The sequence below is a fragment of the Micromonospora sp. Utrum1 genome, from assembly GCF_057197805.1.
This window is the reverse complement of record NZ_CM170071.1, coordinates 1,334,792-1,392,462: the sequence shown is the minus strand read 5'-3', so window position 1 is coordinate 1,392,462 and position 57,671 is coordinate 1,334,792. Positions and strand designations below refer to the sequence as shown.

At 67.9% G+C, this 57,671-nt stretch carries 37 protein-coding genes and 4 pseudogenes (2 of these 41 running past the window's edge); 15 read left to right on the top strand and 26 right to left on the bottom strand.

The window, feature by feature from the left end; all coding sequences use genetic code 11:
* The 6 genes from AC0OLQ_RS06895 to AC0OLQ_RS06870 all read right to left on the bottom strand — a co-directional run.
* Positions 1-810: the 5' portion of an AAA domain-containing protein gene (locus AC0OLQ_RS06895; protein WP_484530657.1), read on the bottom strand. The gene continues 513 nt to the left of window position 1, outside the view; 810 of the gene's 1,323 nt are visible here — the first part of the coding sequence; its start codon is at positions 808-810; the stop codon falls past the left edge of the window.
* A 167-nt stretch (positions 811-977) separates the two neighbouring features.
* Positions 978-1,277, bottom strand: a complete 300-nt coding sequence (locus AC0OLQ_RS06890; RefSeq protein ID WP_484530656.1) for an 8-oxoguanine DNA glycosylase OGG fold protein — start codon at positions 1,275-1,277, stop codon at positions 978-980.
* Between the two features lie 47 nt (positions 1,278-1,324).
* Entirely contained in the window at positions 1,325-1,798 is a 474-nt protein-coding gene (locus AC0OLQ_RS06885; protein WP_484530655.1) for an SUKH-3 domain-containing protein, read from the bottom strand.
* Positions 1,798-10,161, bottom strand: a complete 8,364-nt coding sequence (locus AC0OLQ_RS06880; RefSeq protein WP_484530654.1) for a DNRLRE domain-containing protein — start codon at positions 10,159-10,161, stop codon at positions 1,798-1,800. Before AC0OLQ_RS06880 ends, AC0OLQ_RS06885 begins: the two co-directional genes overlap by 1 nt.
* 396 nt (positions 10,162-10,557) lie before the next feature.
* Complete coding sequence (locus tag AC0OLQ_RS06875; RefSeq protein ID WP_484530653.1) at positions 10,558-11,061, bottom strand: hypothetical protein; 504 nt, start codon at positions 11,059-11,061, stop codon at positions 10,558-10,560.
* Positions 11,062-11,254: 193 nt separating this feature from the next.
* Complete coding sequence (locus AC0OLQ_RS06870) at positions 11,255-11,842, bottom strand: TetR/AcrR family transcriptional regulator (RefSeq protein WP_484530652.1); 588 nt, start codon at positions 11,840-11,842, stop codon at positions 11,255-11,257.
* Positions 11,843-11,889: 47 nt separating this feature from the next.
* On the opposite strand from AC0OLQ_RS06870, the pseudogene AC0OLQ_RS06865 reads away from it, so the two are divergent.
* A pseudogene (locus tag AC0OLQ_RS06865) lies at positions 11,890-12,438 on the top strand (GNAT family N-acetyltransferase); the annotation flags it as partial.
* A gap of 596 nt (positions 12,439-13,034) precedes the next feature.
* Here the strand turns inward: AC0OLQ_RS06865 and AC0OLQ_RS06860 are convergent.
* The gene (locus AC0OLQ_RS06860; RefSeq protein ID WP_484530651.1) at positions 13,035-13,925 is read right to left on the bottom strand and encodes a DMT family transporter; all 891 of its coding nucleotides are present in this window, start codon (positions 13,923-13,925) and stop codon (positions 13,035-13,037) included.
* Between the two features lie 374 nt (positions 13,926-14,299).
* On the opposite strand from AC0OLQ_RS06860, the gene AC0OLQ_RS06855 reads away from it, so the two are divergent.
* Positions 14,300-15,226 carry an NAD-dependent epimerase/dehydratase family protein gene (locus AC0OLQ_RS06855; RefSeq protein WP_484530650.1) on the top strand — a complete coding sequence of 309 codons (927 nt, stop codon included), beginning with the start codon at positions 14,300-14,302 and terminating at the stop codon, positions 15,224-15,226.
* 12 nt (positions 15,227-15,238) lie between these two features.
* Here the strand turns inward: AC0OLQ_RS06855 and AC0OLQ_RS06850 are convergent, their stop codons facing one another.
* Positions 15,239-16,102: an oxidoreductase gene (locus AC0OLQ_RS06850; RefSeq protein ID WP_484530649.1), complete on the bottom strand. Its 864-nt coding sequence runs from the start codon at positions 16,100-16,102 to the stop codon at positions 15,239-15,241.
* An 871-nt stretch (positions 16,103-16,973) separates the two neighbouring features.
* On the opposite strand from AC0OLQ_RS06850, the gene AC0OLQ_RS06845 reads away from it, so the two are divergent.
* Together AC0OLQ_RS06845 and AC0OLQ_RS06840 are read left to right on the top strand one after the other, a co-directional pair.
* Entirely contained in the window at positions 16,974-17,846 is an 873-nt protein-coding gene (locus tag AC0OLQ_RS06845; RefSeq protein ID WP_484530648.1) for a DUF2637 domain-containing protein, read from the top strand.
* 453 nt (positions 17,847-18,299) lie between these two features.
* Positions 18,300-19,238, top strand: coding sequence for a replication-relaxation family protein (locus AC0OLQ_RS06840; RefSeq protein WP_484530647.1), 939 nt, complete (start codon positions 18,300-18,302; stop codon positions 19,236-19,238).
* A gap of 126 nt (positions 19,239-19,364) precedes the next feature.
* Here AC0OLQ_RS06840 and AC0OLQ_RS06835 read toward each other — a convergent pair whose 3' ends face one another.
* Genes AC0OLQ_RS06835 through AC0OLQ_RS06825 form a run of 3 tightly spaced genes read right to left on the bottom strand, consistent with a single transcriptional unit; the run spans position 19,365 to position 20,991 of the window.
* Positions 19,365-19,619: a DivIVA domain-containing protein gene (locus tag AC0OLQ_RS06835; protein ID WP_484530646.1), complete on the bottom strand. Its 255-nt coding sequence runs from the start codon at positions 19,617-19,619 to the stop codon at positions 19,365-19,367.
* Entirely contained in the window at positions 19,616-20,773 is a 1,158-nt protein-coding gene (locus AC0OLQ_RS06830) for an FAD-binding oxidoreductase (protein WP_484530645.1), read from the bottom strand. Before AC0OLQ_RS06830 ends, AC0OLQ_RS06835 begins: the two co-directional genes overlap by 4 nt.
* Positions 20,770-20,991 carry a hypothetical protein gene (locus AC0OLQ_RS06825; RefSeq protein WP_484530644.1) on the bottom strand — a complete coding sequence of 74 codons (222 nt, stop codon included), beginning with the start codon at positions 20,989-20,991 and terminating at the stop codon, positions 20,770-20,772. Before AC0OLQ_RS06825 ends, AC0OLQ_RS06830 begins: the two co-directional genes overlap by 4 nt.
* 247 nt (positions 20,992-21,238) lie before the next feature.
* Here AC0OLQ_RS06825 and AC0OLQ_RS06820 point away from each other — a divergent pair, with 247 nt between their 5' ends.
* From AC0OLQ_RS06820 to AC0OLQ_RS06810, 3 genes and pseudogenes are all read left to right on the top strand, one after another.
* Positions 21,239-22,474 carry a helix-turn-helix transcriptional regulator gene (locus AC0OLQ_RS06820; protein WP_484530643.1) on the top strand — a complete coding sequence of 412 codons (1,236 nt, stop codon included), beginning with the start codon at positions 21,239-21,241 and terminating at the stop codon, positions 22,472-22,474.
* Positions 22,475-22,485: 11 nt separating this feature from the next.
* Positions 22,486-22,983: a flavoprotein gene (locus tag AC0OLQ_RS06815; protein WP_484530642.1), complete on the top strand. Its 498-nt coding sequence runs from the start codon at positions 22,486-22,488 to the stop codon at positions 22,981-22,983.
* 85 nt (positions 22,984-23,068) lie between these two features.
* Positions 23,069-23,933, top strand: a pseudogene (locus AC0OLQ_RS06810) (IS5 family transposase).
* A gap of 22 nt (positions 23,934-23,955) precedes the next feature.
* Here AC0OLQ_RS06810 and AC0OLQ_RS06805 read toward each other — a convergent pair.
* Positions 23,956-24,409 (bottom strand): annotated as a pseudogene (locus tag AC0OLQ_RS06805) (IS5 family transposase); the annotation flags it as partial.
* A gap of 62 nt (positions 24,410-24,471) precedes the next feature.
* Positions 24,472-25,895 (bottom strand): IS3 family transposase gene (locus tag AC0OLQ_RS06800; RefSeq protein WP_484532290.1). Its coding sequence is split into 2 segments (ribosomal slippage): positions 24,472-25,544 and positions 25,544-25,895, totalling 1,425 coding nucleotides; the frame shifts between segments, so codons are not numbered across the junction.
* Between the two features lie 413 nt (positions 25,896-26,308).
* Here AC0OLQ_RS06800 and AC0OLQ_RS06795 point away from each other — a divergent pair.
* The gene (locus tag AC0OLQ_RS06795; RefSeq protein ID WP_484530641.1) at positions 26,309-28,372 is read left to right on the top strand and encodes a hypothetical protein; all 2,064 of its coding nucleotides are present in this window, start codon (positions 26,309-26,311) and stop codon (positions 28,370-28,372) included.
* Entirely contained in the window at positions 28,363-30,069 is a 1,707-nt protein-coding gene (locus tag AC0OLQ_RS06790) for a DUF4407 domain-containing protein (RefSeq protein WP_484530640.1), read from the top strand. Before AC0OLQ_RS06795 ends, AC0OLQ_RS06790 begins: the two co-directional genes overlap by 10 nt.
* On the opposite strand, the gene AC0OLQ_RS06785 is transcribed toward AC0OLQ_RS06790, so the two are convergent.
* The 3 genes from AC0OLQ_RS06785 to AC0OLQ_RS06775 all read right to left on the bottom strand — a co-directional run bounded on the left by AC0OLQ_RS06785 (position 30,043) and on the right by AC0OLQ_RS06775 (position 33,551).
* Positions 30,043-31,200: a hypothetical protein gene (locus AC0OLQ_RS06785; RefSeq protein WP_484530639.1), complete on the bottom strand. Its 1,158-nt coding sequence runs from the start codon at positions 31,198-31,200 to the stop codon at positions 30,043-30,045. The genes AC0OLQ_RS06790 and AC0OLQ_RS06785 overlap by 27 nt on opposite strands.
* The gene (locus AC0OLQ_RS06780) at positions 31,197-32,066 is read right to left on the bottom strand and encodes a protein phosphatase 2C domain-containing protein (RefSeq protein WP_484530638.1); all 870 of its coding nucleotides are present in this window, start codon (positions 32,064-32,066) and stop codon (positions 31,197-31,199) included. Before AC0OLQ_RS06780 ends, AC0OLQ_RS06785 begins: the two co-directional genes overlap by 4 nt.
* A gap of 765 nt (positions 32,067-32,831) precedes the next feature.
* Complete coding sequence (locus AC0OLQ_RS06775) at positions 32,832-33,551, bottom strand: vWA domain-containing protein (RefSeq protein ID WP_484530637.1); 720 nt, start codon at positions 33,549-33,551, stop codon at positions 32,832-32,834.
* 1,088 nt (positions 33,552-34,639) lie between these two features.
* Between AC0OLQ_RS06775 and AC0OLQ_RS06770 the strand changes: the two genes are divergently transcribed.
* The 5 genes and pseudogenes from AC0OLQ_RS06770 to AC0OLQ_RS06750 all read left to right on the top strand — a co-directional run bounded on the left by AC0OLQ_RS06770 (position 34,640) and on the right by AC0OLQ_RS06750 (position 41,429).
* Positions 34,640-36,730 carry a hypothetical protein gene (locus AC0OLQ_RS06770; RefSeq protein WP_484530636.1) on the top strand — a complete coding sequence of 697 codons (2,091 nt, stop codon included), beginning with the start codon at positions 34,640-34,642 and terminating at the stop codon, positions 36,728-36,730.
* Positions 36,731-37,084: 354 nt separating this feature from the next.
* Positions 37,085-38,281: pseudogene (locus AC0OLQ_RS06765) on the top strand (IS110 family RNA-guided transposase).
* A gap of 160 nt (positions 38,282-38,441) precedes the next feature.
* The gene (locus AC0OLQ_RS06760; protein WP_484530635.1) at positions 38,442-39,230 is read left to right on the top strand and encodes an alpha/beta hydrolase; all 789 of its coding nucleotides are present in this window, start codon (positions 38,442-38,444) and stop codon (positions 39,228-39,230) included.
* Positions 39,231-39,333: 103 nt separating this feature from the next.
* A complete protein-coding gene (locus AC0OLQ_RS06755) occupies positions 39,334-40,629 on the top strand; it encodes a DNA cytosine methyltransferase (protein ID WP_484530634.1) in 1,296 nt (431 codons plus the stop codon).
* Between the two features lie 38 nt (positions 40,630-40,667).
* Positions 40,668-41,429 carry a very short patch repair endonuclease gene (locus tag AC0OLQ_RS06750; RefSeq protein ID WP_484532289.1) on the top strand — a complete coding sequence of 254 codons (762 nt, stop codon included), beginning with the start codon at positions 40,668-40,670 and terminating at the stop codon, positions 41,427-41,429.
* On the opposite strand, the gene AC0OLQ_RS06745 is transcribed toward AC0OLQ_RS06750, so the two are convergent.
* From AC0OLQ_RS06745 to AC0OLQ_RS06705, 9 genes are all read right to left on the bottom strand, one after another.
* Positions 41,430-42,308: a GIY-YIG nuclease family protein gene (locus AC0OLQ_RS06745; RefSeq protein ID WP_484530633.1), complete on the bottom strand. Its 879-nt coding sequence runs from the start codon at positions 42,306-42,308 to the stop codon at positions 41,430-41,432.
* Between the two features lie 259 nt (positions 42,309-42,567).
* Complete coding sequence (locus AC0OLQ_RS06740; RefSeq protein WP_484530632.1) at positions 42,568-43,602, bottom strand: HNH endonuclease; 1,035 nt, start codon at positions 43,600-43,602, stop codon at positions 42,568-42,570.
* Between the two features lie 42 nt (positions 43,603-43,644).
* Positions 43,645-46,545, bottom strand: coding sequence for a Z1 domain-containing protein (locus AC0OLQ_RS06735; protein WP_484530631.1), 2,901 nt, complete (start codon positions 46,543-46,545; stop codon positions 43,645-43,647).
* Positions 46,542-47,534 (bottom strand): PD-(D/E)XK motif protein, encoded by a 993-nt coding sequence (locus tag AC0OLQ_RS06730; protein ID WP_484530630.1) that lies wholly within the window; start codon positions 47,532-47,534, stop codon positions 46,542-46,544. Before AC0OLQ_RS06730 ends, AC0OLQ_RS06735 begins: the two co-directional genes overlap by 4 nt.
* Positions 47,531-49,093, bottom strand: coding sequence for an ATP-binding protein (locus AC0OLQ_RS06725; RefSeq protein ID WP_484530629.1), 1,563 nt, complete (start codon positions 49,091-49,093; stop codon positions 47,531-47,533). Before AC0OLQ_RS06725 ends, AC0OLQ_RS06730 begins: the two co-directional genes overlap by 4 nt.
* Positions 49,094-50,097: 1,004 nt before the next feature.
* Complete coding sequence (locus AC0OLQ_RS06720; RefSeq protein ID WP_484530628.1) at positions 50,098-52,539, bottom strand: M14 family zinc carboxypeptidase; 2,442 nt, start codon at positions 52,537-52,539, stop codon at positions 50,098-50,100.
* 105 nt (positions 52,540-52,644) lie between these two features.
* Positions 52,645-54,840: an MMPL family transporter gene (locus tag AC0OLQ_RS06715; protein ID WP_484530627.1), complete on the bottom strand. Its 2,196-nt coding sequence runs from the start codon at positions 54,838-54,840 to the stop codon at positions 52,645-52,647.
* 199 nt (positions 54,841-55,039) lie between these two features.
* Entirely contained in the window at positions 55,040-55,636 is a 597-nt protein-coding gene (locus AC0OLQ_RS06710; protein WP_484530626.1) for a hypothetical protein, read from the bottom strand.
* Positions 55,637-55,707: 71 nt separating this feature from the next.
* Entirely contained in the window at positions 55,708-56,889 is a 1,182-nt protein-coding gene (locus tag AC0OLQ_RS06705) for an L-histidine N(alpha)-methyltransferase (RefSeq protein WP_484530625.1), read from the bottom strand.
* A 209-nt stretch (positions 56,890-57,098) separates the two neighbouring features.
* On the opposite strand from AC0OLQ_RS06705, the gene AC0OLQ_RS06700 reads away from it, so the two are divergent.
* Positions 57,099-57,452: a nitroreductase/quinone reductase family protein gene (locus AC0OLQ_RS06700; RefSeq protein WP_484530624.1), complete on the top strand. Its 354-nt coding sequence runs from the start codon at positions 57,099-57,101 to the stop codon at positions 57,450-57,452.
* Between the two features lie 139 nt (positions 57,453-57,591).
* Here AC0OLQ_RS06700 and AC0OLQ_RS06695 read toward each other — a convergent pair whose 3' ends face one another.
* Positions 57,592-57,671: the 3' end of a S8 family serine peptidase gene (locus AC0OLQ_RS06695; protein ID WP_484530623.1), read on the bottom strand. 6,109 nt of this gene lie beyond the right edge of the window; 80 of the gene's 6,189 nt are visible here — the last part of the coding sequence; its start codon lies beyond the right edge, outside the window — the gene reads right to left on this strand; the stop codon is at positions 57,592-57,594.

Sequence of the window (57,671 nt, the reverse complement as noted above, 5' to 3'; positions counted from 1 at the left end):
GTGCAGCGCCCAGCCGGTGGCGGCCGCCACCTCGACCGTCGCGTCGAAGCGGTCGCCCGGCCCCGGCTCGGTGAACGTCAGCGCCCGCTCGGCCGGCCCGGTGCCGGCGCGAAACCCGGTGAACGGGTAGAACGCGGCGGCCACCACCGGCGCGGCGGTCGCGGGCAGCCGCCAGGACACCGGCAGCCGGTGCACCGGCAGCTCCGGGTTGTGCCGCAGCAGGGTGGCCACCGCCGACTGCATCGGATCCCAGGTCAACCCGGTCCACCGCGCGGTCTCAACGGTGGAGAACGGGTCGAGCTGCCCCGGATCGCCCACGAACAGCGCCCGCTCGAACCGCCCCGCCACGCGCAGCAGGGCGTCCGACCGCATCTGGTACGCCTCGTCGACGATCGCCCACGGCCAGACGCCCTCGGCCACGGTGGCCCACTTCGCGGCCGTACCGATGATGACGGCTGGACCGCCGAGATCGGCGACCTTGGCGGCGACCCGGACCGTCTCGTGGCCCTTCACCCGGTCGGTCGGCTGGTAGTCGGTCGCGGAGAGCCGGCCGATGCGCAGCTCGGGGGCCTTGCGGGCGAGCCGGTCGATGAGGTCGTCGACCTGCTCGTTGGTCTGCGCCACGATGATCAGCGGCTCGCCGGCGGCGGCCAGCTCGACGGCGGCGCGAACCACGAGGGTGGACTTGCCGGCGCCGGGCGGTGAGTCGACCACCACGCCCCGGTGATCGCCGGAGCGCAGGTCGGCGAGCACGGCGGTGATCACCCGCTCGGCCGCGACGGCCGGTGGGGCTGCCAGTTCCGCGAGCATGAATCACCCTCCCCGAGCCGACTGCCGAGCCCCGCCACCATACGAGCCGGGTCCGTCAGCGGCGGCGCTCCCCCACCGGGTAGCCGACCAGGTTCGGGTCGGGCCGCCGCGGAGGTACCGTGAGGAGGGCAAGGCTGTCGGTACAGCCAGAGCGTCATTCCCGGCGATCAGGTCCACCGGTCGTGGAGCAGCGCCATCTCCACCTCGTCCGGCTCGATGCCCCGCTGGTGTGCCTGCCCGGCCGCCCAGCGCAGGTAGGCGAGCCACTCCTCCGACACCCACCCGGACCGGCGGCGCACACCTGCCTCTTGGGGCAACCGGCGGGCCTTGTCGAGGATGAGCGGTTGCAGACCGTGGGCGCCGCGACGGTAGCCGGCGAAGTAGAGCAGCTTGGTGAGGAACACCGGGCCGAGCCGGGGCAACCGGGCTCCGCGGGCGGAGACCCGCGGAGCCCGGTGTGCCGGCATCGCTTCGGCGGCGAGGTCGAAAGGACCTCACGCGGACGGCACGGGGATCAGTGGCTGTAGGTGTGCAGCACCGGTGGCTCACGGTCGGCGAGGAGCATGACCCGTAAGGCGTCCGCGAAGCTGTCCGCGACGTGCAGCACTTCCACGTCGTGATCATCCACGACCATCCCGGCCGAACCGAGGAAGACCGTGCTGTTGGTGATCCACTCGGCGATCGGGTAGAAGTCCTGCCCGAACATCTTCTTCAGCTCCACGGCGATGTCGAACATCCCGCTGCCGGCGAGCTCGGGCTCGAAGAGGACGTCACTGTTCCGGAAGGCCCCGACCGCGACGGGCGGCGTCACGCGGAGGCCACCGAAGTTCCCGAGCACCTGCCGGGCCAGTGGATGCAGGACGAAACCCTCGGCTCCGAGGATCTCGTGCCAGCCGCGAACGTCGACCGAGCGGTCAGGGGCCCAGCCGGCCGCCCGCAGCGCCTGCACTGCGGCTGCGGGCAACCGGCTGGTGAAATCCTGTGCCATCAGAACTTGATACCCAGCCTTCCCAGGAGTGGGGTGCAGTAGTCGGGACACGGGTCGATCGGGGTGCCGTGTGCGTCGCCCCCGGATTGCTGGGAACGTACCCGGACCGATCGCATGGTGCCACCGTAGATCCCGCTCACCCCCTCCTGGTTGAACGCCTGGATGAGGCAGTGGACCTCGCCGCACGCGCCGTGCCGGTTGCTCAGCGGTGCGATCTTCTCCATGATCGCGCGGAGTGGCCCGGGAATCGGGAGTCCGTGTCCGCTGCGCCCGTAGTACGTCTGACCCGACCGTGAGGTGTACTCCGACGCCACCCGCGGGGTCGACGCCTTGTTGGGCCCGCGCAGGCTGTCCGCGTGTTCCGCCAGCGACTTCGGCTTGGCCGGAGCCGCGGCCGGCTTCGCCGGGGCGGGAGCGGGCTTCGCGGGGGCGGCGGTGGGTTCCGGGGTTCCCGCGTGTGGCGTGGCCGGGGAGCTGGGTGCCCCTTCCTTGGGAGCGGCGGTCGACGGTTTGGGGGCACTGCCGCCCCGGGCCTTGTTCAGGCCCGCCCGGAGGAGCTTGCCACCGCCGTGGAGCAGCCCGGCCGTGGCGCCACCGATCAAGCCGTCGACCAGCACGGTCTTGCCGAAGTCGCCCCAGTCCCAGGAGTGCTCACCCTGCGCGGTGTCGACGCCGTAGCCGTAGGCACCGGCCGCCGCCCCGGCTGCCGCGCCGGCCAGGATCACGCAGCCGACGCCGGTGGCGCAGACGGCGCCCACCGCGATCGCCGCCGCAGCGCCGATCGCGACCTCGCCGACGAACTGCAGCGGGTCTTCCTTGATGTGGTCGACCACGCCCGAGGCGAAGCTCTTCACCGAGTCGAAGAACCCGTGTCCGTCAAGCTCGACGTTGGAGATCGGGTTTCCGCCGGCGAAGGCGTACCGGCTGCCGCTGAACGGGTCGACCGCCAAGGTCAGGTCGTCGAGGGCCCCGTTGTACATGTCCCGGCTGAGGAAGCGGTTCAGGCCCGGGTCGTAGTTGCGGAACCCCATGTCGTACGTGCCCGAGGCCTGGTCCCAGCGGTGGCCGTTGAACCGGTACGAGTTGTACGGCTCGGCGTCCGGATTCTGCGCGTCGGGCTTGTCGGCGCCGGTGAACTTGGTGTCGTCGTTGTCTCCGTAGGCGGTGTAGCCGTAGGTGGCACGGGTGGTGCCGTCCTCGTGCTTGGTGATTGCCTCCACATCACCCTTCGGGTGATAGGTGTAGTGCGAGATCTCGGTGCTGCCGTCGTCCTTCTTCTTCAACTGGGTGAGCTTCTGTCCCCAGGCCGAGTACTCGTAGGACTTGGTGACCTTGTCCGCGACCTCCTCGTACAGCACGTCACCGGACGTGCCCAGGTAGGTGAAGGTGGTGGTCTTCTCACCCGTCCCGCCGGCGTTGGTGGTCTGGGAGGTGGTGCGGTCGAACGGGTCGTAGACGTACCGGGTGGTCTTCGCGGCGGTCCCGGCCCCGGAGCGGAGCTCGGCGATCCGGTCGAACCCGTCGTAGCGGTACTTCTCGGTGACCTGCCCGCCGCTGGAGACGGTGTCCAACCGGCCCAGCGGGTCGTAGTTGTACTTCGAGGTCAGCCCACCTACGGCGGTGGACGTCATCAGCCGGTTGCGGTCGTAGTTGTGGTTGGTGGTGACGTCCTTGACCGTCTGCGTGATGACGTTGCTGTTGGCGTCGTGGACGTACGTCTCGACGGTGGGGTTGGCCCCGGTCTTGTCGAGCCGAGCGATCCGGTCCTGGGGGTCGTAGGTGAAGGTGTAGGTGTTGTCCACGTACGCCGAGCTGTTGTCGGCGTTCATCAGCCGGGCGACGTCCCGGGCCGGATTACCATTGGCCGTGTACTCGAGGGTGTGCTCGGCGACGACCCCGCCTCCGGACCGCTTCTCCACCTGGTGCTGCAGGGAACCGTTCAGGTAGTAGGTGAAGTCGACGGTGTTGCCGTTCGGCTTGACCTGGTGGTCCAGCTGACCGCGCGGCGTGTAGGCGTACGTGGTGACGCGCTTGTCGGTGGCCGACGCCGAGGCGGCGTTGGTGACCGTGCTCAGCAGATCCCGCACGTCGTAGTCGAACTTCGACCAGGTGGCGTCGTGCGTGCGGGTGGCGACGTTGGCGTTCTCGTCGTAGGTGAAGGACGTGGTGTTCCGGACGGTGCTGCCGTCCTTCTCCTCCACCGCGGACACCCGGTTCAGCGCGTCGTAGGTGGTCAGGTAGCTGTCCACCTGGGCGTCGGGGTCCTGGTCGCCGACCTCGACGAGGTTGCCGTTCGGGTCGTACCGGTAGGTGAAGTTCTTCTCCTCGTCGTCCACGTCGGCGGAGTTGTCGCGGACCAGCTTGACCGCGTCGGCCACCACCGTGCCGTTCGCGTTGTCGCTCAGGGTGATCTTCTGGTTGGCGCCGTCGGCGGTGAAGGCGTACCGGCCGAGGCTCACCCAGGTGCCGGCTCCGCTGGTCTGGTCGACCGTCTTGCTCGCCGGGCCGCCGGCGTGGTCGACCTTGAACGGGGCGTTGGACGCCGCCCCGGTCACGGACGGGTAGCGGACGTAGACGTCGTAGTCGCCGTCCTGGGGGATGACAAGGTTCCAGGTGAAGGTGTCGGCCCCGGTTCCCGCCCCGCTCGTCTGGTAGTCGTATCCCTGGAAGGAGCCGGTGGTGGCCACCGCCCAGGTGCCGGCCTTGTCGGCGTTGTTGAAGTCGGAGTTGTCCACCAGCACGACCTGCTGGCCGACCGGCACGCCCTCGTCGCTGCGGGCCTTCAGGTTGCCGCTGGGGTAGAACTCCCACCGCATGGTCCGGGACACCGACCCGCCGGCTGAGGTCAGCTTGTTCTCGGTCTGCTGCCCCAGGACGTTGTAGTCGTAGGAGGTGACGATGTCCCACGGGTCGGTGGACGACTTCGTCCAGCCGTTGTCCCAGTAGGTGTAGTGGGTGTCGTTGCGGACCGACTCCCCGCTGGACGGCGGAGCCGACACCGTCGCCAGCCGGCCCACCGCGTCGTACTCGTAGATGGTCTTATCCGGCTTGTTGTACCGGGAGTCGTTCGGGTCGTAGGCGGTCCACTCCTCCTTCACCCGGTTCAGCTCGTCGTAGACGGTCTGGTAGGTGAAGTCGTCGGCCGCCAGGGTCGCCGTCCCGCGCGGCGTGACCACCTTGGTGCGGTTGCCGACCTGGTCGTAGTGGAACTGCGTGGTGTTGTGGACGATGGAGCCGTTGTCGTTCTTGTACGGCACCTTCTGCTCGACCACGTCGCCGCGCTTGTTGTATCCGACGGTCGAGCGGTTTCCCTCCTCGTCGATCGTCGCGACCGCCAGCCCGTCCCGGTCGTACTCGGTCGACGTGGTGTGACCGGCCGCGTCGGTGACGGTGGTGACCCGGTGGTCCAGGTCATAGTCGCGCTTCTCGGTGAAGTCGTCCGGGTCCGCGGTCGCGTTCTTCCGTGGGTCCACCACCATGGTGAGGTTGCCGACCTCGTCGTAACTCGAGGTGATCTTCTCGCCGGTGGCCGTGGTCACCGTCACCAGTTGGTAGATCTCGTTGTACGTGTTGGTGATGGTGTAGTCCCCCGCCGTCGGGCTGAGGTTGCCCTTCGGTTCGGTGACCGTCAGCCGGTTGCCGACCAGGTCGTAGGTGAAGGACGTCTTCCGCTCCGGGTCGTTCGGCTCGTCCTTCGGGGCGAGGTTGTATTCGACCCGGTCGCCCTCGTCGAACACCGCCTCGCTCACCGCGCCGTTCGGCGCGAACGCCTTCAGCACGTTGTCGTTCGCGTCGTACACCGGCGCGGGCGTGGTGATCAGTTCCCCGTTGTCCTGGTCCTTCGGGACGGTCTGCTCGAGCGGCCGGCCGAAGATGTCGTACGCCTGGGTGGTCTTGTTACCCAGCGCGTCGGTCACCTCGGTGACCCGCCCCCGCGCGTCGTAGACGAAGGTCGTGGCGTTCTGCTTCGCGTCGGTGATGGTCTGCGGGTACCCGTTGGCGTCGAAGCGGCTGTTGTCGGTGGCGTGGCCGTTCGCGTCGGTCACCCGGGTCATCTGGCCGGCGTTGTCGTAGTCGTAGCTGGTGGTGTAGTCCGCCGGGTCGGACGTGGCGGTGCCCAGCGGGTCGGTGACGGTACGCAGGTTGCCCTTGATGTCGTAGCCGAACCGCCAGGTGCGACCCTCCGACGACGACTTCTCCGTCAGGTCGGCGACGTACCCATTGAGGCTGGTGGTGTAGTTAAGCGTGGTGCCCGGCCAGCCGTTCTTGTTCGCCTCAGCCGACTTGATGGTCAGCGGGTAGCCGGTCTTCGGGTCGAAGTCCCAGGTCTGGTAAGCGCCCTTCGCGTCGGTCAGCCGGGTGACGTTGTGGTCGCCGTCCCACTGGACCGTGACGCTCTGGTTCTTGGCGTTGGTGACCGACTCCGGCCGCCCGTACGCGTCGAGGACGAACCGGGTGTCGTGCTTGAGCGGGTCGGTGGCAGTGGCGTGGATCTTCCCGCCCTGCGGGCCGTCGGGGTCGACGTAGTCGAAGTGCGTGATCCCGTCGACCCGGTCGGTCAGGTCCGCCAGCTTCCACTTGTTCTGCGGGTCGACCGGCGCCGTGTAGTAGCTCAGCGTCGTGTCGTGGCCACGAGGGTCGGTGACCTTGATCAGCTTGACGTTCTTGTTGCCCTGGGTGGTGTCGTACTGGAAGCCGAAGACCTTGGGCTGCGCGGAGCCGACGCCGTCGACCATCTTGGCCATCAGGCCCTTGCCGGTGTACGTGAAGCTGATGGTCCGGCCGGCGGTGTCCGTCATCGACCTGACGTTGTCGATGATGAACGGGTTGGTGAGGTTGTCGGCGGCGACCTCCTGCCAGGTGTCGTCGTCGATGTAGCGGTAGCTGTCGCCCTTGTCGTAGTAGTCCAGCGTCAGCGTGCGCCGGCCGGTGGCATCGCTGATGTACCGCAGGAACTTGGTCGGCTTGTTGTTGGACTTGCGGCGCTCGTAGACGAACGACATGGTGTTGCCGTTCTTGTCCACGATCGCCGACTGGAAGCCGTCCTCGTCGAAGAAGAACTGCGTCCGGTCCGGCTTGGTGAACACCCAGGCGCGCATCGGGTCGCCCGATCCGGTCTGCTGCAGGTACAGGTGCACACCGCGCGGGTGGGTGTAGTCACAGGTGGACGGGGTGCAGTCCTTGACGTCGCGGCCGTGGGTGTCGAGGACCCAGACGTTGGTCGTGCCGTCGCCGTCGGTCGCCCGTACCTGGGTCGGCCACTTCTGGCCCGGCGGGTGGAACGACAGCTGGGACCCCAGCCGCTGGACCGTCGAGGTCTGCAGCGACCAGCCGAAGCCCATCGACGACGCCGAGGTGTCCAGGCTGTTGTAGTTCATCCGGACGAAGGTGTGCGGCCCGCGCGACGGGTTGGTGAACGCGTTGTACGACCACACCGTGTTGCCGGCGTAGAGGTTGGTCATGAGGGTGCCGCCGGCGCCGGTGCTCTTGCCGGTGTAGGCGTAGAACTTCTCCAGACCCAGCAGGTCGCTGGTGGGGTCCTCGACCCGGATCTGCTGCGGCAGCTGCGGCAGCTGGCTGGAGGCGGACTTCCAGTTGTTGCTGCTGGTGTCGTAGATGTCCCAGGCCAGGGTGTACGCCTCGGCCTTGTTGCCGGCGCCCGACAGACTGGGGGCCTTCACCTGGGCGTTGACCGTGACGGTCTGCCCGGCCGCGAGATCCGACGGCAGCGTGGTCAGCAGTTGGTTGTCCGCGCTGCTGGCGTTCGTCCCGTCCGGGTTCTTCCACCAGTAGCCCAGCCGGGTGGAGGCGGCCGGCCAGGTCTCGGCGGTGGTGTTGGTGACGGTCACCGGCACGGTCACCGTCTCGCCCGGGTTCAGCCGCGGCGGGGTGGCGGCGGCGTGGTAGGTGACGGTGGTGTCGGTGTAGCGGACGTGCAGCCGCGGCTGCACCGACGGCTCGGCGCCCTCGGACGACACGAAGGTCGCGCCCTCACCGCTACCCGCGCAGGCCTTGTTCGGCTCCTGGGTGACCCGCACCAGGATTCCGTGGTTGGTGGCGGGATTCGCCCGCCACGACTGCACCTGCGAGGTCAGGTTGAAGTTGACCCACACCGAGTTGAGGGTCGGCCCGAGCCCGATGACGTCGATCGGCGCGGACACGGCGTCCCCACCCGCGTACGTCCACCGCGTGCTGCCGGACGCGTTCAGCCAGGTGGCGGTGGCCTCGTCCCACGCACGGGTCACCGCATGGGTGGCGAAGTACGCGGCGTTGCCGTTGTACATGGTCCGCCACAGGCGCCCCTCGGCCTGGGTGATCCGCGCCGTCGCCGGGATCGCGGACACGTCCCACCGCAGCAGGGCACGGGTGATGCCGGCGCCACCGGGCACGTACCCGACACCCACCATCGGCCGCCCGTTGAGCAGGTCGTGCGGCTGGGTGTACTGGCACGCCGTCAGCGTCGTGTCCGCCACCGTGGGGAGCATCGCGTCGACGTAGCCCGCCGGAGGCGTCTTCACCGCGACCGCCGGGGAGGCCGGTCGCTGCCCGTCCTTGCGGACCACGACCACCCGGTAGTACAGCGTGGTGTCCGGGGTCGCGGTGGTGTCGGCGTACGAGGTGGTGCCGCCGCGCAGCGGCGCCACCAGGCTCGCCGTGGACGGCGCGAAGTCGGCGCTGGCGCCACGGTGCAGCTGGTACTCCACCAGGTCGTCGCCCGAGGCGGAGGACGGGTCCACGTACGCCGACCAGGACACCTCGGCGCCGGTCGCGCGGACGGTCTGCACGTCGGAGACGGTCACGGCCGGCAGCCCGAAGGTGAGCGTGAGCTTCGGCGCGGTCCGGGTGGTGTAGGTCGGCCACTCCCCGGCCGGCGCCACCGGGAACTCGCCGGCCCAGAACATCGGCCCCCCGGCGACCTGCGCCTCGTTGGCGGCCTTGAGCATGAACCCGTAGTTCGGCCGCGTCCCGGCCACCCACTCCCGCACCGTGCCGGTCACCGGGAAGCTGGTCCACGAGTTGGTCTGGCTCGAGTTGTAGGTGGCGGTGCCGGCCAGGTCCCCGGCCGCCGCGTTGATCGAGTTCCAGGTCACCGTCGACGGCGTCCACGCCTGGGTGACCGCGCGCGCCTCCAACGCCACCGGGGTGCTGGCGCTGGTGCCGGCCAGCACGTTGTTGTCCCAGTAGAGGGAGAGGTCCGCCGCGTCCACCGGGGTCCCCGCCGGGACCACCCCGGCCAGGTCGAACGCCAGCAGGCTGCGCACCCGCCCCCACTGGTCGACGCCGACGCCCAGCCGCGGGTCGCCCTCGTAGTTGCTGGTGGCCCCGTACGAGACGATCATCGCGTCCTTGGCGGTCGCCACGTCCGGCTGCACCGTGATGGTCGGGTCCAGCACGACCGGGTACCGCCGGTCCTTCGCCGCCAGCCACGCCTGGTCCGGCTTGAGGCTGATCGTGCCGGTCGCGCTGGAGCTCATGGTCACCTTGTCGGAGTACGCGTATCCGTGGGGTGACCGCGGGTCCCGCTTGGCGTCGATCATGAACGGCTTCGGGAACGTGAAGACCGGCCGGCCGGTGACGTCCTTTCCGGTGGCGAAGAATCCGACGGACCCGTCCGGCAGCGTCCGCGTGGTCAGCCCGGCCGTGCGCAGCGTGAAGTCGTACGACGGCGCGGCGGCCGGGGCCGTGGCGAGGACGATCGACTCCTTCACCCCGTTGGGGGTGACGTCGTAGACCAAGTCCGCGCCCGCCCAGAGACCGGCGTACGTGACGGTGGAGCCCTTGACGGTCGGCGTGACCTGCCGTGCCGGCCCGGCCACCCCGACGGTCAGCCAGCGATCCCCGAGCTGGACCTTGAGCAGCGCGTCGGACCGCTCCCCGAACCGGGTCGAGAACCCGGTCGCGTCATTGCCGTAGCGGTAGCCGCCGTCCCGGACGGGCACGAGGCGGCTGTCGATGTCCCGCCACGCTCCCGACCGGTCGCGGTAGCGCACGGGCACGCTGGACAGCTCGGTCTGCAACCGCCCGTCCTCGAGCTGGTAGACCGTCCGGGTCGCGGTGCGGCTCCGGGTGATCTCCTTGACGCGCTTGCCCGGCGGTTTGGGCTTCTCCTGTGCCACCAGGAACGCCCGTCCCGGGGGCGCCCAGCCGGCGCCGGCCCGCAGCTCGCCCTGACGTTCCTTCGGTCCGCTCCCGCTGACCAGGTCCTTCAGATCGGTGAGGCCGGAGGCCAGCCAGGAGATGGGATTGGCGCTCCCGTTGGGCGCGACCACCGACGATGCCGGCACCAGGGCCAGCACGAGCAGGCAGACCAGCACCGCGGCGGTCCTGTGACGGTAGCGGCCGGTGCCGCGTCGCTGCCTCAAGGCCCGGATCAGTGAGTTCCAGAGATGACGAACGGATGCCGACAGCGACGCACGCATTGATCAACCCCCGATGACCAAGGTGGACAAACGCTGCGATCGTACGGGACCTCATCGTTGCATGTAAATACTTGAGTTAAGCACTGTGCGATTGGCGCGTTGCGTTCCGCGATTGCGGTCCGGGCACGGCGACGGGCCGCAGAGCGGCCTCGTCACCAACAGCGGCCGGGGAGCCGATTGTGTTACGGGCCGCTGTCAGTTGGTCGCGCACGGCCACGCGTTGACCTCAGACCGCCCCAGCCGAGCCGCTGCACGGCCGGCGCGCGTCGGTGCAGTGCCGCGCACGTCAGCGGCAACAGCAGAGCAGCGTTCCTGTCCGCGGCGTCGGGTTGCCGCCTCTCAGCGCGAACGCTGGTCGGTCGACGGCTGGGCCGTCAACCGAGGTTCCACATCCTGCGGCAGCTCAGCACCACAGAGCACGCAGATGTAGTCGTCGTCGCGGACGAGGTTGCGCTCGCCGCAGTCAAGGCAGCGCCGGAAGACGACGGCCTCGGTAAAGCCTTCCGGACGGCCGATAGCCGCCCGGTCGAGGGCGACCGCCACCGCCACCCATGAGGTCAGATCGGGGCAGTACCCGGTGGACTGGTTGCTCACCTCGGTCACAACCCAGCCGCCCCGCTCGCCGGCGAAGGCGATCTCCCCCGCGCCGAGGACCTCCCCACCGCCGGCGCAGGCGACATGCTCGCTGCGTCTCGGCGCGAGCCGCAACGTACCGCCGAGGTCGATGACGTAGGTGAACGGCTCGTCACGGTCGCGCGGATCCGCGGCCGTCAGGTAGGTGTCGAGGTCGACCGGCGATCGGATGGGCCGGCCCTCAGGGGCGTCGGCGACCGACGCCTGCACGTCCGCCGGGCCGACGTAGCGGTACCGGCGCCCCGCCCCCACCACGGCACCGACCCTACGCCCGCGCGGCGGGCCGCAGTGGACAAACCACACCGGTCCCGCCGCCTGGACCTGACCGCTCGCCCCTGGCGATCCCGTCCCCCGGGGCCTGGCCTCGTTCCGCGTCAACTTTTCTTTGCTAGGGCGTCGCGGTTCAGCGGGTGAACGCGGCGAGGAAGTCGTCGACGAGTCGGGTCTGTGTCGCGGCCGGCAGCCGGTCGGGGTCGAACAGCGCCTGAACCACCAGGCCGTGGGTGAACGCCAGCACGGTCGTCGCGAGCCGGCCCGAGTCACCGTCGGGAAGCTCGCCCAGCCGTTGGGCGTCCTCGATGGAGGTGCGCAGCCCTGCCCGGATGCGTTCGTAGCGAAGGGTCTGGGCGGCGAACAGGTCGGGGTCGGACAGGGCGGCGTCCCAGGAGCCGACCCAGATCCGGTTCATCGCCGCCGCATCGGGAGTCAGCGGGAGGATGTTGAGCACCTGCGTGCGCAGCGCCGCCAGTCCGGGTGCGGGAGCGGTCTGCCGGGGGCGCTGCGCGGTGCGTACCTCGAGAATGTCGAGGGCGTGGGCGATCAGCTCGCGCTTGCCCGCGAAGTAGTGGGTGACCAGTCCGGTCGAGGAGCCCAGGGCCGCCGCGACGGCGCGCATGGTGAGGCCGCCGAAGCCGTGCTCGGCCAGGACTTGCCAGACCGCCTCCGAGACGTCCTGGCGGCGGGAGTCATGGTCGGTGCGTGCGGGGGTCATGGTCTGTTAGCGTACATGCCAAACGTTTGTTATGTACGGAGGCTGTGATGTTCGCGTTGCCCCTCACCGACTCGGCCGTGCTGCGCCCGCTGGAGGCCTGGCACGCCGAGGAGTTCCTCTACCACCTGGACCGGGCGCGCGAGCACATCCTGCCGTGGGTCTCGCCCGCGTTCGTCGCCCGCGACCTCGGCGGGGCTCGCGCGGTACTGCGGCGTTACGCGGACAAGCGGGCTCAGGACAGCGGCGGCATCTGGGGCATCTGGCTGGACGGCCGCCTGGTCGGCGGCGTCATGTTCGTCTCCTTCGACACCGCGCTGGGTGTCTGCGAAGCGGGCTGCTGGCTGGAGCCCGGCGCACAGGGCCACGGCCTGATCACCCGCGCCGCGGAGCGGATCATCGACTGGGCCGTCGAGGAACGCGGCATTGCTCGCGTCGAGTGGCGCACCAAATCGCGCAACGCGCGCAGCATCGCGGTCGCGCAGCGGCTGGGAATGAGCCGCGACGGAACGCTGCGTCAGGTCTACCCGGACGGCGAAGGCGGACGGATCGATCTCGAGATCTGGTCCGTGCTGTCCGACGAGTGGCGGGCCCGCCGCGCCGGCCAACCCGGCCTTGCGCGCAAGGGCAGCATGTCCGCGGAGGTGAAGGCCGAACTCGACGGCCTGATGGCCACCTTCCTGGGCGCCTTCGCCAACCCGGGCGGCACCAAGCCGAATATCCAGGCGATCGAAGACGTGTTCATCCCCGAAGGGATGATCATCAGCACCGTCGGCGCGACCCCGGTGATCTACGACCTGCGCCAGTTCGTCGAACCTCGCGAGAAGATCCTCACCGACGGGACGCTGACCGAGTTCCGGGAATGGGAGACCTCGGAGACCACCGAGATCTACGGCTCGATCGCCCACCGGTTCAGCGAGTACCGCAAGTCGGGCTACCTCAACGGCGAGTGGTTCGAGGGCCGGGGCGTGAAGACGACCCAGTTCGTCATGACCCCGTCGGGCTGGAAATTGAGCTCACTGGCCTGGGACGACGAGCCGACCCTCGGGCAGGCCATGGCAGGTGCCTGAACCGGACTGAACGCGGCCACGACGGTCCCTGCAGCGCCGGGGATCGCTGCTTCTGGCGCAAGCGCCGGCGTCCTGACAACCGGGGCCCGGGCAGGTCCTGTTGGTCCTGCCCGGGCCCCTCTTTGTCACCGGTGCCCGCGGGTGTTCAGCACCAGGGCGGCGGTGATCAGCCCAGCGCCGATGAGCCCGGCCGAGCTCAGGCGATCGCCGAGGAACAGGGTGGCCAGGAGTGTGGCGACGAGCGGTTCCAGCAGCGCGATCAGCGCTGCCGTACTGGCCGGGGCGGTGCGCAGGCCGCGGAAGTACAGGGCGTACGCCATCGCGGTGGGCACGGCGCCCAGTAGGAGCAGCAACCCCACGGACGTCGGGGTCGGGACGAAGTTCATGCCGGACGTCAATGTGGACGCGGCGGCGAGCACGGCCCCGCCGAGGGCGAAGCTCACGCCGGTGGCGGTGAGATCGTCGAGACCGGTGACGGGCCGGGTGCCGATCAATGTCATCGCGGCGAAGCCGGCGGCCGACAGCAACGCGAGTCCGCCCCCGGTGAGCGCTCCGGTGGTGGTGATGCCGCCGGCCGGCGTGCCGACGAGCAGGGCCAGACCGGCCACGGCCAGCGCCACCGCGGCCACCATCGACCCGCTGACCCGCCGCCGTCCGGTGACCCGTTCAGCGGACAGGACCAAGACTGGCGAGGCGCCGATGGTGAGCAGGGTGGCGAGGCTGACGTTGGTCAGTGACACCGCGGCGAAGAAGCAGGCCTGGAAAACCGCGGCGAGCAGTGCGTTCACGGCCATCCGAGCCCAGGCTTCCCGGCGGCGGGGCAGCGGCTTTCGCGCCAAGCAGAGCCAGCCGATGACGAGCATGCCGGCGACGGCGAGCCGGTAGGACGCCACCGCCAGCGGTGACAGCCCCGTTTCGTGGGCGAGGAGGCTGCCGGTGGGGCCACCGGTGCCCCACAGCACGCCGGCGGGGACAAGCGACCACAGGCCGGTGGCGGAGCGTCGGACGGCAGCCACCGGTTGTTCAGAGACAAGCATGAGGGAATCGCTCCTGCGACGAGAGGAATTGGGGGTCGCGGAAGCGGGGCGTGCCGGACTCAGCGCTGGGTGAACCGCGTGTCCAGCCGACACCGGCTGGACACGATGAGCAGAGGCGCCCCGCTCAGGAGCGCGGCGGGGAGATGATGTCGAAGGTCCGGCCCATGACCCGATCCTACGCACCGCCACCGGAGGCCACGAACCCGTTTTCGCGGGGCACCGAGCCGACGCATCTCATGGGTCAGGGCCATCAGAGGCCACGACGGCTGTGCGAGACGACACACCGCCAGGTCATCACACGCCCGACCGGCACTCCGTCCATAGAGGCGAGACCTACAGAAGGGACCGAAGCCATGCGAGTACTGTTCGCCGGCGCCTCGGGCGCCATCGGTACGCCCCTCACCCGCCAACTCATCGCCGCTGGCCACCAGGTCGTCGGCATCAGCCGCAGCCGGTCCAACGCCGAGCGGCTGCGCAACGCCGGCGCCGAGGCCGTGGTGGCCGACGTACTGGACCGCGAGAACCTGCTCGCCGCCGTACGGGACGTGCGGGCCGACGCGGTCGTCCACGAGTTGACGGCGCTGGGCACCACGAAGATGGGCGAGGCGCTTCAAGGCACGAACGCCCTGCGTACCACCGGCACGGCCAACCTTCTCGCGGCGGCCCGGGCGGTCGGCGCCCACCGCTTCCTCACCCAGTCGATCGTGCTCGGCTACGGCTACCGCGACCATGGCCCGCGCGTGCTCACCGAGGACGACCCGTTCGCCGAGCCGGTGGGCGGCAAGCTCGGCGAGGCGGTGGCGGCGATCCGCTCCACCGAGGAGCAGGTGTTCTCGGCCGACGAGATGGAGGGCGTCGCGCTGCGCTACGGGTTCTTCTACGGGCAGGACAGCATGACCAGCATGATCGTCAACCTGGTGCGCAAGCGCCGGTTGCCGGTGCCTTCCGGGGGCGGTTTCGCCAACTTCATCTACCTGGAGGACGCCGCTGCGGCGACCGTGGCCGCGCTGGAGAAGGGGCGGGCCGGGCAGGCGTACAACATCGTCGACGACGAGCCGGTGCGCTGGGGCGACTACCTGGACACGTTGGCGGCCGCGTTCGGGGCGCGCCGGCCGTGGCGGGTGCCGAGCTGGATGCTGCGGCCCATTCCCTACGCGCACGCGATGATGACCACCTCGATGCGCGTCTCCAACGCCAAGGCCAAGCGCGAGCTGGGCTGGGCTCCGGCGGTGCCGACCTACCGCGAGGGCATCCCGCTGGTCGCGAGGGCGATCCGCTGAGCGTCCGCCTCGTCAGTCGATGATGTTCAGTTCGGTCAGTGCGTCGTCGGGGAGGGCCAGCGCGGCGGCGGCGACGTTCTCGCGCAGGTGCGCGACCGAGGAGGTGCCGGGGATGAGCAGGATGTTCGGGGACCGGTGCAGCAGCCACGCCAGCGCGACCGCCATCGGGGTGGTCTCCAGGCGGGCGGCGACGGCGTGCAGTTCCTCGGACTGCAGCGGGCTGAAGCCGCCGAGCGGGAAGTAGGGCACGTAGGCGACATTCTGCGCGGCGAGGGAGCCGACGAGGGGGTCGTCGTCGCGGTTGGCGATGTTGTAGAAGTTCTGCACGCACACGATCGGCGCGATGGACTGCGCCTCGGCGACCTGCTCGGCGTTGACGGTGCTGAGCCCGAGGTGCTTGATCAGCCCCTGTTGTTGCAGCTCGGCGAGGACCGTGAACGGCTCTTCGATCGTGCCGGGGGTAGGCCGGTCGAAGCCGCCGACGCGCAGGTTGACCACGTCGATCACGTCGAGGCCGAGGCGGTCCAGGTTGTCGTGTACGGCCTGGCGCAGCTGCTCCGGGGCCAGGGCCTGCGGCCAGTTGCCCTCGGCGTCGCGCAGCGCCCCGACCTTGGTGACGATGTGCAGGTCGTCGGGGTACGGTTGCAGGGCCTCCCGGATGACCTCGTTGGTGACGTACGGGCCGTAGAAGTCGGCGGTGTCGATGTGGTTGATGCCCAGGTCGACGGCCTCGCGCAGCACGGCGATGGCAGCGTCACGGTCGGCCGGTGGACCGAAGACGTGCGGGCCGGCCAACTGCATCGCGCCGTACCCCATCCGGGTGACCGTCAGCTCCCCCATGCGGAACGTGCCGCCGGGCAGGCTGGTCGACGTCATGCGGCCTCCTCTCCCTGTGGTGGCAAACCCGCGGGTTTCCCGCCGATGCGGCCGCCAAACCCTGCCGCCCGGGCCGGCCGGACCGACAGGGTAGGTGTGCCGACCAGCCCGGCCGCTTGGTCAGGGGCAGGTCGCCGTAACGCCGTTGGCGACGGACCTGATCCCCGGGGCGTCGCGGACCGTGCCTCAAGGTTCGGTGACTGAGCTGCGCGGAAATCGGGGGTTGACTCGACGGGTGTTCCCGGGGCGTACTCGATATACGTCCCCGCACCGCCGGCTGGCGCGGTCGGCCACAAAGAGGCGCGCTGGCACTGTCAAGACGTGGCACCTGCTGTTGTTCGCGCTGGCGCTGTCGAGGACGTCGAGAGATGGGAGGCCCGCATGAAGGATCAGTCGTCGGCGAGTTGAGCCGCGCCACGGTGGCGCTTGTTGAGCGCTGCCGGTGGCGAAAGTCCTGGCCCCTTGTGGCTCGGCTTGCCGCCTGCCCCGCGTCCGTCCGGTTGACCTCAGCCTGCAGTTCGGGTTGTGGCGGCACCTGCTGCCCGGCTACCTGCCCTGCCTTCAAGGGTCTGGATCGTTCGTTGCCTCGACCGTAGTGACGTATTGCCGACCTCTGCACGTACAAGGGGTGCGCCCTGATTGGGCATCCCCAGGCACGGTCGCGCCTGCCCGAGGACTGGCTCTGTGTGGGCAGGCGCGACCTCGCCGGCATCTTCATCGCCCGTGAACCCCTACAGACGAAGCTGGAGCACGAACATGATCTCAACCGTCATCAACGCAAATAGGCTGGCGGCTGCCTTCTCGGTTCGCCGGCCCAGGGTAACGCCATTCGAGGCTCTACCCGGGCGACGTGTCGACAGGTGGTGGGCCGTTGGCACCACTTGAGCAGCGGCCGCCTGACCTGCCCAACGAGGTGCGGTCGGGGCGGGAGCGGCTGGAGAACCGGATCCAGGTGCTGATCATGCTGTTGATCGGCGGCGCGGCCGGCGCAGCCTCTTTCCGTCACGTCCATGACGTCGCGGCGGCGCACGGCCAGCCGGGCTGGCTCGCCTGGGCCGACGCTGTCGTCCTGGAACTGGCCTCTATCGCCGCCGGTCTTGAATTGCGCCGCAACCGGCGGCTGGGCAAGAGCGTCGCCTTCCCGGCGACCGTGCTGACAGTGGCGGTGTTCCTGTCCCTCGCCGCCCAGGTCGTGGAGGCGGAAGCGTCGCTGATCGGCTGGGTCGCCGCCGCGTTGCCGGCGCTCGGTTTCCTGACGATGGTGAAGATCGCCCTCGGCCGTGCCGACCCCGCCCCAGCCGAGCAGACCGCCCGGCCGATGCGGACCGAGCCAGGACCGCCGCTGATCGTGGACGCCGTCGTCCCGGACACCTGCGGGCCGGTCCCCGGACCGCCGCTGCCGGTCCCCACGCCCACTGTCCCGGTCCGGGACTGCACCACCACGGTCCCGGCTACGGCGGACCAGGACCCGCCGGTCCGGGACCGCCGCGACAGCGACCCGCCGGTCCGGGACCGCGGCCCGGAGTTCACCGCGCTGGTCCCGGCCGCCCGGACCGCCGCCCACACGCTCGCCACCCACGGGACACCCCTGTCCCGCAAGGAACTCGCCCGGCAACTCCGCGCGGACGGGCACCACCTGTCCAACGCCACCGCCTCAGCACTCGTGCGCGTCCTACGCGCCGAGACCACCACACCGGCCCCGGTCCCGGCCCCGCCGAACCTGTCACGTCGGGAGGCCGCGTGACAGAACCACAACCGGCGACTTCTGACAGAGCACACCGCCCCGGTCAGACCAACGCCTGTCAGGAAGCCCGCCTCCTGACACAACCTGACCCGACCTGTCACAGCGAACACCGCCCCGCCCGCCACAGCGCCCGCCGCCAGTGCACCTACTGCCCCTGCACCCGCACCCCGATCATTGAAGGAGCGACGAGGATGCTGACCCAGCTCAACGACCCCCACCAGCGCCACCAGCGCTGTCACCGACCCGCGACACCCGCCCTCTCACACCACGATCGCAGCGGTGTGACCGGCCATGCCGGTGTCGGTGTCGATCCCCGTTCCACTGTCCGCCTTGATACCGACCCCCAAACTGACCCCCGATACTCCCTGACAGCCCAGGTCAGGTCCGCTCTCACCGAGCCCGAGCGGTTCCCGACACACCCTCATGTGTGGGGTGTCCCCCCAGGGGCCGCCCATGCGTAAACCGCTACCCGCGCCGGATCCGCTGCTGCGCCTGCAGGCCAGCATCACCGCCCGCGACGACCGCCTCCTCGGCTGGCTCTACGACCACGGACTGCTGACCACCGACCAAATCGCCGCTGCCCTGTTCCCGTCCCTCGATTTCGCTCAACGCCGGCTACGCCGCCTCACCGTCCTTCGCGCCGTGGACCGGTTCCGACCCAACAAACCCGACGGTGGCTCCTACCCGTACCACTACCTGCTGGACCAGCTCGGCTACGAACACGTCCGCGCCCAACGCGGACTCGGCCCGCCACGGCGGGACCAGGCCCGCCGCCGCAAACAATCCCTCACGTCACGACCGGACCTGCCCCATCTGCTTGGCGGCAACCAGGTCTTCATCGACCTGGCCGCCCGCGCCCGCAGCCACCCCAACAGCCGTCTGGACCGCTGGCAGCCCGCGTCCGCCTTCCACGACCCGGGCGTGTTCTACCGCAAAGGCGGGGACCCACAGATCATGGTCCACGGTCCGAGCGGCCTCCCCCGCCCGGACGGCGCCGGAGTATGGACCGAGCAGGATCGTTCGGTGCCGTTCTTCCTCGAATACGACACCGGCCGCGAGCGCCTCGACATCCTCACCGAGAAGATCGCCAAGTACGAACGCTTGTACGCGATGAGCACTTGGGCATGGCCGGTCCTGTTTCACCTACCGTCGGCGCGACGTGAGGCGAACCTGCACCAGCGCCTCACCGGCATCACGCCACGAGCGTTCATCGCCACCACCGCCGTCGACCTACGCGCCGCTACCGGCGCGAGCCCCGCCGAGCAGGTGTGGCACCTGGTTGGTCTCGGCGCCGGCCGTCGCCGCCTCATCGAACTGCCCTACATCGACACCCACCACGACCAGGAGTTCCCTACCCGCACCGCGGCCGGGCCGCACGGGCGAGAATCCTGATGGCCCTTGACGGTGTGAGCAGCCCGGTTGACCGGGCTGTTCACACCGTCAATTTCGTAGCGGCGGGTGCGGTAGGACCGGAAGCCGGGCGGGCACCTGCGACCAAGCGGCGAGCCAGCCTTGAGGTCACGGAGCTTTGTACGTCCGCTGCTCTGCCTGCCACGCCCGTAGGGCGCCCTTGATCCGCTGGTTCTCCGCCCGCACGTCGTCCCGCTCGCGAATACGCCGCTGCAGCTCGAAGGCGAGGCGGTGCAGCAGGGCATCGACTTCGTCGACCTGGTAGCCGCGCCGCCCTCGTCGGGTCAACGGCAACGGCAGCGCGGCGATCCGGTCCGGGGTGAGCGGGCCGCGCAGGGCGTGCCGGCTGCGGTAGACGGTCATCGCCACGGGATCCGATCCGGCAGGTGGATCCGCTCGCCGGGCACCCGGGCGGTGAGCAGCCGCAACCGCGACCCGGCCAACATCACCGGCGGCCCGCACACGTACACCTGCTGGCCGGGACGATGGTGGTCGAGAGCGACGGTCAGCGCGTCGCCCCGCTCGCCCTGCTCGGCGAGGGGGTCGTGGGAGAACGCCGGCACCACGGTCAGCCAGTCGTGGGCCTGCTGGAGCTTATCGAGGGTGATCGCGTCGTACAGGCTCGCCACGTCACGGCTGCCCGCGATCAGCGTCACGCGCCGGCCGTCCGGGGCGGCGGCGACCTGCTCGACGATCGCGCGCAGCGGCGCCAGCCCGGTGCCGCCGGCGATCAGCAGCAGATTCCCGTCGTGCAGGCTCAGCCCGGTGTCCGTCGGCGGGCCGAGGTGGAGCAGCTCGCCGGGGCGTACCTGATGGACCAGGCTGGTGGAGACGGCGCCGCCGCGGACCGCGCGGACGTGCAGCTCGACGGTGCCGTCCGGGCGCGGCGCGTTCGCCGGGCACAGCCAGCGCCACCGGCCGGGCCGGCGCGGCGTGCAGACCGGCACCGCCTGGCCGGGCCGGTGGGGCAGCCGCCGCCACGGCCGTACCGTGATGACGGCCACCCCGTCGCAGGCCAGGTCGTGGTCGAGCACTTCGACCGGCCACCAGGCCGGGCCATCCCCTGCTTGTGTGGCTGCCAGCTCGACCTCATGCCAAGGCACGGTGGTCCGTAGCGCGTCGTCGATGACCGTCTGATGCTCTGGTCGCAGGCCGAATCGGCGGTACGCGCGGCCCAGGACGCTCAGCAGCGCCAGCTTCTCGGGGTCGTCCGGGGGATCGGTAAGCCGGCGCAGGGTGGCCTCGATCAGCGGGGCGTCCCGCTCCGGCAGCAGGCCCGGGCAGAGGTCCTCGACCTCCTCCCAGAACGAGCGCCGCCGCAGGTAGCTCTCCGCGCGCCGGCGCTCGGCCTCCGACCAGCCGAGGTACGGCAGCTCGGTGTTGGTGGTCAACGCTCTTGCCACCTGCTCCGTCAGGCGGTCCCGGTCCACGCCGATCAGGTACGGGGACAGTTCCGCGTCCGCCGCGACGAGGCTGAGCCAGCGGGCGACAGCCTCGGGCGTCTCCTGTTCCGTCACGCTGGCTCCCCGAGCTGCTCCTCGGTGGGGCCGGCGGCATGGATGGTGGCGTGGACCCAGCGGGCCAGGCGGCACGGGTACGGGACGCGTTCGCTGCGGCACAGCTGGCCCTGCGGCCAGGGCTCGGGGGCGTGGACGCGGACCGCGTGGGCGGCGAGGGCCAGGTCCTCGTCGGTGACCGGGGTGAGCACGGGAAAGTCGGCGAGAACGGCGGACATCGGTGGGCGCCTCCGGCGGTGGGGTGCGTGGGGTGGCGCCGGGACGGGCGGGGACGGCCGCCGTACGGGGGAACGACGTGGCCGGAGCCCAGCACCCGCCCCGGGCCATGCGATCAGCCTCGTGTTCGTGCTGAGCCGGAACTACAGCGCCGGAGGAGCCTCAATGACGCAGAAGTGAGGCGTCTGCGTACCCGCCCGGATCGACGGGGTGTTACTACAGTGGCGGCAGAGCGGAAGGAGATCGGGCGTGGCCCTGAAGCGGCACCGGCTCTGTCAGCGACGCAAGGCTCTTGGATACAGCCAGGAGCGCCTGGCCGAACTTCTCGGCGTGGAACGGTCGACCGTGGTGCGCTGGGAGAACGTCGAAACAGACCCACACCCGTGGCACCGAACCCGGATCGCTTCCGCGTTGGGAGTTACGCTCGAACAGCTCGACGACATGCTTGTTGACGTGTCGGTGGCAGCACATCGAGGGCAGGCCATGGGAGATGACGCTCGTAGTGCCGCCTCCGGCGCCGCACGGCTGGAGCTGCTGAGCGGCCTCCGCACCTTCCTCACCAGCTACCTGACGGCGCCTGACGGACCGATGCCATCGCTTGCCGACGTGCGGCGGAGCGTTGGCCGGGTACACAACCTCTACCAGCGGGCGAGCTACACGTCGGCCGCTCGTCTGCTGCCGGACGTGCTCAGCCAGGCGACAGCCCTGACTGGCCACGCCAGCGGACTGCATCGCAGCAGCGCCTTTCGGCTGCTCGCTGCCGCCTACATCGCGGCATCGAAGCTGGCAGCCAAGGTCGGTGACGGTGACACCGCCCTGCTGACCGCCGATCGGGCTTCCACCGCCGCCCGGTTGGCGGACGACCAGGCCTTGGCAGCCGTGGCCGCCTATCAGGCAGCATGCGGGCTCATGCGGCTCCCCGGGAGAGCGGGCGACGCGGAACAGATCGTGCTCACCAGCGTTAACCTCCTCGGTGCCGTTGACGACCCAGACCTGCTGTCCGCGCAGGGAGCGTTGGTACTGCTGGCTGCCGTGATGGCCGCTGGACAGGGCAGCTCTAAGGAAACGGGCCAGTTCCTTGCGCAGGCCGGAGACCTGGCGGCGGTTCTCGGCTCAGATCGCAACCGGCTGTGGACCGGGTTTGGTCCGACGAATGTCGTCATCCACGCGGTCTCCGCTGCGGTTCGAGCCGGCAATGCGGACCAGGCGCTGGAGGTCGGGTCGCGGCTCGACACATCGCGGTTGCCGGCGGTGCTGGTCGGTCGGCGGGCCCAGGTACACGTCGACTTGGCGGCAGCGGCGTTCATCTCCTCCGGCGATCGATCAGTCTCCGTGCTGCACCTTCTTGAGGCAGAGCGGATGGGCGCCGAGGTGGTTTACACCAACGTGCAGGCGCGAGCGCTGCTGCTGGACCTGCTGGCCAAGGAACGGCGGCCTACGCCAGGGCTGCGGCCCCTGGCGGAGCGGGCTGGGCTGCTGGCATGACTCATCGGGGTGTGCTGGCTCTGGTGGTCTGTGCCGCTCCTCCGGTGCTGCGGATCGGTGAGCTGATTGAACTGCTGCTGACGGACGGGTGGGCCGTCTGCGTGACCGCTACGCCGACAGCGGCCACGTGGATTGATCGGGAGGCCTTGGAGCGCCAGACGGGGTATCCGGTACGGGTGGAGTGGCGGATGCCGGGTGAGCCGGAGTCGCATCCCGTTGCGGATGTCGTTGCCGCGGTGCCGGCGACGTTCAACGTCATCAACAAATGGGCTCAGGGGACCAACGACTCGCTTGCCCTCGGCGTTCTCAACGAGACGCTCGGTGCTGGCATCCCGGTGTACGCGTTTCCAACCGTTAAGGCGCAACTTGCCGCACATCCAAGCTACGACCGGCACCTGAGACTGCTTGAGAACGCCGGCGTCCGAGTAACACCGATGACCGGCGTTCCCAATTGGCAGATGATCGCGGATCGACTCCGACCGTCCGGCGCGGGGCCTCTGGACTCTTAGAGGGCATCTCGTTCGGATCTGATCTAGTACACGCTGGTTGGATACGGTGCTGGATGCGGGAAGCGGAACCCGCGAAGATCCACACATGCCGAGCCCTCGCCGCCCGTATCGCACCGATCTATCCGACGCCCGGTGGGCGCTGATCGAACCGATCATGACCGCGTGGCGGGCCGCGCAGGGCGGTCTGGGCATCCGTCAACCCGTGCACGACCTGCGGGAAATCGTCAACGCGATCCTGTACGTCAACCGGACCGGCATCGCCTGGGAGTACCTGCCCCACGACTTGCCTCCATACAAGACCGTCCACTCCTACTTCACCCGGTGGGCCGCCGACGGCACCACTGAGAAGATCCACAACCTGCTGCGCGGCAAAGTCCCGACAGGCAGCCGGCCGCGATGCCGAGCCCACCGCGGCGATCGTCGACTCGCAAAGCGTCAAGACCAGCAGCAACGTGCCCGAAGCCAGTCAGGGCATCGACGCCGGCAAGAAGATCAAGGGTCGAAAGCGGCACCTGGCCACCGACGTTCTCGGCCTGCTGCTGGTCGTCATCGTTACCGCAGCCAGCGTCTCGGACACCGCCGCCGGCCGTGATGTCATCGACCGCCTCGCCGTCACCCACCGTCAGGTCAGCACGGTGTGGGTCGACGCTGGCTACCGCAACACGGTCATCGAACGCGGGGCCGCCCACGGCATCGACGTGCACGTCGTGTCGAAAATTCCAGGCCAGAAGGGATTCCAGCCGCTACCCAAGCGGTGGGCGATCGAACGCACCAACGGCTGGATCATGCTCCACCGACGACTCGTCCGCGACTACGAAACGTCACCAGAGCATTCCCGCCCCCTCATCCACTGGGCCATGATCGACAACATGAGCCGGCGCCTCACCCACGAAGCCACGCCATCCTGGCGTGACGATCAACCCGAAACAGACGCACCAGCACCCACCTGATCAAGACGCCCTCTTAGAGGTCCTAACAAAGTCGTACGGCGTGTCGGTACGTGATGATGCAGGTGGCGAGGGCGAGGAAGGCTTCGTGGATGTCGTCGGGGCGTTCCCAGCGGATGCGTAGCCGTTTCATGCCGTGGTACCAGGCGATCGTTCGCTCGACCACCCACCTGAACATGCCCAGACCTGAGCCGTGGGGCTGGCTGCGGCGGGCGATGCGCGGGCGGATGCCCTTGACGCGTACCGCCCTGCGGTACTTGTCGTGGTCGTACGCGGTCGCCGAAGAGCTGGTCGGGGCGCTGGCGGGGCCGGCTGCGGCGGCCTCGTACGGGCGGGATCTTGTCGATCAGCGGGAGTAGTTCGGTGACGTCGTGACGGTTTCCGCCGGTGAGCGACACGGCCAGGGGGATGCCGGCGCCCTCGGTCAGGACGTGGTGCTTCGAGCCCGGGCGGGCGCGGTCGACAGGGCTCGGCCCGCTAATGGGCCACGTCGGCGGCCGCGCACGGCGGAACCTGTCAAGATCAATGAGACAAGATCGTTTTAGTTCTTCTGTTGTTCGGCTGGTTGTAGTGCGGGTCGGTTGATCCAGACCGCGGTGGGCAGCCTGGGCGGCTGGGGAGGCTGCCGGAATCGGTGTGGGTGGCGGGCGTGGGCGGCGGCGAGGACCTCGGCGCGCATGGCTTGGACTTCGCCGGCGGTGCCGTGATGGACCGAGGCGGGGGTGTGTAGCCCGATACCGCTGTGGCGGTGTTCGTGGTTGTAGTAGCTGAAGAACCGGTCGCAGAATGCGCGGGCGTCGTCGATCGAGCCGAACCGGTCGGGAAAGGCTGGGCAGTACTTCAATGTCTTGAACGCGGCCTCGCTGTAGGGGTTGTCGTTGCTGACCTTCGGTCGGCTGTGGCTGCGGACGACGCCGAGATCAGCCAGCAGCAGCGCGACCGGCTTGGACGTCATCGACGTGCCCCGGTCGGCGTGGATCACCCGTGGCGCCGCCCCGGCCGCCGCGATCGTTGCGGCGATGAACGTCTTGGCCAGCTCGCCGGTCTCGTTTGGTGCGACGAGGAAGCCGGGCACGTAGCGGGAGTAGATGTCGATAATGACGTACAGGTCGTAGTAGACGCCTGGGACTGGCCCGTGCAGCTTGGTGATGTCCCAGCTCCAGACCTGCCCCGGGCCATCGGCGATCAGCTCCGGTCTGGTCCGCGGTGGGTGCGTGGCCTGCCGACGCCGTTCACGCACGCCGCCGGCCTCGCGCAGGATCCGATACATCGTCGACTCGCTGCACAGATAGCTGCCCTCGTCCAGCAGCGTCGCCCACACCTGCGCCACCGACTTGTCCGCGAACGATTCATGGTTCAACGTCGCCAGCACCGTCGCGCGTTCGGCCGTCGACAGCTTGTTCGGCGGCGCCGGCCGAGGCAGCCGCGGCCCGGCTGGTCGTGGTCGCTGCCGCCGGTAGTGGGTGGCACGCGACTTGCCCAACAGCGCGCAGGCCCGCTTGGTCGAGGTCAGCCCGGCCAGATCGACGAACGCGGCGTCGATCACCTGCTCGACCGCGGATCGGCATCCGCGCTCTCGGAGATCAGCCCCAAGAGCGCGTGTGCTTTTCCCACGACATCCAGCGCGGCCCGGGTCTTGGCCAGCTCGGCGCGCAGCCGCTCGTTCTCCGCCCGCAGCCGCTCGGCTTCCCGATCGGCGTCGCTACGTGCCGGCTTACGCGGCTTGTCCGCCACCCCCGCCAACGATCCCGCGTCACGGGCCCGGCGCCACTCGATGATGTGCGAGGAATACAGCCCCTCCCGGCGCAGCAAGGCGCCCTTGGCGCCCGGCTCGCTCGCCGCGTCGTACTCAGCGACCACCGCCAGCTTGTACTCGGCGGTGAACGTGCGGCGCTTCGGCTGGTTCGACCTCGGACCCATCGACCCATCATCGGTCACGCCGACCTCGAGGTCAGCAACTGTCATCGTCAACGAAGATCATCCTGGTTCTCGCCCTCTACTCAGATCACGGAGTAGATCAGGTGTCTCACATCAGCCTGACAGAGAGGGCGGCGGGGGCATGGATGGCAGGAAGCGCCCAACGTTGTCACCGAGCAGCTGAAGGCTCCCCCTATCGGCCCTACGCACACCCCCGGACAAGGGCAGCGCGCTGAGCGGAGCGGCCAGCCTGTCGTACCTCGTGATGGCCAATCAGCCGAGTCTTGGACGGTACGGAAGATGCCCAAAGTCCGAACCAGACAGTCGCGCCCTGGCCACCCGGCCACTGTGACATGTGCTAGCCGTCGCTTAGTCTCGCTGGGTTGGCGCTGCCGCACGGGCGGGAAAGATCGAGCTTCGCCCGAGATCGCCGACGAGGGTCAGAGGCTCGAATATCTGGGGTGTTGGTGATTCAAGGAACCGCACAGGAAACACTTCAGCCGCTGTACCTGCTCTGCGACGCCTCCGTACGGATGCAGGACCACCACCGGATGTTGGCGGACCTACTGTTCGGGCACCTCGCCCACGAGATCACCCAGGACACCCTCCTAGCCTATTCCGTGCGCTGGGGCATCGAGCTCTACGACAACGCCGAGCAGACCATGACCCTGATGCAGCTGCAGCAGATGTACCAGGCCACCCGCGTGCCGCAGCTCACCACCACCATCGAGGAGCCCGAAATCGCCACCGCGCTCCGCGCGCTGCGTCGGCGAATGGGCAGCGACATGGCGCAGCTGGAGGCCGACGTGGCCGAGGTGCACTCCCCGATCGTCGCCGTACTCACCTCCAACACCTCCCTCGACACGCCCGCGGATCGGGCGGCGGCGCTCGATGCGCTGCTCACGAGGAGTCTGCGTAACGACGAGGAGCAGGACTGGTCGCCGAGCGTACTGTTCATCAATCTCCGGCCGACCGACGACGGCTTCCTGAACGAGCTGGCCGGCGGCCACGACAATGTGGCAGTCGAGGCACTGCGGTCCCCCGAGGATGTCGCGGCGGTGGCGCGCACGGTGGCGGCGACGGTCCGGCAGTCGGTGGCGCACGGTGTCTCCCGCCTGCGGTACGCCCAATGGGTCGTCGCGGACCGCGACCTCACCCTGGGTGGGTACTACGGAACGACTGCGGAAAGCGACCTCGTCGAGATCGTCGCGGCGACCGCCATGCAGTCCCTGGAGCCGCTCGTCTACCGCAGGTTCCGTAGTATCGAGAATGCCGACGACCACCCGTTCGCGCCGCTGCTGAACCTGGTGTCCCTGCGAAACAGCCCGGTACTGCCCGGCCGCATCGACCACCTCGCGGACCGAATGCTCTGGCCGCTGCGGCTCGTCGTGGGCGACGACCCGGTGACTCCCGTCGGGTTCGTGGCTCCCGACGTTCGACCGCTGTTCGTCGACGACGAGGACGGCGAGCGGGTGCCCCGGGTGATGAGCGCGCTGCACCTGGACGGGACGGCGCCGCCGGCGCAGCCGGACGATGTACCCGCCGCCGACGGCGTCCTGCGGGCACGGCTCTGCGCCGCCTTGGCGGACGCGGTCGACCTCGCCCACTCGTACGGGGTAGTCCTCGGCGAGGGAGCGCTGGAGTCGGCGCTCTACACCGTGCGTCCCGCACCCGCGGTGTTGCTCGCTGACTGCGACGCGGTCCGCCTGCGCGATCCTGCGGTCCCGCACTGGCAGGTGCCCGACCTGACCTGGCTCGCGCGCTTCGTCGACCGCTGCCTCACCCAACCCGCCACCGGGTCCGGACAGGACTCGCCGGTCCTCGACGCCACGGGGCAGGCCCTGTTGCGACGGGCTCGATCTAACGTCCCCGACCAGCTGCCGCGCGCCGGCGAGTGGCGGGACTTCCTGGCCGTTCGCGCCGTGGAGTTGCAGGGGCCGCCGGTACTCGAGCAGGTCCAAGCCGGCCCGATAGCCGTGCCGGTTGGATCGCCGGTCACCGTGCGGTGGCGTAGTCGATACGCCGACATGGTGATGATCACCGGACCGGACGGGACCAGCTGCTCGGCCGGTCCCGGCGATCTGGACGACGGGTGCGCCCAGCTCATCGCCACCCGCCCCGGCTGCTTCGAGGTTACGGCGACGAATCAGCTGGGTGACGATACGGCCCGGACGGTCTGGGTGCATGCCTTCGAGCTGCCCCGGCTCGCCGAACTGCCGGTGCCGGCTCCGCCGGTGGACCCGGAGGTCTGGCGCGCCGACGAGCTACGGGGCCTGCTCGACCGGGTCCAGAGCCGGTTGCGCGTCGACCCGGCCCGGGCGTTTCCGCCGCTCGTACCGTTCGATCCGGCCGCGCCGGAGGCTGCCGAGCGGCGGGCAGCCTCGGCGTTGTTCCGTCATCGGCGCTCGATCCACGCCGTGATACAGAATGCCACTTTTCCGATCAATTTGACGCGCTGGTTCACCGCGCGCCCTGAGCGGCCGGAACATCGACGGCCGAGATGGTTGAGGAAGCTATGGGGCTGAAGCGAGCACTGGCGGCCGTCGCCGGCGGTCAGCGGAGCCTGTTGCAGACCACACCGGCGGACGAGATGCGGTACGCGGCCATGGGCGGCGTCATCGTGTCGACCGCCACGGTGGCCGCCGCGTCCGCCGCCATGGCCGTGCACATGGCGATGCGCACGCCCGTCGCGGTGGCCGTGTTGGTCGGTGTGGTCTGGGGCTTCATCATCTTCAACCTGGACCGGCTCCTGGTCGTGCAGATGATGCGGCAGAAGAGCAAGTGGAGGACCGCCGCCATGGCAGTGCCCCGATTCATGCTGGCGCTCGTGCTGGGCGCGGTTATCTCCACGCCGATGGTGTTGCAGATATTCGGGCCGGAGATCAAGACGGAGCTCAGCGTCCTCCACGCGAAGCGGATCGCCGAGTACAACCGAAACACCGCGAACAACCCAGACTACGCGTCGATACCGGCCTTGGAGAAGAGCGTCGCGGACGACGAAAAGATCGCCGCCGATGGCCTTGCCATCAACGTCGAGACGGATCCGGCAGTGCTCGAGGTGCGCGAGCAGTACGACGCGGCGCAGGCTCGGTTCGAGCAGGCGCAGAAGGACGTGGTCTGCGAGAAGGAGGGCAGGTGCGGCTCCGGCAGGCCGGGTGCCGGCATTGCCTTCAACGAGAAGGTGCGGATCCAGGACGAGGCGAAACGCGCCCGCGACGAGGCCCTCAGCCGGCTGAACGCGGCCCGGGCGACCGCGCAGGCCGCCCAGCAGAAGGCGCAGACTGAGACCGTGGCTGCGGCTCGCGTCCGGCTGGAGCAGAACCGGACGCGCCTGGCCGACCTGAAAGCCCAACTCGAGACGGACAAGAAGGCCCACGAGGCGGACTCGAAGAAGGACACCGGTCTGTTGGCACGACTGGAGGCCCTCGACGAGCTCTCCGCCGACCGGCCCGCCCTGCGCACCGCGCACCTCACGCTGTTCCTGCTGTTCCTGGCGCTGGAGCTGCTGCCCGTGCTGATGAAGGTGCTGCAGCTCGTCGGGCCGGAGACGGACTACGACAAGGTGGCTAGGGAGCACAGCGACCACTTGCTGCAACTGGACCGGGAGCGGCGGGCCATGGAGTTGAAGGCCGAGCAGGACCGGCTGCAGCGAACGGCGGACGCGGCGATCGCCAGCAACCAAATCGTCGTCGACGCGCAGAGCGCGGTGATGACGAAGGTTCTCGCGGCGTGGCAGCAGTTCGCGATCGAGCAGGCTGACGACGACCTGCGGAGGTGGCTGCAGCAGGCCCCGTCGTCCGGCGCGCCCTCCCTTCCACAGCATGCGCATGTCCAGTCACCGTCCGAGTTGGAGGAAGCGACGTCGGACCTGTCACACTCGTTGCCGGGACCGCCGGACGCTGGCGTCAGTCAAGCTGCCATCTACCGCTCTCCCCGTGGGACATCGGCCTGGCCCCCGCACGATGCCGCGCAGGCCGCGCCATTGGACGGCAACGGTGGCCGAACGAACGGCAGTTGGACCGGTCAGCACCCGGGCGGGGCAATCCCGGGTGGGCGTCAGGACCAGCAGCCGGCGGAGCCGGAGGAGACGTGGACGGTTTCCGGGAACGGCCGGACGCCCGCCGCGGATACCCCCCTCTCCGCCCGGCGGCTCAGGGAGCGCGCCCGGGACAGGCTTTCCCGCGCCCGTAGCGCGCTACGGGCGCGGACGCCCTCCGAGTGAGTGGCGGACCCAGCCCTGCCCCTCGACCCACTGCCACTTGCCGACGCGGTGTCCGTTGGCCAGGTACTGGTTGTTCGGCTGGGCCCCGGTCGGTCCAGCCGTCTGCGGCCGGGGCCGCGGCGGCACAGGTCCGCTGTGCCGCCCGGCCCGGCGCTGCTGGAGTAGGTCATACCACTGCCGCATCGTCGGCCGCTGCTTCTCCTTCTCGGCCAGGCTAGCGTCCAATAGGTCTGCGGCCTCATCGCCTGCCTGCGCCTTTAAGATCCGGCGCGCCTTGTGCGGGTCACGATTGACAGCGCCACCGCGTCCGTTGTCCAGGATCCGGACGACCATCAGGGCGAACTTGTAGACGTCCGTCTGCGTGCTCTGGATCGACCATCGGTTGCGTAGCCGGTCCCGGTCGTCGTCCGGCATCGGCGGATTGCTCTTGGATCCCCGCATCAACGCGGCGCTCGCCGCGAGTGCCTCCGGCGGCTGCCAGTTCGGCGTGTGGGGCTGCATCCCGAACACGGCCCGGTTGCCCCTGATCCGGGCGCTGTCGACGTCCACCACCATGATGGTCGGGCGGGCCGGGTCGGGGTCGTAGATGATGTTACGGCCGGAGATGTCGCCGATCACGACGTTCTCCTTGTGCATCATCCCGTACGCCGCGGCGATTGCCCTGATCAGCCGGATTCGGGTGGTCAGGTCAACCTTGGTGAGCCCCTTCCGCAGCGCCGTCTCGTCGTCTCCGAAGAGCGTCTCGATCTCGCGTGGCTTCCGGTTCACCCCGCCGGCGCGCTTCGTGAAGTCGTGGAAGTACTGGTCGGGGATGAGCCGCATGATGACGCCGTCGGCTGCGTCGTTCTCGTCCAACACCACCGAAACCGGCCAGATGATGCGGGCGTCCCAGGCATCCCGCTGAGTGCTGGGTAGCCGGTCCCGGAACCGGACGAAGTTCGACAGGCCGGTTGTCAGCGACGGGCCCGCGGCGCGCTTGGTGGCCTCGTTGTACTTCTTGTACACGAAGCGCACGCCGGCGAATCCGGGCAGTCGCAGGTCTGGTACCAGGTAGATGGTGGCGGTGCCGCCACGCGCCAGCTGCTGGATCTGGCCCAGTTGCCCGACGGTCATCTCCAGGGGGGCGGTCATCGGGTCCTCCGGGCGGGTCCGGGCCAGATCGCGACGGCGGTTCGATCGTCGGTGAAGGTCTTGCGGTAGAAGGCCAGGTGCTGCGCGAACGCCAGCAGGTCGGGGGGCGTACGCCAGTTCACGCCGAGGAACCTGCTCACCGAACCGGTGGCCCCGCCGAGCGGGTCACCCAGACCGTCGGTCATCATGATCAGTGCTTGTCCGGGCCTGAGGCGGAGCGGTTTGGGTACGACCTGCGCATCGTCGGGCAGGGACTTCACGGTGCTGGAGAAGATGTCCTCGCCCTCGTTCTTGATCTGGGTGAGCGGCGTCCAGAGATCCCGTTCCAGCAGGAAGGCAGTGGAGTCGCCAGCGACGTTCGCCAGCAGGGCCCGGTACGTGCCGTCCGGCGAAGGCTCGGTCGCCACCGCGAAAGCCAAGGCCGTAGCGGACATGATCGACCGGGCGTGCGCGTGTGGCACTGGCGTTTCCGCTGTCTCCGGGTCGTCCGGATCGCCGCGACGCCTGGCGACCTTGGCCAGGTAGGGACGGGCAAGGTCGGCGACCGCGCCGTTCGCCGCTCCGACCGCCCGATCCCACGGTGGGGCCTTGGCCTCCTGAGCCCAGTCGCGCGAGTCCCGTGGCGGGTCCTGGATCAAATGGTCCACGAGGATGTCGGTGATACGGTCGCAGACCGCCGCCGCAGCCTCGTGCGACCGTTTGGCGGAGGAGACGCCATCGGCGATGCACCCGACCAGCCAGTGCAGGTCCCGGGTGAACCGGACGACGTATGCGTCTTGTCGCGGCTCGCCCCGCTCTTGATGGCTCAGCCCGCGAACGGACGCCGCCCGGTACGTAATGGAGCCGATGTCGGCTCCGTCGATCACGGTGTCGGGCGGTGGGGAGCGGAAGCTGTGCGGTACGCGAGCCCGTACAGCCGGCTGGCGTCCCTCGTCCCCGACGATCCACCGGTCGTTCGGGTGCCTTGACCAGGGCCGCTGCCGGCCGGTCTCCGCAGGCGGCTGCTCCGGGGAGGCGTCCCGAACCGCCTGGCCGCCTCGGGGCGCGCCTAGGTCATGGTCCGCCTGATTCGCTGTGGGTGGCTGCGGCAGTGCCTGCTCGGCCCGGGCCTGCGGAGAACGCGGATGCCCCGGCCCGAACGGCTCCACCACCGTCGGGTCGTCTAGGCGCTCGGACGCTCCGACGCCCCTGTCCCGGACGCTCGCGGCAGACCCGAGGGCCTGCGCGATCGGAGGCTGGCCTTCGGCGGGCCCCGACAAGGCGGCCCGGTACTCGCGGCTCACCACGGGCGCGGCCGGGCCGTCGCGGTCAGCGGCGGCCAGGGGGCCCAACGACTCGCGATCGGCAGGCAGCTCCGGGCACACGCTGCGGTCCCCTGCTCCCGGTTGACTCCCCCTTTGGGGGACGGATGCCTGGCCGCGGGGACTCGATGCCGGCGGTGAGCCCCAAGGCGACTCGGCCGGCACCAGATGTCGGGAGCCAGCGTCGTCGCGGTCGTCGGCGCCGTTCTGTCCACGGGCGGGGAGAGTGGGCACGGGCGCCCGGCCTCCGATCTTCTCCTCCTCCTCGACCGCCTTCTGCTCCTGGTCGCGATTGGGGCCCCACATACCAGCCCTCCGCTCCGATACTGTCTAGATCCAGTCGCCGAGGTCGTCGTCGTCCGGCGGTACGAATCCGCCGGCGGCACCCGCGTCGTTGACCGAGTTGGCCGACGCCACGATGCTGCTGATCAGCACCTCGGTGATTTGTTTGATGGCCGTAGCGGCATCGCCGGCGCCCTTGTAGATGTAGCTGCGCATCGGTTTGCCGCTGTCTTCCGGCTTCGGGAAGACCCACGGATCGAGCACCGCTTTCTCCATGGACGGGGTCACGCCGAACGGAATGATGTTGGGCCGTCCGCGGAAGCCCGGATCGGTGAGGTCCGCGTAAGCGGCTTGGACGCTGTTCCTGTCGTCGATGGGCTCGCCGTCGGTGATGAAGAAGACCGCAGGCCGGTAGACCTTGTACCCATCCTTCTTCATCTGCGCCAGGTCGCGCTCGATGTCCTTCCTGAGCTGCCGGAACGCGGCGGCGTAGGAGGTTCCGCCACGCGGGACGAACTGCGGAATGTTCTTCACGTCACGGAGGTCGCCAAGCGGAAGGACGGTGCGGGCGTCGTCCGCGAAGTCGAGCGCACCGAACCGCACAACGTCTCCCAGGGTGGGGCTTTCCTCGATGGCGTCGACGACCTCGGGCAGGATCAGGTTGGCCGCGTCGAGCGGGGCCCCCTGCATCGAAAACGAGACGTCGACCAGCAAATAGAAGGCCAGGGCAAGGACCTTGTCGTCGGTGCTGCCGCGGGAATCAGCCATGTGTTCTCCTGCTCGGCTCATGGAAGGCAAGGGCGCCCGGAAAGGGCTTCCGGGAGAGGGATCGCTGGGGAGTATGCGGCTCCGGGCCGCTTCAGGAGTCGGGGGCATATCGACACGATCCGAATGTCGCACAGCGTATCGGCTACCAGCCGCCCCTACCAGCTCAGGCGATCCGAAATGGACGATCTCTACCGGGTGCCACCGATTCCGGCAATCGGCGCGTGACTGCGGCCGGTGGGCAGTCGGCGGCATGGCGCTGTAGCCGATCGGCCACCGACCTCGGTAGGGGCACCTCCCGGGACTTGCCGCCCTTCGGTGGCGCGAAGATCAGTTGACCGCGAACGAGCTTGACTCGCCGAGACCGCGCTCATCCGCCTCATAAGAGGCAGGGCCAGCAATGATCAACGTTGACCATCCATGCCAGGCGTGGCAGCAGCTCAGAGCCACAGTCGCCCGGTTTGACCGACTACGCCCCGGACTAGATCGATACCGCTAAAAGTAAGAGTCCGGCTCCTCGACCTCCCGCGCCACCCGGACGTGCGGAAACGCCTTCCGTCGGTTTCCGGCATCTTCCGCCGTTACTCGCGCTCGGTTGTGCCGGATCTGTGCCATGTGATCATGACGGACACGGCGATCGGATCACCCGTAGTGGCCGGGAGGCTCGTCGTTCTCTTACTGCCTTCGCGCGCTGTGTCGGCCGAACATCACCGAGTGGGTCTGCTTGCGCTCGGTGTCTGAATCGTGCATTCTTGACCGAGACGTGGTCACGGACTGCGCTCGTCACGTGAAGAAGCTCCCGCCCCCGGCGGCACCGGCTTCATGGAGAACTACCTTGCATACCAGCCTGGGCTGGTTGGGGAGAAGTTCGAGGACGATCGCTGTTCATCCACGCCGTCGCGGACACGCCGGCTCGAGCGCCGGACCCCCGCAACGGGGTGCAGAGCCAGATGCCCTTCGCCCCGGGACCTCCGTAAGGAGTTCCGATCGGCAGCGAAGGGCTTCGTCGTTCATGGCGAATACCCGGGAGCGCCGATGGCACCGGCCGCATACTGCGGCTTGCCAGCCCCGGGGCAGGGAGGCCCCATGCCGTGACCGATATGACCCTCCGTTCCGACGAGAACGTCGAGCTTACGGTTTCTGTCGCCCCACTGGCCCGCAGCGGCCAGGAGGACCCCGCCGAGCAGTACCCCACCGCAGCGCAGGACGCCGATGAGATGGCGGGCACCGAGCTCGCCAACGAGCCCGACGCAGGCGCCGATGGGGACCAGGACGATGAGGACGAGTTCGACAGCACCTTTCCCGTGTCCGAGCTCGCGGCGGTACCGCGCGCCTCGGCTGTCAGCAAGCTCGCCCAAGCGCTGGTGAACCAGGCGGGGATGCAGGAGGGCGCGGCAAGGGCGGTGGCCCGTGCGTGCGTCAGGCCCGATGAGGTTCGCCGCCGGCTGGCATTCCCGGTGGCGGAGCGGGTGCCGGGCGGCACGATCTATAGCATCACGGTGCCGGTCTTTTCGTCTGCGCTCACGACTTACCCAGTGAACCTGCGCGAGGCCGTAGACAGGCAGTACGCGTTCGCCGGGGTCGGCCACAGTGAGTGGGCCGGCTACCCGTCCCTGTCGCAGATTTCGAGCGAGCCGGGCGAGACGGCTGAGGTCACAGTCCGCGCCCAGTCCCGGGAGCACGTGATCGCCAGCCTGAAGCGGTCACAGGCGTTCCTGCGCAAGAACAACACGTACGACGATTCCATCGGCAAGAACGGCGTCTTGAGGGAGGTCTACGCGGTAGCGGTCCGCATCGACCACGGCGACGGCTTTCCGGCCGCCTTCACGCTGGGCACTGCAGACGGGAGTTCGCGCACCGGGTCCTGCCACCGGCTCACCGGCGCCACTCCGGAGCAGATTGTCTACGGCTGGACGGCCGACGACCGCGCCTGGCGCAACGATCTGGGCCGGGACCTCGCCCTGGCAAAGCAACCGTTCGAGTCGCTCACCCCCGTGGAGCAGCGGAAGGTGCGCGCCTTGGTCATACCGGCCAAGCTCGCCGTTCGGTACGAGCCCGACGCCGGTTCCGAACTCACGTTCGCGCAGGCTATCCGCTTCGTGGTTGGGCTCACGCACGTCGATCCGCCCACTAAGTGGGACAGGGCTTCCGAGCTTGATGCCCTCGCGGAGTCGGCCCTCGATGAACTCTTTCGGCAGCACCGCATTACCGAGGACGAGGCCCGCTACCTGGGTGGTGACCTCGACCCGGAGGAGGCCGCAGCGAGGGGTTTCAGCGCCCTGCCCGACGTGCGGGCGGCTTTCATCTACAAGACGTTGTTGAGCCCGCGAAACCTGGCCGTCACCAAGCGCGGCATCCGCCGGGTCACTGCAAAGGCGTCGGTTCGTTACACCGTGGCTGTCGATGTCGCCGTGGAGCTCGCGCTGCGGGCTTGGCGGCCCACGTTGACCACTGCGCAGGCGTCGGTCGCAGACGCCGTCCGCTCGGCGTCGCAACGGGCGATGCGGCTATCGGAGGTTCACGATCACGCATGGGTGATTAGCGACCGGGCCCCCGAGCGGTTGCGTGCAGCGGCCCTTGCCGAGCTGCAGGAGGGCCTGGCCTGCGGGCCGGCTGCGGTCGAACTGACCGTCCTGGCCAGTTGGCACTTGCTGATTAACCAAATCATGAGGCGGGAGCTCAGCCGCAGCTACGACAAGCGGTCCCTCGACAAGGTGCTGCGGTCGCTGATGACGACCGAACACGGGGTACATCAGCTGGCGCAGGCACTGACCGACGGCCGCGCCGGCCAGCCCGTCCGCCCGGTCGACGACGAGGGATCCCCGGTTACCGACCATGACCAGGTGCACGACGACTGGATTCGCAGGACCTGGCCCGAGCCCGACAAGTCAGTCGACCTCGACCTGGACGAAGACCGCCTTGACACTCCCGAAACACTGCTGCGGCAAGCGCAGGACCGGGTCGAGGAACTGGTTACACGCCTAGTCACGTCCGTGGAAGCCGTAACCCTGATCCGCGGAGTCCGACGTCCGCTCATCCTGGAGCAGGGCTGGGCCTCCGGCGAGGTGGAGCGGATCACCGAGAAGATCGACAAGATCGCCCGGGAGCTCCGCAAATGGGCCGCGATCCACGACGCCAGCATGGTCGTAACCGAGGACCAGGACGAAGTCGACCTGTCCTGAACACGGGCGGGGCCATCGAGGTTTGGTGGCCCCGCCCTCTTAATGTTCGGATGGAGGCTGTCCGGATCGCCCGGCTCAGGAAGGCTGACGTCGTCGGCGCCAGACGCTAGCACTTCGCCCGTTACCTTTTTGATCGTGCCCAGCCGGGACCCTCGGCCGCCCGGCCCGGTATGACTTTCTGCCCCTGTCGTTCGGATGATCCGGGGGGTGATGTCGCCGGGTCGGGTGGCGTCGGCGGACCGCTGATAGGGACACGGCCACCCGTGTCGGGTAGGCCTCTTCGTAACGTGGCTGCCAACAGTCCGGCGCCCTGACTGCGGCCGAGGCCACGGACCATGCGTGGAGGCGGGTCTGGTGCACGACGGATACGGCGTCTTCGTGGGCTTGGACGTCCGCAAGGGTGATCATCACGCGGTCGGGTTGGCCCCGGACGGCAGGAGGCTGCACGACGCGCCGCTGCCCAACACCGAAGCCCGGCTGCGGCAACTGCTCGACAAACTCGCCCGCCACGGCCGGGTCCTGGTGGTGGTCGACCAGCCCGCCTCGATCGGCGCCCTGCCGGTCGCGGTCGCTTGGGCGGCCGGGCATCAGGTGGCCTACCTGCCCGGCCTGGCGATGCGACGGATCGCCAACCTGCACCGAGGTTCAGCGAAGAGCGACGCCCGCGACGCCTATGTCATCGCCGACGCGGCTCGCACCCTGCCGCACACGTTGCGGCGGGTCAACACCGCCGATGAGACCCCAGCCGAGCTGGACCTCGTCGGCTTCGACGACGACCCCGCCGGCGAAGCCACCCGGGTGTCGAACCGGATCCGTGGCCTGCTGACGCATATCCACGCCGCTCTGGAACGGGTCCTCGGCCGGAAAGTCGGACACAAAGCTGTGCTGGAGCTGCTGTCCCGCTGCGGCGGACCAGCCCGACTACGCAAGGCCGGCCGCCGCAACTACTCTCGATCGCCACCGTCCACGCGCCCCGCACGGGCGACTGCCTCGTCGAGCAGGTCATGACCGCGCTGGACGAGCAGACCGTCACCGTCCCCGGCACCACCGCGGCGGAAACGATCCTGCCCCGCCTCGCCGACAGCCTCCGCGAGACGCTCTGGCAACGCGACCAGGTCGCCGCCCAGGTCGAGAGCATGCTTGATGCGCACCCTCTTGCCCCGGTCCTGACCTCGATGGCCGGCATCGGCGTCAGGACCGCAGCCCGGATCCTGCTCGAAGTCGGCGACGGCACCGCCTTCGCCACCCCCGGGACACCTCGCCGCCTACGCCGGCCTCGCCCCGGTAACCCGACGATCGGGCAGCAGCATCCGCGGCGAACACCCACCCCGAGGCGGCAACAAGAACCTCAAACGCGCGTTCTTCCTCGCCGCGTTCGCCGCCCTCGCCGACTCCACCAGCAGGGCTTACTACGATCGTGAACGCGCCGAAGGCAAACGCCACAACGCCGCCCTCATCTGCCTCGCCCGCCGCCGCTGCGACGTCCTGTTCGCCATGCTCCGCGACAAGATCCCCTACCAAACCCGACCAACACCGCCGATCGCCGCTTGACCAAACCCATAGGGACACCCTCAGAGGAGACCGACACAGGCCGCGCGAGATGCTAGACGGGAGACCGACCAAGGTGCGCCAGTTGGCTGGGGCCACCACCCCCTTCCCCGCCGGACCCCAGGCTGCGATCGCTCGAGACAACGATGGAGAGGTGGGTGGGGTGCACGCGGTCGATATTGAATCAGCGGACGGCACGAGGTTGGAAGCCGCGCTTCATCCCGCCCGCCACCCGAGACGCCCCGGCATCGTCGTGGCCGTTCACGGCCTCGGGATGGATATGGACGAAGGCGGCATGTACCTGCGCTTGGCGGAGCGGCTAGCGCAGTTCGGTATGACGACGCTGCGTTTCTCCTTCCGGGGTCACGGGGGTAGTGACGGCACTCAGCGGAGCGTCACGATCGCTGGCCAGGTGCTCGACCTGACCGCCGCAATCGGCGTCGCCGAGATCGACCACCCGGGCGCGTTGTACTTAGTAGCCGCCGGGTTCGGCGCGGTACCTGCCTTGCTATCGTTGCCGGATCTCGAAGATCGAATGCGTGGCCTGGTCTTATGGCAACCGGTGCTCGACCTTCACGAGACGTTCCTGGAACCCCGACTCCCTTGGGGGAAGGCGAACTTCGGATTGACGGCGCGTGGGGCGTTGGAGCGGGATGGCTTCGTTCTGATAGACGGCGAGTTCCAACTCGATCGAGCCGTGTTTGACGAGATGAGCCACCACGAGCCGGCGAAGTCATTCGCCACGAGTCGCTTACCGGCATTGATCATCCATGGCGATAGGGACACACACGTCTCCCACGGAACCTCCGCCGCGGCCGCAACCGCCCGCCCAGGCTGCCAGTTGCACTCAGTGCGAGGAGCCGACCACGGCTTCGACGCCAGGCCCCACGAGGACGAGGCGCTGGACGCGACGGTCGAGTGGCTCGTCCGCCGCCACGGCCCGACACCCTGACCCGCGCCGGCCAAGCCGTACTCGCTTCTTGCGCGGTTTGTGGCACGGAGAACAGTCACCGCTAGCGCTTTCAAGATCACGGACTCCGCGGTATGGTTTCGGCGTGGACAACCAGGACGGGCTGTTGACTGAGGTAGGGACGAGCGTCGAGCTGTTCTCTGGCGGGGGTGGCCTCGCGATGGCGATGCACCAAGCCGGCTTCCGCCACCTGGTCATGAACGAGTTTGTCCGGCACGCCTGTGACACGCTGCTCCTAAACAAGGCCGAGGAGCGCAAGAACGAGGACCATATCCCGATCGGGATCGATGACAAGTGGCCCCTGGTGAAGGGCGACGTGAGGAACGTCTCCTTTGCCTACCTCCGTGAGCAAAGGGTGGATGTGGTGGCGGGAGGGCCGCCGTGCCAGCCCTTCAGCTTGGGAGGGGCGCACAAGGGCTACGAAGATCGACGGAACATGTTTCCCGAGCTGTTCCGGGTAGTGCGGGAGACCGAACCTAAGGCGGTCATTTGCGAGAACGTTCGCGGCTTGCTTAGGCCGTCTTTCAAGCCGTACTTCGATTACATCCTCCGGGAGCTGGAACTGCCCTTCGAACGACGAGCGAAGGACGCAACCTGGGAAGAGCACAACACGCTATTGCTCGAGCGCGGCGCCAAAATCCCACGTTCGTCAAAACGCAGGTACGTGGTGATCCCGATGGAGGTCAACGCGGCGGACTACGGCGTGCCCCAGGTCCGCAACCGCGTCATCATCGTTGCCTTCCGTGCGGATCTTGGCATCACCAAACAGGACTGGGACAAGCACCTGAAACCCCAGCGCAGCCACTCGCAGACCGCCCTGATCAAGAGTCAGCTCGATGGCCCCTACTGGGATCGCCACTCCGACGTGCCATCAGCGGTGCGCGACGCCGTCGTCGAGGTGCTACCCCAACTGCCCTCTCAATTGCCATTGGAGGGTGAAGAGATCAAGCCCTGGAGGACGCTCCGGGACGCGCTGTATGGCAATCCGGACCGCACCTACGAGCCGCCACTTCCCAAGGATGTGGTAGACGGGGAGGACTACCCGGGGTGGTTCCACCACAAGGGTTGGCCGGGAGCCCGCATCTACCCCGGACACACCCCTAACCTGCTGGACAGGCCGGCGAAGACCGTCAAGGCCGGCGTGCACGGTGTCCCCGGGGGCGAGTCCGTGATGATGCTCGACAACGGCAAACACCGCTACATGACCGTCCGCGAGACCGCCCGTGTCATGACCTTCCCCGATGACTGGCAGCTATCGGGACCACGAGGCGAACAGATGCGGCAACTGGGCAACGCCGTGCCGGTTGCGCTCGGTAAGGTCTTCGCCGAGGCAGTCGTGAAGGCTCTCGGCCGGTCCAACGGCGGAAGATCAGGACGCTGAGTCGAGGAGAAGCAGTGTCTTCCCCCTGGAACGGGTCAATGCCGCCGGCGACGGCCTGGCGTTGCGAAACGGGCATGACACCCGCGGCAAGGATGCGCGAACAGGACACTGCGGCGGGCGGCCGAAGTGTCCGCGAGTTGTCCCTTCCCGATGGGAGGATCGCCCGCGCGTCGATAGCGTTGCGGCTTTACCGTCGGACACGCCGGATCAGGGCCTATCTTCGCTGGTCTGATGGAGGAGTTACCAAAGAGAGGTATGTCGGCGAGGTAGGCCACGCCACGCGAGCTGACAACCTCCGCGCGGCCTGGACCATGGTCCGGACGATCGGTGACACCGCTGGATCGTCGGACGGGCGGCAGAGCAGCGGCCGGGCCGGTTCGGCATCATGGGCGTCGAGTCCGGCGACGCGCAATGTCATGCGGGCGAACCGAAGCCGTGACACCAAACCGGAGACTCTACTGAGATCACGGCTGCATGCGATGGGACTGCGGTACCGGGTCTCCCGACGCCCGTTGCCTGAGCTACGACGCACAGCAGATCTCGTCTTCGGACGAGCCCGGGTGGCGGTCTTCGTTGACGGCTGTTACTGGCATGGCTGCCCCGAGCACCATAGACCCGCCACCAAAAACAGCGAGTTCTGGAAGACCAAAATCGAAGGTAACCGCGCCCGCGACGTCGAGACAACAGCGCTGTTGACCAAGGCAGGATGGACAGTCGTTCGCGTCTGGGAACACGAACCGATCGAGGCCGCTGCTCAGCGGGTCTTGGCTGCCGTGCGGACAGGCACAGTCAACTGTTAGTTAGCTGGTCTCGTCTCCGTCCTCGTCGTCCGACTCCTCAGCGATCTCCGTTGCCGGAGCGAACAAGCCGGGTCCAGGGGTCTCGACAACACCCGCGCCAGCGCGGCTCCACCAACACCGAGCGCTCTTGTAGGCGGTGTCCTCGAAGTACAAGATCAGATAACCGGGAAGGGCGCTCGCCTGCCATCCCTCCGGCAGCGCCCCCACGATCAGCTGAAGCGCCGCCCGCGCGGTCATGGGATGGGATGGGACCTCCAAGGTCGTCTTGTAGTCCCGGCGTGCGCGGGTGCTGTCCTTCGGATTCTCGAAGCGGAGGTTGTATGGCAGCCCTTTCTTGAGCTCGGCCAGCACCTCATGCACAGGCCTCAGACCGGGCGTAAGCCAGTCGACCACTAGATCGAGATTGACCGGGTAGACCGCGTCGAAGTGGTTTGCCTCGACTTCGCTGCCATCGCGCCTTCGCCCTGGGTCGTTGTTGCCGAAACCGTTGTTGTTCCAGGGAAGCTTCTGCGCCTGCTCTCCGTCGGCACGCTCGTACTTGCCCTCGTACTTGCCGAGCAGCATCTTTTCCGGGGCTGACGCCTCCAGGTCTTCGTCCAGGTAGAGGCACACGAAGGAGACCGTGCCAGCGATGGGCCGGCCCGACAGCTTCTTGTAATGCTTGCGGAGCCTCGTGGGCAGCGACTTGCTCGCCTTCCCGACGTACACCCGCTGACCGTCCACGTACAGCTGGTATACACCCGGGCCCTTGGGGAGCGCGTCCAGCGCCTCAGCCGTCAAGGAAGCCGGGGTCAGCTTCTGCAGGGCAGCCGACAGCTGGTCGGCCAGGGCCTTCGTGATCGACAGCTTGAAATCAGCGTAATGATTCGCGTTAAACACGTCAGGGAGCGTAGCCGCGGGCGGAGGCGGAAGCCGATCCGCGTGGCCGGGGTAAGACTTGATGATCCATCTCCAATGAGTAGGTGTTGTCGTCACCGCACGAGGAGTGCCAAGCAGAATGCCCCGCTCGGGGTTCGACTCTTCGGTCTGCCCGCCGTCTGAGCCGAAAGTTCATATGTCGGGCCGCCGAGACCTCTCGGAGCCTGCACGCCTGTGCGCTGGCCAGCTCGTCGTCAGGTCTGGTCCCGGCCCACCGGTCTCAACGAGCTATGACCCCGGTGACTCGCTCCGCCTGGCTGGGGATGCTCACTTGGTAGACATGCTCGTGATGCCAGGTCAGGTACCGCTGGGCTGGCCAGACCGCGTCTGTGGGGAGTAACAGACGTTCAGCTAGGGGTGGACGGCCAAAAGCTCCCCGCGCCGCAGCATCGATCCTCGCGGAGCTTTCCAGCTCGGGCCTCACGTGGATCCGCAAATCAACGTTCACGGTAAGTAAACCCGTGTCGAAGGCGACATCATGCGTAGGGCAGGCTGTTAGGCCGTTCTGGACGTCCAACCTCTCTGCGGGCTTACTAGTTCTCCATGGCTTGATGTGACTGGCTACGAGCATTCGACGGGCTCTCTTACCACCAGCGGCAACGACGGACAGCCCGCAAAACACGCAGCGGTAGCCGTGATTGCGTAACACACCGGTCGCGAAACGATGCTGCCCGATCCGGGCTGCGGCCATTAAAAGTTTCTCGGTAACCCGCTCCTCAAGGTCGGGGCGCCTCTCAAGCCAGCTAGCGGACGTCCCCTGGACGACTGCCTCAACATCCGCCTGGTCGAGCTCTTCCTGACCGAGGAGATCCAGTCGGGCGTTGGCCTCCTCGAGCCCTAGAAAGTCAGGCAGCGACGATGGGCCAATACCAATGCTGCGGGCAGCGGATAGAACCAGGCGATATGTCGAGGCCAGCCGCTCCGGCGATGCGAGGAGATGAGCAGCGACCTCCACCTCATGCTTCGCCCCGTTCGGCCGGCTGCCGTCCAAGTTAGCCATCTTCGCGAGCACACTGCTGTTGGGCCTGAGGAATAGGCGCGCGAGCGTCGGGACTGGCTCTTCCGCCATGTGGCTGGTGGAACCTCCGTAACGACGGTGGTTGACCAGCAAGCTCGCGGCAAGACATAGGAGCGTCTCGACGGGCAGGAAATTCACCTGCCGCCCCTCGACCACCGGATTCCGCTCCTTGATCTGGTTCCATTGATCGCAGGCCGCCGACGGCGTCAGATCCAGGTACTCCCGCACTTCGGGCACGCTTCCTCCTCAGCTTGAAGCTAGGGCCAAAGGGACAGGACTCTAGAACCTGTCCACGATCGGATCGCTTTCTCGCGATCGATCGCGAGTGGTAAATGTCACGAGCCTAGATTCGCGGCCAGTTGCCGTTGACGGCGCCACGAGGTGGAAGGCCATTGTCACCTTGCCAGGGTCGACTTCGTCTCCCGATTCCCCGGGCAGGAGAGCAGAACCATCTACCTTTCGTGGCACGACCGGGTAGACAAGGACCGCACCGGTCCGCGACCTGACCAGGTCGTTCGCGATAGGATCCCCAATGGTGCCGAAGCCGCGCTTGATGACCTGGATCGGGTGCCTGTGTCGCTCCTCACTAATAACGCTGAAGTAGTCTTCGCGCAGCCGTTTGCGCACGAACACACTCATAGGTCCATGACCTAGAATCCTCCGCTGGCTCGTGTCGCCCGCTTGCTGCGGGAAGATCACGACCCACTTGCTTACGTCCTCTTTCCGCAGCGAGGCGAGCCAGCGCAGGTCGGGCCTGAGGAAGTCCGGCACGGCGAAGCTAATCGACTCCAAGACACTCAGCAGAACGGGATGCGAAACGCTCCCGATCAACGCCTCGTATTTCCAGTTCTTTGGCTCGCCGTACAGCGACACGCGCTCACTGACCGCTTCGATAAGCGGCAGGAAAGCCTCGGTGTTCTGACGGGCCGTCGCCATGCTCGACGGAAAGCACCGCGGCTCCACCGGGATCCCTGGCGACCGGCGTTCCGTTAGCTGAGCGTTGTACATCTTATTTGCGGCCGTGGGCTTGAGCCAGTACAAATGCTGAGCCACCAGTGGCGGAATCTGTGCTGGCGTTATCTGTCGCCCGCCTTCCACTGGCTCGGAGTACCGCCGAAGTTCTGCTCGGAAGTGTTCCTCGTCCAGGCAGCTCGCCTCGAACGCCTCATGCAAGATCGGCGTGATGTATAGACGGACCAGGTCCCGGTAGTTCGGACGGAAGCCAAACCACCGGCCCATCTGCATCAGCGTATCTTGCTGCTTTGTCAAACGTCGATAATAGGAAACAGTGAGTCCTTCGACAGTAAAGCCACGGGCCAGTTTGTTGCCGCCTACGAGCACGCGCCAAACGGATCGCTTGTCGAAGTCGATTTCCTCTTTCTCCGCGTCCTTCTCGCTGTTGACGACAATAACAGGGTCGCCCGAATGGCCGATCCGCCGCACCGATTTCGCAACGTACGGGGCGAGCTCGTCGTAAGTCGCCGGAGTCGGGAGCTGCGGAGCAACGGCCGCACTCACCGGAAGTAGGTCCTTCTCATAAAGGTGCCGAAGACGGGAACCACTCGCGGGAGAGTAGTAGCCCGACTTCCGCCAGAGGTCTCGCAGCACCGAGGCTTGTTCGCGGTGCTTAACAGTCTTCATCGCTTCGTGAACCAGCATCGTGTGATGAATGTAAGGAGGAAGGCCCTGATCCTCCCGATAGAGCTTTACCGCTCCAGTTAGTACGAACATGTCTAGAGCTTCAAGAAGCCGCAAGTCTTCGTCTGCATCGTCAGGGCTGAGCGGCCGAACGTGAGCCATTTCCTTTGAGTTCGCGAAGTTGGGGCCTTCTTCGCCGAAGGAAGCGTCAATGTCGTGGAAGTCTTCGGCTCCCATGTACTCCTGTGGTCGCTCCAGCGAAATTAGGAAGTCCTTCGGGAAGATGTTCTCGGCGTCGCTTGGATCGATGAAGACGTTGGCGAACGGTGTAGCGGTATAGCCGACATACTGCGCTCGAGGCAACAGCACCAGGAGCTCGGCGATGACCTTATTGATCGCGGTTCTTTCGATCTGATCCTCTGCCCATTTCTTGGGGTTGCTGGTATTCGGCGAAGCCTGGTCTGACTCGTCGTCGACGATGAGGGCAGGAATCTCGCCGAGTCTGGCGGTGATCTTTCCTAGATCTTTTACAAGCTTCCGGAGGACCAGCCCGTTCTTCTTCACGACTAGCAACCGCGCATCGCTCGGCAACAGGTTACTGGGGTCAAAGTATGGACGAGCACGCTCACGGCGCTCAAAATCAAGGGCGCTAATTCCCTGTTGAAGACTCCGATAATCAAAGCTCCGAGTCGTGAGTCGGATGATGTCAGGACGACCGACGTCGGAAGGGCGGCAGCCGTGCTGAAGGAACCTGCCATCAATCCAATCCGGGTCATCGTGGTAGTCAAACGACTCGGTATCATCCTCCGAAATGCCTCGCAGGAGATTCTCCCGACCCGCCAGTTCCATATCGAGGCGACGTTGGGTCTGGGTCCGCAGCAAGTCCGTCGTGCCGGTCAGCACGACTATGAGCCGATACCCCGCGTCGATGGCCTTGGCGATTACCCCTGTGAAGTTGGCCGTCTTGCCACTCTGGACATAACCGACTACCAACCCCTTCGCCTGGTGCCTTTCGGGCCGAGTGGGATCCGCGAGTCGTTCGACGACGCTAGTAGTCGCAGCGTCAAGCCTCGCGATCGCCTCCGCTCCAAATCCCCGCCTCTCGGCTAGATGTTGCCTGTAGGCAGCCCAATAGAAGTTCCGCTCGTGACGAAGCTCCTCCGTATACCAGGGCTCCCACTCTTTGTCGATGACCATAAGATCACTGGATGCCACAGGGAACAGGTCGGCGAAGAGGTCCGCTGTCTTCTCGTCAACTCCGAGCAGCGCAATGGTGCGCGTGCGTCGTTCCTGCGTTCGGGGGAGCGTTCCCGCAGCCCAACTTGGTTTCTCTTCCGCGTCCCAGGTCGCGAGCCGCAGGTGGAGGTCCTTCCTGAGGGCGTCGTCGGGCTGGGCCGCAGCGAGGTGTCCGCGCAAGGCGTCGTCACCAAGGACGACGCCGCCGTCGCTCGACAAGGCTGCCGCAAGGACATGGAAACCACGCGGACCTGTAAGGTCCATCGGGCGAAGTGCCTCGCGATAGGCATTAGATATTGCGGTCACAGCTGATTCACCTCGAAAGCGATGGCATCGGCAAGCAGAGTTGGGACACAGGGGCCGATCATTTGGCCGGTCAGGTCAATTTGGTAGCGGACGCCGGTGATAGCGGACAGGCTCACGCCGGATTTTTCTAGTAGCGTAGGGGTGAGGGCGGGAAAGTCCCCGGACACCGAGTAGGCCGCGGAGGGGAACCTCCGACGCCACCGTCTACGGCAGAGTTCTGTATAGGGGTCAACCCATCCAGAGGCAGCCAGGCGCTCGTCCAGTTGGTCCAGCACGTCGGCCTCCGACGCGGCTGTGCGCGCCGCCATCACCAGGTCACCGATGCACCACCCATCGTCCGGGCTAGCCTCGGTGAGCTGATAAGAGACCAGCCACAGGGGCCGATCTGCAGTTGGCTGCAGTTGGGTTAGTGATCGGATCCAATGGACTCGGTCTTCAGACGACGTCGTCTTGACCTCAACATCGAACCCACTGAGACCGTAGTCGTGCTCCTCGCCGTGGGGGCCCCGCCAGGCGGCCACCGCGAGCTCAGGACCGACGGCCTTACACAACCCCAGTAGCATCAGCAGCTCCCCAGCTAGCCCGAGTTCGCGGTCCCTGGGAAGCGCCTCGTCTCGCGTCAGCAGCTTGCCGAGCGAACGCAATGTATCGGATACGGCAGCGCTGAACGTCAGGCCTTGGAGCTGAACGCGATCGGCGATGGAACATAGCACTGGGTACGCGTCGATGAACAGCCTCGGATCGGTGACCCGGATCTGGAGAAACGGCCCAGAGGAGGCATGCCCGGAGATGACGCGCACATGCTCCAGGCCCGTCTTGAACGGCGTCTCGTGCATGCGTCGGGGCGCCCGGAGGGCCAACGCCGGCGCGTCTGGATCGATTGTGAGGACGAGCCGGGGATCGCCATCAATGGGCTGCTCGATCAGCACGCTCTTGCGCAGATACTGCGCGAAACCCGCAAGGCTGAGGTGCCGCGATCCGCTGATCATCCTTTCTCACTTCGGGACATCTCTGCTCGTGCAGCAGCGGTGAGGACCTCTTGCCAGAGAGCTAAGTTGTCCTTGTCTTTGGGGCCCAGGTACTCCCCTTGGAAGACTTCTTCCGCGAGGAGGTAGAGCAGGGCTTTCACCAGGGGAGCGTCGTTGAGCCCTCCGCGTCGGCCTACCAACAGAGCCGCGCGGTAACGATCATTAAGCCAAAGCACATTCTCTTCGCGGTCTACAGCGAAGAAATCGAATCCCTCCAACCGCCGCCACCGGATGTCAAGGGGCCTCTCGTTATCAATGAACGGGACCTCGTCCGCGATTGCCCGCTTGAGCGCCCGATCGAAGCCCTTGCCGGGCGGATGCATGCGCCGTCGGTTGCGGCTTCTCTCCCGAGACTTCTTGTAAATGCTCTCGGCGTCGCGTAGGTAGTCGGCGATCGTGGTGCCATCCTCAGCGACTGCGGCTTCAACGAGGTGGGCGAACTCGGGCCCGACTGTGACACGGGACTTCTCCGGGTTCATTTGAAAGAGCCCGGCAACGTCGTCTTCAATGTCGACTTCGACTCGCGCGAGCTGTAGACGAGGGTCCGCGACGGTTACCCCGTCCCAGCCGCCGGCGTGCAGCAGGCGATCGCGACGGTAGAAGTAGAGTCCCTGCCGCTCGATCTGCCCCCCAGGCAGTCTGAAGTGCTCAGTCTTCGAGCGGGCTGGCCAGATGTGGCAATTGAAGTCGAGTCGGTGACCGTCCACGGCAGCGACGAGCCGCTTCGGGTAGTCGGGGTGCCCCGACTTGTGGTAGGCGAAGGGATCGAGGGCAGCCACGTCGAAGGGCGGCCCCGTCAGGGCGCTAGTCACGTCCTCCACGTCTACCCTGATGCCCACGCGCTGCCCTGCGATCAGCCGATGGAACACTAGGCCAAGGTGATTGAGGATCCTGGTGGTGGCGGCTGTAACGAACTCTTGCACGCGTACGGGATCGTCCGTCACCGGGAAGCCTGTGACGTCATCCCACCGGATAACCGTCCCATGATCCGCCAGGGCTACACCCCAAGCACGACCCAGTTCTGCCGCCGCGAAATCGGGGGGAACGACATCGCAGCAGAAGTCCTGGCGGCCGCTGAGCCGCCAGCGGCGACCGACCGCTTCGCTCCCAGCCGCTCGTGACAGCACTGTCAGGCTCCGCGCTTGGCTGAAGGAGGATGCCTTCATGCCCAGGCCGAACTTGCCGAGGTCGGCAGAGCCGTACTCCCGTCGGCCGCCGATCGTCATCGCGTTGTCAATGACGTCGCCGCGCATGCCCTTGCCGTTGTCCGCCACGTAGAGCGTGCGGAGGCGCCCGTCGCGCTGCATGAACCGAATCAGCACCTGGTCGGCGCCGGCATCGACCGAGTTATCAACCAGGTCAGCGAGGGCCGTTTCGATACTGTGGTTGCGCCCGAGGCCGTCGAGCGCATGCGGATCCGGAGGCAGCTCGACGGAACCACTGGTGGGAACCTCCTCACGCCAAGGAGAGTCCGCTACGCCCGCATCTGGCGTGAACCCGATCGCCGCCAGATCAGTCATGGCAACCTGCACCTTCCATGGCGCGGGGTGCGCCATCGTAGATTGGTTGGCTTCCCAGCCATAGGGGAACTTGACGGGCGCGTTGAAATGCCCCGGCTCGGTAGACGGGTGCCATCGAGCAGCTGAGCGATGGCCTGCCGTGCCACGACGATGCAGGCCTGCCGGTGCCGTGAGGTCAGCACGCAGAGGCGCCGCGACTCCAGGCGGGTGACTGTCAAAGGGGACGCCCTGACGGTGTTGTGCGAAGTGAGGGTCACCGGCTCGCCGCTGGCGGCGAGTTCCAGAGCGGCGCGCACGGCGACGGTCGATTTTGCCGGCCCCGGGCGGCGAGTCGACCACGACGGCCCGATGGTTGCCGGAACGCAGGTCAGCAAGGACCGCCGAGACCACACGCTCTGCCTTCGGCCCGGGCGGCAGTGTCAGCTCGGTAAGCACCGTCACCCCACTTCCCACTGACGGTGCTCGGACCTTATCGCCCGGGTCCTACCGGCGGGACCCCCGATTGTTCAGCCGTTCAGTCGGTCCCCGCCACCCTGTTTGCGCTGTCAATAGCCTCGGAAGTTGATATTGCCGCGGGACAAGCAGTGTGAGGGCGGCCACCGTTTTCCCTGGTCATCGGTGGCAACCGCCAGCCATGACAAGTAGGCCGGGGGCCAGGACCAGAGATGGATGACAGGGCCCGGATCCGGACGAGGGCTGGGTGGTGGCAACTCCGCCTGTCGGAGATCTGACAACTGCCGGGGCAAGCCGGGCCGATGGCAGCAGCGGCGTAAACCCGAAGGAGACCACCGGGGGCAAGAGCAGCCTGACCAGGCCGGCCGTCTCGATCACCATCCGCAGCAACGACGCGGATACCGGCGGGGTCGGAAGACGCCTGCGGGGAACGTGCCAACGGGCGCTGGCCGGACGCCCGACGTCAGCCATTCATTACGGGGCCGGCCTCCCACAGACTGGTGGACGCCGACCCGCAGTCGGCGGCCACCAGTCTTCAAGCGGTAAATCGCCTACTGGACGCCTACCCGCTGCTTGTTGTAGTTCCTGCCCTCACCGTCCGGCTTGTAGTTGCTCTCGACGTTGCCCGCGATGTCGATCGAGAACCAGTTGACCGTGGTATCGCTGTTCACCACGATGCTCTGGGCCCCCTCCCGCATCCCGGCCAGCGCCAGCTTGGCCGAGCTGTACGTCGGCCGGCTCCCATCAAGCGTGTAGTACACGTTTGCCGGCTCGCTCGTGCTGAATGTGAACGCCGTGGCCCCCGCCTCCTGCTTGACAACCTTCAGCGAAGTCTTCGGCTGGATCTTGTCGGTCGCGTACGCGCGGGCCACCTCGAGGATGGCGATGTTGCCGTTGGCGAACTCCATCGCCTCCTCGTGCCCCTCGGCGAACGGCGGCTGGAACCCGACCGCGCTGAACCGCCCGGTCGCCGGGTTGTAGATGTCGGCGCCGACCTCGAAGTCCCAGCCGATGATGCCCCGGTTGTACCAGTGCTCGTCGGCGCTGTTGCCGGCCGCCGAGTACAGCACGTCGGTCACCGGTCCGGTGCGGCCCGGCCAGATCGCCGTGCCCCGGTATTCCTGGACCCGGGAGAGGATGTAGTCCGAGGAGGTCCAGAAGTACGCTTCGGTGCCCTGGTCCACCCGCGGCAGCACCTCGCGCCCCTCGGCCTTGTACGCCCCCGGCGGCCACATGAAGTACCCGCCGTAGGAGTGGGTGTTCATCGAGAGCTTGATGTTCGGGAAGCTGTCGACCAGCCAGACCTCGTTGCGCGCCTCCGGCTCGGACAGCTCGCTCGGCCCGGCGAACGTGTCGCTGGTGCAGTTCGTCGCCGACGCGCCGACGTAGCCGTCGAAGACGGAGCCGACTGAGAAGTTCCGGTTGACGTCGACGCCCCAGGCGTTGCGGCGGCCCGGGTCCGCGTTGGAGGCCGGGCAGTAGTTGGTCATGTTCCGCCGCTGCATGTTGTAGTCGTACATGCTGTAGTGCGCGCCGTCGGGGTTGACGACCGGCAGGATGAAGATGTCCAGGTCGTCGACGATCTTGCGGGTGTCCGGGTCCTTGGCGTAGTTGCGCAGCAGCCGCTCGGCGGACTCCACGCATACCAGCGGGGTCACCCATTCCCGGGCGTGCTCCTGGCAGTAGAGGAAGACACCGACCTTCGAGCCGTCGCGGTGCTTGCCGATGCGCAGCACCTTCATCTGGAACGGCTCGCGGGACACGCTCGCCGGCGCCTTCAGGTTGTCGGTCAGGTTGGTCACCGGAGCGGCGGCCATCACGCCGGCGCCGGCGTTGCCCCGGTACGTGCTGGCGGTGAGCGGCTTCGCGGCGTCGGCGTTGCCGTTGACCGCGGCGACGACCTGCGCGGCCGTGCTGGTGATCGCGCCGGAGCCGTCGGTGGCCAGGCGCACCGTGACGGCCTTGCCGGACACGCTCACCGTCAGCGGGGCGTTCGCCGTGCCTGGGTCGACCAGCGCCATGCTGACGTCGTTGCCGCCCTCGGAGCCGTACGCCTTGGAGGTGACGTAGACGGTGCTCGCCGCGGCGGTGCCGAACTGCGCCTGCGCGTTGCGCCGGTAGCCGTTGGTCTTGTACGGCAGGTCGATCAGCTCGGTCAGCTTCGGGAACTCGGCGGCGAGGCCGGTGAACCGCGCGGTGACCTCGGTCGGGTCCATGTAGTGGTCGACGAAGTCCGACACGTACGGGTGCTTGCCGGGGTCCTTGCGCGGGCTGCCCAGCCACTTCGCGACGTCGACCGTGGCCGAGCCGCCCTTGTTGCTGGTGATGGTGGCCCTGGCCGGTGCGGCGGTGATGGGGACCGGGTTGCTGAACCGGTGGTACATGTACTGGCCGGCGTCGGTGAACCGGGACATGGTGGCGGTGCCGCCGGAGCCGATCGCCGTGCCGGGTCCGCTGTCCCAGCTGGCCGTGAGCACCGTCGTAGAGTCGGTGCCGGCGCTCGACTTCACCTCGACGTTGAGGAAGAGCTGGTTGTCGAGGCTGGAGAACCATTCGGCCCGCAGCACGGTCAGGGTGTCGGTGGTGGCGGTCGCCGCCGTCGCGGCTCGGATGGAGGCGGACCGCTCGGCCAGGTTCTGCGCGTAGTCGCTCTGGTCGGAGATGGCGTCCTGCACGTCGAAGCCCTTGTCGCGCAGCGCCTGGCTTTCCTCGGGGCTGAGGATGGCGTGCACCTCGATGCCGTTGTCGACGGGTTTGACGTATTCGGCGAGGTCGACGCCGAGGGCGTTGAGGCGGTCGATGCCCGACTTGTCGGCGACGACGATGCGCATCAGGCCGACGCCGTTCTGTTCGCCGGTCGATGACCGGTCGGGGGCCACGGCGTTGTCCGTCGTCGGACTGGCGAGGCCGGGTGCGCTGACGGCGAGCGCCAGCGGTAGGGCGAGCAGTGCCAGGAATCGGCGCGGTCCGTTGGATCTTTGTGTACTCCTCATGAGAGTCCTTCCGGCGAGGCGATCCAGAAGGCCGCGCAGTCGAGGCGTCGGGGTGGGTCACCCCCGGCTGCCGCAGCTGCGCAAAGTGTGACGCGATCCTCACGATCAGTCAAGATCGATGTAGCGGGCGACGCGCCGAGCGCCCCCTACACCCCCGCCACGCTCGCCGGCTCCGGCGGCGTATGCCGCCCCCTGACCGGCCGCTCGTCCCCATGCCCCGGCCACCACGCCTTGTGCCCGATCAGCGCCGTCAACGCCGGCACGAGGAACATCGACATGACGAACGCCGACAGCACGATCCCGATCGCCACCGCGAACCCCATCTGCTGCAGGAACGAGATCGGCGCCAGCATCAGCACCCCGAACGTCCCGGCCAGGATCAGCCCGGCCGCCGCGACCGTAGGCCCAGCATGCTCCACGCCGATAGCGGGCCGCCTCATGCGGCTCGTTGCCCTCCCGCGCCTCCTCCCGCAGCCGCGCGATCATCAGGATGTTGTAGTCCGTCCCGATCGCCACCACGAAGAGATAGAGGATGATCGGCAGCTGGAAGGTCACCCCGGGCTGGTCCTGGAGCCCCTGGAACACGTAGACCGTCGCGCCCAGGGTCGCCGCGAAGTTGAGCAGCACCGCGATCACCAGATAGATCGGCGCGACCAGGCTGCGCAGCAACAGCGCGAGGATGAGCGCGATCAGCCCCGCCGCCACCGGCAGGATCACCGACAGGTCCCGGTTGTTCGCCGAGTTGATGTCCGCGAAGATCGCGGTGGTTCCGCCGACCAGCGCCCGGGTGCCGGGCGGTGCCGCCGCGTGCACGGCGTCGCGCAGGTCGTCCCGGACGAGCGCGATCGCCTCGTTGGAGACCGGGTTCTCATTCAGCAGCAGGTTGACCCGGGCCACGCTCGGGTCGCTGCTCCGCTCCGGCGGCTGCGCCCGGCCCACTCCCGGGGCCTTCGCCGCGGCCGCCGCGAAGTCGTTGACCTGCTGCTCGGTCAGCGGCGTCCCGTTGCCGGTGGTCAGGTAGACCTCGGTGGGGGCGAGGGCACCGGCGGCGAACCCGCGCTGCAGGTCCTTCGCGGCCTTCGCCGACTCGGTGTCCTGCGGGAAGCCGGCGCTGAAATCGTAATCGGCCTTGTAGCCGAGCACGCCCGCGGCGAGCGCGACCAGCAGGGCGCCGGATGCCGCCGCGACGAGGGCCGGGCGCCGTCCGACGGCGGTGCCGAGGCGCCGCGACAGGGTGGCCCTGGGGGTACGCTGCCACGCCTTGGACGGCCAGAAGACGTACCGGCCGAGCAGCGAGACGACCGCCGGGATGAGGGTGAGCGAGGTGATCAGCATGACGGTGACGGCGATCGCGAGCGCGGGGCCGAGGGAGCCGAAGAAGCCCAGCGAGGCGAGGAGCAGCACGAGGAACGCGACGATGACCGCTCCCGCGGCCGAGGTGATGACCTCGCCGACCCGCTGGACGGAGATGATCATCGCGGTGCGCTTGTCGTCGTCGGCGCGCAGCCGTTCGCGGTAGCGGAAGAGCAGGAACAGGATGTAGTCGGTGCCGATGCCGAACAGCACGATCAGCAGGATCGTCTGCAGGTCCTGGCTCACGTTGAGGTCGAACGCCTTGCCGGCCGCGGCGACGAGCCCGGTCGTGATGGTCAGGACGGCGCCGACGACCACGACGGGCAGCAGCGCGGCGATGGGGCTGCGGAAGATGATCAGGATCAGTCCGATGATCAGGATGATCGTCGCGACGCCGACCACGGCGAAGGCCTTGTTGAAGGTGTCCTCGTTGTCGACGAAGCTCGCCACGTCGCCGGCCACGCCTGCGGTGAGCCCGCTGCCCGCCTGCTCCGGGCCGATGGCGGCCCGCAGATCGCGTACGGCCCTGAGCAGTGCCGGGTCGTCGGGGGTGGCCGCGTCGAGACCGACGTTGATCACCTGAACCGACTTGTCCGGCGCGACGGCCGGCGGGCCGGTGAGGTAGCCGGTCGTGTCCGGGATGTTCCTGGCCTTGAGCGACTGGGCGAACTGGCCCACCTTCGCCTCGTCGGCCGGGGTGAGCGGCTGCCCGTCGGCGCGCTTGACGACGATGGTCGCCGTGGCGGCGGCCTGCTGGGGGAACGCCTTCTGCCCGAGTTCGGTGGCCTGGACCGACTCGTAGGAGCGGGGCAGGAAGCTCTCCTGGTCGGCGGAGGTGATGTCGCTCAGCGACGGCGTGGTGAGGATGATGGCGGCGGCCGCGAGCACCCAGGCGGCGATCACCCACCAGGCCCTGCGTACGACGAATGCGCCCAGCCGCTCGAACATGGTTTCCCCCGTGTGTTCGGCACAACGGATGTCTGTGGCGCAGAGCGCCCTCGGCGCCGGCCCGTCACTCTGCTGGGTGCCCATCGCTACCCGTTGTGCAGCGTACCGTCGGTCAGCAATCCTTTTCGGACGCTTGCGGTGTGCGGCTCGGTGAGTCTCATGGGCCGTTCAGGCACCCGAGCACCGTTCCGGCGGCTGTCTACCGGGCGCCGCCCGCTCCGCCGGCGCTGCGCGGTCCGAGGCCGGCCGTGGCGAGCGGAGGCGTGGCCAGAAGGGCGTTCAGCGCGTCCTGCATGCGTTCCAGTGGCCCGTCGGCGCTGTGCAGTCCCTGGTAGAGGTCGCGGAGCACGTCGTCGGATCCGTTGGTGAAGGCCAGGATCTCGGCAAGGGACAACTGGTGGTTGAAGATCTCCGCTTCGTTGCGCCAGTCGTGCAGCATGCCGACGAGCGTTTCGTCGCGGCGTGGGGACAGCACGGCCGATGACAGCGCGGCGTTCACCGCCGACAGGTTCATCCGGGGGTAGACCTGCCGGCGAGCCGGCTGCGTGGTGCCCACGGCGAACGGCGGAGAGGCCAGGATCCTCCCGTTGTCCTGCAACTCGTCGCCGATGGCCTGGAGGGCCTCCGCGCGCCTCTCGCGACCTGCCGCCCACCGCTCGGCGACGATGCCGGTGATGCCGCCGAGCAGGCCCAGGATCTGCACGGCCGGCTCGAAGCGCGACGTGCCGGATGACCGGGTCCACCAGACGGCACTGACGACGAAGGCCACCGCCAGGCTGCCGGCGGTGACCACCATGATCCAGGTGCGTGGTGCCGTCACCCAGGGCGGCAGGGGCGCCGGGCGTGGCCGCCGCTGCGATCCGCCCGTCATTTGCCGGGGCGGCGGAACACGTCCCGGGCGGCCGTGTCGGGGCCGGTGCCGGCATCGCCGCTGGACAGCAGCATCAGGTCCATGCCGAACCGGCGGACCCGCTCGTACGCCTGGAACTGCGTGAAGGCCTCGCTCTCCACGACGAGGCCGGCCTTGGCCAGCGCGGCGGCCAGGGCCTTGAGCTGATATTTCCGGGTGATGAGCAGGCGGATGGTGTCGCCGCTCGGGAAGTGGACCTCGCTGCGGTTCGGCAGCACGATCTTCAGGTCTTCGGCCGAGCGGTTGCAGTAGATCACCTTGATGACCAGTGACCGGCCCTCGTCGACCACCCCTTCGAAGCGGACGTAGTTCATGTTCACCGAGAGGTCGGTGTTCTGGCGCAGGGCGCTGATGACGAACTCGCGGAACACCCAGCTGGTCTCGTACTCGCGGGCTGCCTGCTGCGCCATCCTCTCGTCGAGGTGGGACGCGGTGGCCACCTCCACCAGGAGCCGGTCCTGGGGGCGCAGCAGTTGCTTGCTCAGCCGCTCGACCAGGTAGACGTCCTCGTCGAAGTTGGCCATCGTGTTGCCGAGCAGAGAAAACAGCACCGGCTCGTCCCCCATCAGCCGGTCACGCAGTTCGTTCAGCTCGGCCACGTTCTCTTCGACCGAGAAGTCGAGTTGCACGGGAAGCAGTTGATTCCGGAACTGCCGGAAGAAGGGCAGGGACTGTATCGGCTTCAGGCCCAGGCGCAGCATCTCCGCGCTCATATCGACGGGCACGTAATACATTTCCGGGTTCAGCGGATGGAGGTCGGCCAGAACCACGGCGTCCTTCTCCCCGGTGCCCGGGCCCAGGCTGATGTAGTGGTAGGGCCGGCCGTTGTGCCGGGAGTGCAGGTTCCGCCAGCGCCGGCCGAAGGTCTCGATCCCGTCCCGCATGACGGGGTAGTTGGGGTCGGTGCAGGCTCGCTGCCAGTTGACCGCCGGCTCGATCCCCCAGTAGGAATAGCCGGACACGATCCGCTTCTCGTCGCCGGTTGACGAGAAGGGCCGCTGCAGCTCCGCGGCCAGCTCATTGAGCTTCCGGGACTGGTCTTCTCCCACCAGGCACAGCGACCAGGAGAACTCGGTTTCCGAAATGACTTTCTCGAGCCTGCGCAGAAGCTTCAACTGTTCCCTGGCCTGCTGATCCATGTTGTGCCATCCCCCGAGCGAGGTCGGACCGGTCCCCCATGCTCCGCCCGCCAACCTTAACAGCGCGAAAGTCTCCTCAGTGGACCCAGAAAGCGGCTGATGATCTAGCGCGGCGGGGGGATGCCCGTACCGGGTGACAAGGTCGCGGAACCCGCGGCGGGCCGACGCGGGAGTGCCTAGCCTGACGGAGAGGCGCGAAAGGGGGCATCGTGGCGAACGTGGTCTGGGACGCGCTGGACGGCGTCCGCGAGGTCGAGATCACCGTGACCGGCCGGAAGACCGGCCGGCAGATCACCCACCCGGTGTGGTTCGTGCTGGACGAGGACAGCGTCTTCCTGGTCCCGGTGACCGGCTCGGACAGCCAGTGGTACAAGAACGTCCGGCAGACCCCGATGATCGAGGTGACGGCGAACGGCACGGCGCTCAGTTCGAGCGCCACCCCGATCACCGAGGCCGACCGGGTCGAGCACGTGGTCGAACTTTTCAAGGCCAAGTACGGCGCCGACACGGTGGAGAGCTACTACCCGAAGCACGACGTGGCGGTCCAGGTCCCGCTCGGATAGCCGGCCTAGTCGTTATGAAACGGCGCCTGAGTGCGCGAGTACGGGCCATAGCTGCACACCCGGTAGTCGCGGTCAGAGCCTCCCCGGCGATCCTTTCCGAGGAGGCTCTGACCACTGCTGGCGGACCGGTTCGGCTATCTCACAGGCGCGGGTCCTCCTGGACCTTCAGGGCGTTGAGGATCGGGTCGCGCTCGCCGATCTCGCTGCGGAGCTCGATCT

What these genes read in the sequence shown, in the direction of transcription:
- AC0OLQ_RS06720 (WP_484530628.1), bottom strand. Translation starts at nt 52,539, where the DNA reads ATGAGGAGTACACAAAGATCCAACGGACCGCGCCGATTCCTGGCACTG.
- AC0OLQ_RS06715 (WP_484530627.1), bottom strand. Translation starts at nt 54,840, where the DNA reads ATGTTCGAGCGGCTGGGCGCATTCGTCGTACGCAGGGCCTGGTGGGTG.
- AC0OLQ_RS06855 (WP_484530650.1), top strand. Translation starts at nt 14,300, where the DNA reads ATGCGAGTACTGTTCGCCGGCGCCTCGGGCGCCATCGGTACGCCCCTC.
- AC0OLQ_RS06790 (WP_484530640.1), top strand. Translation starts at nt 28,363, where the DNA reads ATGGGGCTGAAGCGAGCACTGGCGGCCGTCGCCGGCGGTCAGCGGAGC.
- AC0OLQ_RS06725 (WP_484530629.1), bottom strand. Translation starts at nt 49,093, where the DNA reads ATGACTGATCTGGCGGCGATCGGGTTCACGCCAGATGCGGGCGTAGCG.
- AC0OLQ_RS06750 (WP_484532289.1), top strand. Translation starts at nt 40,668, where the DNA reads ATGCCGCCGGCGACGGCCTGGCGTTGCGAAACGGGCATGACACCCGCG.
- AC0OLQ_RS06835 (WP_484530646.1), bottom strand. Translation starts at nt 19,619, where the DNA reads ATGACCGTCTACCGCAGCCGGCACGCCCTGCGCGGCCCGCTCACCCCG.
- AC0OLQ_RS06730 (WP_484530630.1), bottom strand. Translation starts at nt 47,534, where the DNA reads ATGATCAGCGGATCGCGGCACCTCAGCCTTGCGGGTTTCGCGCAGTAT.
- AC0OLQ_RS06825 (WP_484530644.1), bottom strand. Translation starts at nt 20,991, where the DNA reads ATGTCCGCCGTTCTCGCCGACTTTCCCGTGCTCACCCCGGTCACCGAC.
- AC0OLQ_RS06850 (WP_484530649.1), bottom strand. Translation starts at nt 16,102, where the DNA reads ATGACGTCGACCAGCCTGCCCGGCGGCACGTTCCGCATGGGGGAGCTG.
- AC0OLQ_RS06870 (WP_484530652.1), bottom strand. Translation starts at nt 11,842, where the DNA reads ATGACCCCCGCACGCACCGACCATGACTCCCGCCGCCAGGACGTCTCG.
- AC0OLQ_RS06890 (WP_484530656.1), bottom strand. Translation starts at nt 1,277, where the DNA reads ATGCCGGCACACCGGGCTCCGCGGGTCTCCGCCCGCGGAGCCCGGTTG.
- AC0OLQ_RS06710 (WP_484530626.1), bottom strand. Translation starts at nt 55,636, where the DNA reads ATGGTGGTCACCGCCGGCAGCCTGGCGGTGGCCTTCGTCGTCAGTGCC.
- AC0OLQ_RS06785 (WP_484530639.1), bottom strand. Translation starts at nt 31,200, where the DNA reads ATGACCGCCCCCCTGGAGATGACCGTCGGGCAACTGGGCCAGATCCAG.
- AC0OLQ_RS06885 (WP_484530655.1), bottom strand. Translation starts at nt 1,798, where the DNA reads ATGGCACAGGATTTCACCAGCCGGTTGCCCGCAGCCGCAGTGCAGGCG.
- AC0OLQ_RS06775 (WP_484530637.1), bottom strand. Translation starts at nt 33,551, where the DNA reads ATGGCTGATTCCCGCGGCAGCACCGACGACAAGGTCCTTGCCCTGGCC.
- AC0OLQ_RS06840 (WP_484530647.1), top strand. Translation starts at nt 18,300, where the DNA reads ATGCGTAAACCGCTACCCGCGCCGGATCCGCTGCTGCGCCTGCAGGCC.
- AC0OLQ_RS06705 (WP_484530625.1), bottom strand. Translation starts at nt 56,889, where the DNA reads ATGGATCAGCAGGCCAGGGAACAGTTGAAGCTTCTGCGCAGGCTCGAG.